This window comes from Lentzea flava (genome assembly GCF_014648475.1).
Taxonomy (GTDB): Bacteria; Actinomycetota; Actinomycetes; order Mycobacteriales; family Pseudonocardiaceae; genus Lentzea; species Lentzea flava.
The window spans coordinates 1-53,776 of record NZ_BMRE01000027.1 but is presented as its reverse complement, the minus strand read 5'-3'; the positions used below and the strand labels follow the sequence as shown (position 1 = coordinate 53,776).

62 protein-coding genes, 2 tRNA genes and 2 pseudogenes (1 of these 66 cut by a window edge) are annotated in these 53,776 nt (G+C 69.2%); 41 read left to right on the top strand and 25 right to left on the bottom strand.

Annotated elements, in window-relative coordinates:
• The 5 genes and pseudogenes from IEZ09_RS47740 to IEZ09_RS27080 all read left to right on the top strand — a co-directional run.
• Positions 1-120 (top strand): annotated as a pseudogene (locus IEZ09_RS47740) (LAGLIDADG family homing endonuclease); its annotated part reaches 690 nt to the left of the window's first position; the annotation flags it as partial.
• A 282-nt stretch (positions 121-402) separates the two neighbouring features.
• Positions 403-759 (top strand): annotated as a pseudogene (locus IEZ09_RS46780) (PhoH family protein); the annotation flags it as partial.
• A 5-nt stretch (positions 760-764) separates the two neighbouring features.
• Positions 765-1,325, top strand: coding sequence for an rRNA maturation RNase YbeY (gene ybeY, locus IEZ09_RS27090; protein WP_189256585.1), 561 nt, complete (start codon positions 765-767; stop codon positions 1,323-1,325).
• Between the two features lie 5 nt (positions 1,326-1,330).
• A complete protein-coding gene (locus IEZ09_RS27085) occupies positions 1,331-2,635 on the top strand; it encodes a hemolysin family protein (protein ID WP_189256584.1) in 1,305 nt (434 codons plus the stop codon).
• Positions 2,616-2,960 carry a cytidine deaminase-like protein gene (locus tag IEZ09_RS27080; RefSeq protein WP_189256583.1) on the top strand — a complete coding sequence of 115 codons (345 nt, stop codon included), beginning with the start codon at positions 2,616-2,618 and terminating at the stop codon, positions 2,958-2,960. Before IEZ09_RS27085 ends, IEZ09_RS27080 begins: the two co-directional genes overlap by 20 nt.
• Here IEZ09_RS27080 and IEZ09_RS27075 read toward each other — a convergent pair.
• Positions 2,957-3,391 (bottom strand): ester cyclase, encoded by a 435-nt coding sequence (locus IEZ09_RS27075; RefSeq protein WP_189256582.1) that lies wholly within the window; start codon positions 3,389-3,391, stop codon positions 2,957-2,959. The genes IEZ09_RS27080 and IEZ09_RS27075 overlap by 4 nt on opposite strands.
• Before the next feature lie 261 nt (positions 3,392-3,652).
• Here IEZ09_RS27075 and IEZ09_RS27070 point away from each other — a divergent pair, with 261 nt between their 5' ends.
• The 8 genes from IEZ09_RS27070 to IEZ09_RS27035 all read left to right on the top strand — a co-directional run bounded on the left by IEZ09_RS27070 (position 3,653) and on the right by IEZ09_RS27035 (position 9,717).
• Positions 3,653-4,597 (top strand): PLL family lectin, encoded by a 945-nt coding sequence (locus tag IEZ09_RS27070; RefSeq protein ID WP_229812998.1) that lies wholly within the window; start codon positions 3,653-3,655, stop codon positions 4,595-4,597.
• A 61-nt stretch (positions 4,598-4,658) separates the two neighbouring features.
• The gene (gene era, locus IEZ09_RS27065) at positions 4,659-5,555 is read left to right on the top strand and encodes a GTPase Era (RefSeq protein ID WP_189256580.1); all 897 of its coding nucleotides are present in this window, start codon (positions 4,659-4,661) and stop codon (positions 5,553-5,555) included.
• Positions 5,555-6,307, top strand: a complete 753-nt coding sequence (gene recO, locus IEZ09_RS27060; protein ID WP_189256579.1) for a DNA repair protein RecO — start codon at positions 5,555-5,557, stop codon at positions 6,305-6,307. Before era ends, recO begins: the two co-directional genes overlap by 1 nt.
• A gap of 40 nt (positions 6,308-6,347) precedes the next feature.
• Positions 6,348-7,166 (top strand): isoprenyl transferase, encoded by an 819-nt coding sequence (locus IEZ09_RS27055; protein ID WP_189256578.1) that lies wholly within the window; start codon positions 6,348-6,350, stop codon positions 7,164-7,166.
• Complete coding sequence (locus tag IEZ09_RS27050) at positions 7,163-7,561, top strand: YbjN domain-containing protein (protein WP_368856195.1); 399 nt, start codon at positions 7,163-7,165, stop codon at positions 7,559-7,561. The genes IEZ09_RS27055 and IEZ09_RS27050 overlap by 4 nt, the downstream gene beginning before the upstream one ends.
• A 22-nt stretch (positions 7,562-7,583) precedes the next feature.
• The gene (locus IEZ09_RS27045) at positions 7,584-8,015 is read left to right on the top strand and encodes a hypothetical protein (RefSeq protein WP_189256577.1); all 432 of its coding nucleotides are present in this window, start codon (positions 7,584-7,586) and stop codon (positions 8,013-8,015) included.
• Entirely contained in the window at positions 8,012-9,022 is a 1,011-nt protein-coding gene (locus IEZ09_RS27040) for a permease (RefSeq protein WP_189256576.1), read from the top strand. The genes IEZ09_RS27045 and IEZ09_RS27040 overlap by 4 nt, the downstream gene beginning before the upstream one ends.
• Complete coding sequence (locus IEZ09_RS27035) at positions 9,019-9,717, top strand: TIGR03943 family putative permease subunit (protein WP_189256575.1); 699 nt, start codon at positions 9,019-9,021, stop codon at positions 9,715-9,717. Before IEZ09_RS27040 ends, IEZ09_RS27035 begins: the two co-directional genes overlap by 4 nt.
• Here IEZ09_RS27035 and IEZ09_RS27030 read toward each other — a convergent pair.
• The 4 genes from IEZ09_RS27030 to IEZ09_RS27015 all read right to left on the bottom strand — a co-directional run bounded on the left by IEZ09_RS27030 (position 9,705) and on the right by IEZ09_RS27015 (position 12,480).
• Positions 9,705-11,336, bottom strand: coding sequence for a tetratricopeptide repeat protein (locus tag IEZ09_RS27030; protein ID WP_189256574.1), 1,632 nt, complete (start codon positions 11,334-11,336; stop codon positions 9,705-9,707). The genes IEZ09_RS27035 and IEZ09_RS27030 overlap by 13 nt on opposite strands.
• A 111-nt stretch (positions 11,337-11,447) precedes the next feature.
• Entirely contained in the window at positions 11,448-11,843 is a 396-nt protein-coding gene (locus tag IEZ09_RS27025; RefSeq protein ID WP_189256573.1) for a Fur family transcriptional regulator, read from the bottom strand.
• The gene (locus tag IEZ09_RS27020) at positions 11,840-12,190 is read right to left on the bottom strand and encodes an ArsR/SmtB family transcription factor (RefSeq protein ID WP_112263712.1); all 351 of its coding nucleotides are present in this window, start codon (positions 12,188-12,190) and stop codon (positions 11,840-11,842) included. The genes IEZ09_RS27025 and IEZ09_RS27020 overlap by 4 nt, the downstream gene beginning before the upstream one ends.
• An 11-nt stretch (positions 12,191-12,201) precedes the next feature.
• Positions 12,202-12,480 (bottom strand): hypothetical protein, encoded by a 279-nt coding sequence (locus tag IEZ09_RS27015; protein ID WP_229812997.1) that lies wholly within the window; start codon positions 12,478-12,480, stop codon positions 12,202-12,204.
• Here IEZ09_RS27015 and IEZ09_RS27010 point away from each other — a divergent pair.
• Positions 12,441-12,872: an antibiotic biosynthesis monooxygenase family protein gene (locus IEZ09_RS27010; protein WP_308202416.1), complete on the top strand. Its 432-nt coding sequence runs from the start codon at positions 12,441-12,443 to the stop codon at positions 12,870-12,872. The genes IEZ09_RS27015 and IEZ09_RS27010 overlap by 40 nt on opposite strands.
• Here the strand turns inward: IEZ09_RS27010 and IEZ09_RS27005 are convergent.
• Positions 12,859-13,536 (bottom strand): tetratricopeptide repeat protein, encoded by a 678-nt coding sequence (locus IEZ09_RS27005; RefSeq protein ID WP_189256571.1) that lies wholly within the window; start codon positions 13,534-13,536, stop codon positions 12,859-12,861. The genes IEZ09_RS27010 and IEZ09_RS27005 overlap by 14 nt on opposite strands.
• Positions 13,537-13,629: 93 nt before the next feature.
• On the opposite strand from IEZ09_RS27005, the gene IEZ09_RS27000 reads away from it, so the two are divergent.
• From IEZ09_RS27000 to IEZ09_RS26990, 3 genes are all read left to right on the top strand, one after another.
• Complete coding sequence (locus tag IEZ09_RS27000; protein WP_204767370.1) at positions 13,630-15,015, top strand: glycine--tRNA ligase; 1,386 nt, start codon at positions 13,630-13,632, stop codon at positions 15,013-15,015.
• Between the two features lie 85 nt (positions 15,016-15,100).
• Positions 15,101-15,553, top strand: coding sequence for a hypothetical protein (locus IEZ09_RS26995; protein ID WP_189256569.1), 453 nt, complete (start codon positions 15,101-15,103; stop codon positions 15,551-15,553).
• Positions 15,554-15,612: 59 nt separating this feature from the next.
• On the top strand, positions 15,613-16,470 hold the full coding sequence (locus IEZ09_RS26990) for a hypothetical protein (protein WP_189256568.1): 858 nt from the start codon (positions 15,613-15,615) through the stop codon (positions 16,468-16,470).
• Here IEZ09_RS26990 and IEZ09_RS26985 read toward each other — a convergent pair.
• Both IEZ09_RS26985 and IEZ09_RS26980 read right to left on the bottom strand, forming a co-directional pair.
• Entirely contained in the window at positions 16,460-17,350 is an 891-nt protein-coding gene (locus IEZ09_RS26985; RefSeq protein WP_189256567.1) for a serine hydrolase, read from the bottom strand. The two genes, IEZ09_RS26990 and IEZ09_RS26985, sit on opposite strands and share 11 nt — an antisense overlap.
• A gap of 16 nt (positions 17,351-17,366) precedes the next feature.
• On the bottom strand, positions 17,367-18,098 hold the full coding sequence (locus IEZ09_RS26980) for a Type 1 glutamine amidotransferase-like domain-containing protein (RefSeq protein ID WP_189256566.1): 732 nt from the start codon (positions 18,096-18,098) through the stop codon (positions 17,367-17,369).
• 74 nt (positions 18,099-18,172) lie between these two features.
• Between IEZ09_RS26980 and IEZ09_RS26975 the strand changes: the two genes are divergently transcribed.
• The 4 genes from IEZ09_RS26975 to IEZ09_RS26960 all read left to right on the top strand — a co-directional run bounded on the left by IEZ09_RS26975 (position 18,173) and on the right by IEZ09_RS26960 (position 21,692).
• Positions 18,173-18,838, top strand: a complete 666-nt coding sequence (locus tag IEZ09_RS26975) for a YdcF family protein (protein WP_229812995.1) — start codon at positions 18,173-18,175, stop codon at positions 18,836-18,838.
• On the top strand, positions 18,838-20,076 hold the full coding sequence (locus IEZ09_RS26970) for a deoxyguanosinetriphosphate triphosphohydrolase (protein WP_189256564.1): 1,239 nt from the start codon (positions 18,838-18,840) through the stop codon (positions 20,074-20,076). Before IEZ09_RS26975 ends, IEZ09_RS26970 begins: the two co-directional genes overlap by 1 nt.
• 10 nt (positions 20,077-20,086) lie before the next feature.
• The gene (locus tag IEZ09_RS26965; protein ID WP_189256563.1) at positions 20,087-21,094 is read left to right on the top strand and encodes a serpin family protein; all 1,008 of its coding nucleotides are present in this window, start codon (positions 20,087-20,089) and stop codon (positions 21,092-21,094) included.
• A gap of 79 nt (positions 21,095-21,173) precedes the next feature.
• Positions 21,174-21,692 (top strand): Scr1 family TA system antitoxin-like transcriptional regulator, encoded by a 519-nt coding sequence (locus IEZ09_RS26960; RefSeq protein ID WP_189256562.1) that lies wholly within the window; start codon positions 21,174-21,176, stop codon positions 21,690-21,692.
• Here the strand turns inward: IEZ09_RS26960 and IEZ09_RS26955 are convergent.
• Entirely contained in the window at positions 21,689-21,868 is a 180-nt protein-coding gene (locus tag IEZ09_RS26955) for a hypothetical protein (protein WP_030472123.1), read from the bottom strand. The two genes, IEZ09_RS26960 and IEZ09_RS26955, sit on opposite strands and share 4 nt — an antisense overlap.
• 106 nt (positions 21,869-21,974) lie before the next feature.
• On the opposite strand from IEZ09_RS26955, the gene IEZ09_RS26950 reads away from it, so the two are divergent.
• A complete protein-coding gene (locus IEZ09_RS26950) occupies positions 21,975-22,532 on the top strand; it encodes a carboxymuconolactone decarboxylase family protein (RefSeq protein WP_189256561.1) in 558 nt (185 codons plus the stop codon).
• A gap of 4 nt (positions 22,533-22,536) precedes the next feature.
• A complete protein-coding gene (locus tag IEZ09_RS26945; protein ID WP_229812994.1) occupies positions 22,537-23,349 on the top strand; it encodes a class I SAM-dependent methyltransferase in 813 nt (270 codons plus the stop codon).
• Positions 23,350-23,375: 26 nt separating this feature from the next.
• Here the strand turns inward: IEZ09_RS26945 and IEZ09_RS26940 are convergent, their stop codons facing one another.
• Positions 23,376-24,257 carry a sigma-70 family RNA polymerase sigma factor gene (locus IEZ09_RS26940; protein ID WP_189256641.1) on the bottom strand — a complete coding sequence of 294 codons (882 nt, stop codon included), beginning with the start codon at positions 24,255-24,257 and terminating at the stop codon, positions 23,376-23,378.
• 26 nt (positions 24,258-24,283) lie between these two features.
• On the opposite strand from IEZ09_RS26940, the gene dnaG reads away from it, so the two are divergent.
• Genes dnaG through IEZ09_RS26925 form a run of 3 tightly spaced genes read left to right on the top strand, consistent with a single transcriptional unit; the run spans position 24,284 to position 27,429 of the window.
• On the top strand, positions 24,284-26,173 hold the full coding sequence (gene dnaG, locus IEZ09_RS26935; protein WP_189256560.1) for a DNA primase: 1,890 nt from the start codon (positions 24,284-24,286) through the stop codon (positions 26,171-26,173).
• Positions 26,173-26,664: a hypothetical protein gene (locus IEZ09_RS26930; RefSeq protein WP_189256559.1), complete on the top strand. Its 492-nt coding sequence runs from the start codon at positions 26,173-26,175 to the stop codon at positions 26,662-26,664. The genes dnaG and IEZ09_RS26930 overlap by 1 nt, the downstream gene beginning before the upstream one ends.
• Before the next feature lie 24 nt (positions 26,665-26,688).
• A complete protein-coding gene (locus IEZ09_RS26925) occupies positions 26,689-27,429 on the top strand; it encodes a trans-aconitate 2-methyltransferase (RefSeq protein ID WP_189256558.1) in 741 nt (246 codons plus the stop codon).
• 6 nt (positions 27,430-27,435) lie between these two features.
• Here the strand turns inward: IEZ09_RS26925 and IEZ09_RS26920 are convergent, their stop codons facing one another.
• Positions 27,436-27,717 (bottom strand): YtxH domain-containing protein, encoded by a 282-nt coding sequence (locus IEZ09_RS26920; RefSeq protein ID WP_189256557.1) that lies wholly within the window; start codon positions 27,715-27,717, stop codon positions 27,436-27,438.
• Between the two features lie 144 nt (positions 27,718-27,861).
• Between IEZ09_RS26920 and IEZ09_RS26915 the strand changes: the two genes are divergently transcribed.
• Positions 27,862-27,934: transfer RNA gene (locus IEZ09_RS26915), tRNA-Asn, on the top strand.
• A gap of 67 nt (positions 27,935-28,001) precedes the next feature.
• Complete coding sequence (locus tag IEZ09_RS26910) at positions 28,002-28,859, top strand: oxygenase MpaB family protein (protein WP_189256556.1); 858 nt, start codon at positions 28,002-28,004, stop codon at positions 28,857-28,859.
• Here the strand turns inward: IEZ09_RS26910 and IEZ09_RS26905 are convergent.
• Complete coding sequence (locus IEZ09_RS26905) at positions 28,814-29,275, bottom strand: GNAT family N-acetyltransferase (RefSeq protein ID WP_189256555.1); 462 nt, start codon at positions 29,273-29,275, stop codon at positions 28,814-28,816. The two genes, IEZ09_RS26910 and IEZ09_RS26905, sit on opposite strands and share 46 nt — an antisense overlap.
• Before the next feature lie 105 nt (positions 29,276-29,380).
• Between IEZ09_RS26905 and IEZ09_RS26900 the strand changes: the two genes are divergently transcribed.
• A tRNA-Ile gene (locus IEZ09_RS26900) sits at positions 29,381-29,458 on the top strand.
• A 25-nt stretch (positions 29,459-29,483) separates the two neighbouring features.
• Here IEZ09_RS26900 and IEZ09_RS26895 read toward each other — a convergent pair.
• Both IEZ09_RS26895 and IEZ09_RS26890 read right to left on the bottom strand, forming a co-directional pair.
• Positions 29,484-30,275: an SAM-dependent methyltransferase gene (locus IEZ09_RS26895; RefSeq protein WP_189256554.1), complete on the bottom strand. Its 792-nt coding sequence runs from the start codon at positions 30,273-30,275 to the stop codon at positions 29,484-29,486.
• Between the two features lie 82 nt (positions 30,276-30,357).
• Complete coding sequence (locus IEZ09_RS26890; protein ID WP_189256553.1) at positions 30,358-30,915, bottom strand: TetR/AcrR family transcriptional regulator; 558 nt, start codon at positions 30,913-30,915, stop codon at positions 30,358-30,360.
• Positions 30,916-31,025: 110 nt separating this feature from the next.
• Between IEZ09_RS26890 and IEZ09_RS26885 the strand changes: the two genes are divergently transcribed.
• Positions 31,026-31,727 (top strand): SDR family NAD(P)-dependent oxidoreductase, encoded by a 702-nt coding sequence (locus IEZ09_RS26885; protein WP_189256552.1) that lies wholly within the window; start codon positions 31,026-31,028, stop codon positions 31,725-31,727.
• Here the strand turns inward: IEZ09_RS26885 and IEZ09_RS26880 are convergent.
• Positions 31,724-32,455 (bottom strand): AraC family transcriptional regulator, encoded by a 732-nt coding sequence (locus tag IEZ09_RS26880; RefSeq protein WP_189256551.1) that lies wholly within the window; start codon positions 32,453-32,455, stop codon positions 31,724-31,726. The genes IEZ09_RS26885 and IEZ09_RS26880 overlap by 4 nt on opposite strands.
• Before the next feature lie 75 nt (positions 32,456-32,530).
• Between IEZ09_RS26880 and IEZ09_RS26875 the strand changes: the two genes are divergently transcribed.
• Both IEZ09_RS26875 and IEZ09_RS26870 read left to right on the top strand, forming a co-directional pair.
• On the top strand, positions 32,531-33,646 hold the full coding sequence (locus IEZ09_RS26875) for an MFS transporter (RefSeq protein ID WP_189256640.1): 1,116 nt from the start codon (positions 32,531-32,533) through the stop codon (positions 33,644-33,646).
• 24 nt (positions 33,647-33,670) lie between these two features.
• On the top strand, positions 33,671-34,531 hold the full coding sequence (locus IEZ09_RS26870) for an exodeoxyribonuclease III (protein ID WP_229812991.1): 861 nt from the start codon (positions 33,671-33,673) through the stop codon (positions 34,529-34,531).
• Here the strand turns inward: IEZ09_RS26870 and IEZ09_RS26865 are convergent.
• The 6 genes from IEZ09_RS26865 to IEZ09_RS26845 all read right to left on the bottom strand — a co-directional run bounded on the left by IEZ09_RS26865 (position 34,509) and on the right by IEZ09_RS26845 (position 38,884).
• A complete protein-coding gene (locus IEZ09_RS26865; protein ID WP_189256550.1) occupies positions 34,509-35,453 on the bottom strand; it encodes an HNH endonuclease in 945 nt (314 codons plus the stop codon). The two genes, IEZ09_RS26870 and IEZ09_RS26865, sit on opposite strands and share 23 nt — an antisense overlap.
• Before the next feature lie 31 nt (positions 35,454-35,484).
• Positions 35,485-36,783: a HAMP domain-containing sensor histidine kinase gene (locus IEZ09_RS26860; protein ID WP_189256549.1), complete on the bottom strand. Its 1,299-nt coding sequence runs from the start codon at positions 36,781-36,783 to the stop codon at positions 35,485-35,487.
• Complete coding sequence (locus IEZ09_RS26855) at positions 36,780-37,451, bottom strand: response regulator transcription factor (RefSeq protein WP_229812990.1); 672 nt, start codon at positions 37,449-37,451, stop codon at positions 36,780-36,782. Before IEZ09_RS26855 ends, IEZ09_RS26860 begins: the two co-directional genes overlap by 4 nt.
• A 4-nt stretch (positions 37,452-37,455) precedes the next feature.
• Positions 37,456-37,587, bottom strand: coding sequence for a hypothetical protein (locus IEZ09_RS47520; protein ID WP_268247651.1), 132 nt, complete (start codon positions 37,585-37,587; stop codon positions 37,456-37,458).
• Positions 37,584-37,946, bottom strand: a complete 363-nt coding sequence (locus IEZ09_RS26850) for a hypothetical protein (protein WP_189256548.1) — start codon at positions 37,944-37,946, stop codon at positions 37,584-37,586. Before IEZ09_RS26850 ends, IEZ09_RS47520 begins: the two co-directional genes overlap by 4 nt.
• A 65-nt stretch (positions 37,947-38,011) precedes the next feature.
• Positions 38,012-38,884 (bottom strand): NsdA family TPR-like regulatory protein, encoded by an 873-nt coding sequence (locus tag IEZ09_RS26845; RefSeq protein WP_189256547.1) that lies wholly within the window; start codon positions 38,882-38,884, stop codon positions 38,012-38,014.
• Positions 38,885-39,043: 159 nt separating this feature from the next.
• Between IEZ09_RS26845 and IEZ09_RS26840 the strand changes: the two genes are divergently transcribed.
• A complete protein-coding gene (locus IEZ09_RS26840; RefSeq protein WP_229812989.1) occupies positions 39,044-39,403 on the top strand; it encodes a hypothetical protein in 360 nt (119 codons plus the stop codon).
• A 15-nt stretch (positions 39,404-39,418) separates the two neighbouring features.
• On the opposite strand, the gene IEZ09_RS26835 is transcribed toward IEZ09_RS26840, so the two are convergent.
• Positions 39,419-40,195 carry an STAS domain-containing protein gene (locus IEZ09_RS26835; RefSeq protein ID WP_189256545.1) on the bottom strand — a complete coding sequence of 259 codons (777 nt, stop codon included), beginning with the start codon at positions 40,193-40,195 and terminating at the stop codon, positions 39,419-39,421.
• A gap of 234 nt (positions 40,196-40,429) precedes the next feature.
• Between IEZ09_RS26835 and IEZ09_RS26830 the strand changes: the two genes are divergently transcribed.
• Positions 40,430-42,610 carry an ATP-binding protein gene (locus IEZ09_RS26830; RefSeq protein WP_189256544.1) on the top strand — a complete coding sequence of 727 codons (2,181 nt, stop codon included), beginning with the start codon at positions 40,430-40,432 and terminating at the stop codon, positions 42,608-42,610.
• A gap of 32 nt (positions 42,611-42,642) precedes the next feature.
• Here the strand turns inward: IEZ09_RS26830 and IEZ09_RS26825 are convergent, their stop codons facing one another.
• Positions 42,643-43,665 carry an LCP family protein gene (locus IEZ09_RS26825; RefSeq protein WP_229812988.1) on the bottom strand — a complete coding sequence of 341 codons (1,023 nt, stop codon included), beginning with the start codon at positions 43,663-43,665 and terminating at the stop codon, positions 42,643-42,645.
• A gap of 79 nt (positions 43,666-43,744) precedes the next feature.
• Between IEZ09_RS26825 and IEZ09_RS26820 the strand changes: the two genes are divergently transcribed.
• The 6 genes from IEZ09_RS26820 to IEZ09_RS26795 all read left to right on the top strand — a co-directional run bounded on the left by IEZ09_RS26820 (position 43,745) and on the right by IEZ09_RS26795 (position 49,436).
• Positions 43,745-44,167 (top strand): DUF6542 domain-containing protein, encoded by a 423-nt coding sequence (locus IEZ09_RS26820; RefSeq protein ID WP_189256542.1) that lies wholly within the window; start codon positions 43,745-43,747, stop codon positions 44,165-44,167.
• 79 nt (positions 44,168-44,246) lie between these two features.
• On the top strand, positions 44,247-46,139 hold the full coding sequence (locus IEZ09_RS26815) for a bifunctional polysaccharide deacetylase/glycosyltransferase family 2 protein (protein WP_229812987.1): 1,893 nt from the start codon (positions 44,247-44,249) through the stop codon (positions 46,137-46,139).
• A gap of 23 nt (positions 46,140-46,162) precedes the next feature.
• A complete protein-coding gene (locus tag IEZ09_RS26810) occupies positions 46,163-46,711 on the top strand; it encodes a TetR/AcrR family transcriptional regulator (protein WP_189256541.1) in 549 nt (182 codons plus the stop codon).
• Positions 46,712-46,845: 134 nt separating this feature from the next.
• The gene (locus IEZ09_RS26805; RefSeq protein ID WP_189256540.1) at positions 46,846-47,997 is read left to right on the top strand and encodes a cytochrome P450; all 1,152 of its coding nucleotides are present in this window, start codon (positions 46,846-46,848) and stop codon (positions 47,995-47,997) included.
• 3 nt (positions 47,998-48,000) lie between these two features.
• Positions 48,001-48,198 (top strand): ferredoxin, encoded by a 198-nt coding sequence (locus IEZ09_RS26800; RefSeq protein ID WP_189256539.1) that lies wholly within the window; start codon positions 48,001-48,003, stop codon positions 48,196-48,198.
• A gap of 278 nt (positions 48,199-48,476) precedes the next feature.
• Positions 48,477-49,436: an NsdA family TPR-like regulatory protein gene (locus tag IEZ09_RS26795; RefSeq protein WP_189256538.1), complete on the top strand. Its 960-nt coding sequence runs from the start codon at positions 48,477-48,479 to the stop codon at positions 49,434-49,436.
• Positions 49,437-49,549: 113 nt separating this feature from the next.
• Here IEZ09_RS26795 and IEZ09_RS26790 read toward each other — a convergent pair whose 3' ends face one another.
• The gene (locus IEZ09_RS26790) at positions 49,550-49,987 is read right to left on the bottom strand and encodes a hypothetical protein (RefSeq protein ID WP_189256537.1); all 438 of its coding nucleotides are present in this window, start codon (positions 49,985-49,987) and stop codon (positions 49,550-49,552) included.
• Between the two features lie 72 nt (positions 49,988-50,059).
• Here IEZ09_RS26790 and IEZ09_RS26785 point away from each other — a divergent pair, with 72 nt between their 5' ends.
• The gene (locus IEZ09_RS26785) at positions 50,060-52,984 is read left to right on the top strand and encodes an AfsR/SARP family transcriptional regulator (protein WP_189256536.1); all 2,925 of its coding nucleotides are present in this window, start codon (positions 50,060-50,062) and stop codon (positions 52,982-52,984) included.
• 525 nt (positions 52,985-53,509) lie between these two features.
• Here IEZ09_RS26785 and IEZ09_RS26780 read toward each other — a convergent pair.
• A partial coding sequence (locus IEZ09_RS26780; RefSeq protein ID WP_189256535.1) for an HNH endonuclease signature motif containing protein occupies positions 53,510-53,776 on the bottom strand: 267 nt, incomplete at its 5' end.

Below are 53,776 nucleotides of genomic sequence, written 5' to 3'. Positions count from 1 at the left end.
TCGGACGGCGGACCGGTCACCCAGGCCGGGAGGACCTGCCGCGTCCAGTACACGACGACATCGGAACGGTTGCGGGACGACGTGGTCGCTCTCGTTCGCTCGCTCGGCGGTGTGGCCTACTGGCGCTGCCGTCCGGCCGAGGGACGCAAGCCGGGCATGGCGAAGGGGCGTGAGGTCTGCTACCGCCACGACGCGTACGTCCTCGACATCAGGCTGCCCGAGGGCGTCGAGCCGTTCCGGCTCGCGCGCAAGCGGGAGAAGTACCACGCCGCTGGTGGTGGCGGACGTCCGATGCGGTTCATCGACAGCATCGAGCCTGCAGGCCGGACGGAGACCGTGTGCATTCAGGTGGCGGCTCAGGACTCGCTGTACGTCACCGAGGACTACCTGCTGACGCACAACACGCTCAATGATGCGTTCATCATCCTCGACGAGGCGCAGAACACGACGCCCGAGCAGATGAAGATGTTCCTCACGCGGCTCGGGTTCGGCTCGAAGATCGTCGTGACGGGTGACATCACCCAGGTCGACCTCCCCGGTGGCCAGCGCAGCGGTCTGAAGGTCGTCAAGGACATCCTCGAGGATGTCGACGACGTGCACTTCTCGGTCCTGACCAGCCAGGACGTGGTGCGTCACCGGCTGGTCGGCGACATCGTCGACGCGTACGAGAAGTGGCAGGTCGAGCAGGACACCATCGACCAGAACGGGCGACACCACGGACCCGGTGCACGCCGGGGGAACCAGCGCCGGGGACGATAGGCGCCGTGAGCATCGAGATCGCCAACGAGTCGGGCGTCGCGGTGGACGAGGGTTCCATCGTCTCCGCCGCCCGCTTCGCGCTGGACCGCATGGGCGTGAGCCCGCTGGCCGAGCTGTCCGTCCTGCTCGTCGAGCTGGACGTGATGGCCGACCTGCACGAGCGCTGGATGGACCTGCCCGGGCCGACGGACGTCATGGCCTTCCCCATGGACGAGCTGGACTCCGCGCGCCGGCCCGACGCCGCCGGGCTCGGCCCCGCGCTGCTCGGGGACATCGTGCTGTGCCCGGCGTTCGCCAAGGACCAGGCCAAGAAGGCGGGCCACGGCCTGCTGGACGAGCTGCACCTGCTGACCGTGCACGGCGTGCTGCACCTGCTCGGCTACGACCACGCCGAGCCCGCCGAGGAACGCGAGATGTTCACGCTGCAGAACCGCATCCTCGCGGACTTCCGCACCGCGCGGGACGAGGCCGAGCGTGCGGCGCACCAGCGCAGCGCGGACGACAAGGTGCTCGGCGCGGTCGGCCTGGACGAGCAGAAGCCGCTCCAGCATCCCGAAGAAGACTGACGGGCATGAGCGAGAACCCAGCCGGCGTCATAGTGCTGGCCGTCTTGCTCGTGCTCGCCGCAGGTGTCTTCGCGTGTGTGGACGCCGCCCTAGGCACCGTGTCACGCGCACGGGTGGAGGCGTTGCAACGGCAGGGCCGCTGGGGCACGGGGCAGTTGCTGCAGGTCCTCAACGACCGGCCGCGGCACGTGAACCTCTTGCTGCTGCTGCGCCTGTTCTGCGAGATGCTGGCCGCGGTGCTGGTCACGACGGTGTTCCTGAAGTACGTGAACCAGGGCTGGACTGCGGTCCTGTACTCGTGCCTGAGCATGCTCGTCGTGTCGTACGTGCTCGTCGGCGTCGGACCGCGCACCATCGGCCGTCAGCACCCGTACGGCGTGAGCCTGCTCGCCGCGGGCACGGTCCGTCAGCTCGGCCGCGTGCTCGGGCCGTTGAGCAAGCTGCTGATCCTCATCGGTAACGCGATCACACCCGGCAAGGGCTTCCGCGAGGGGCCGTTCTCGTCCGAGGTGGAGCTGCGCGAGCTGGTCGACATGGCGCAGGAGCGCGGCGTCGTCGACGAGGGCGAGCGCGAGATGATCCACTCGGTGTTCGAGCTCGGCGACACCATCGCGCGCGAGGTCATGGTGCCGCGCACCGAGATCGTGTGGATCGAGCAGTCCAAGTCGCTGCGGCAGGCGCTCGCGCTGTCGTTGCGGTCCGGCTACACCCGCATCCCGGTGATCGGCGAGAGCGTCGACGACGTGCTCGGCGTGGTGAACATCAAGGACCTGATGCGGGCCACGCTCGCCGAGGACGAGCATCCGAAGACCGTCGCCGAGCTGATGCGCCCGATGAGCTTCATCCCGGACTCGAAGCCGATCGCGGACCTGCTGCGCGAGATGCAGGTGTCCCGCCGGCACATGGCCATCGTGGTCGACGAGTACGGCGGCACCGCGGGCCTGCTGACCATCGAGGACATCCTCGAGGAGATCGTCGGTGAGATCACCGACGAGTCGGACACCGACGACCGGCCGCCGGTCGAGCACCTCGAGGACGGCGCGGTGCGGGTGAGCGCGCGCCTGCCGGTCGACGACCTGGACGCGTTGTTCGGCACCGAGCTGGACGACCACGAGGTCGAGACAGTCGGCGGGCTGCTCGCGCAACGGCTCGGCCGCGTGCCCCTGCCCGGCACCGAGGCCGAGATCGCGGGCCTGCGGATGCGGGCGGAGGGCGGCAAGGACGAACGCGGCCGCATCCGCGTCACCACTGTGCTCGTGCGCCCTGTGCAGCAGAAGGAGACAGAAGAAGATGCCAGAAGCGAACACTGAGCTCGACGCCGAGAACGCCAAGCTCGTCACGCTCGCGCGCTCGGTCCGTGCCCGCAACGGCGCCGCGGAGGGCGCGGCGGTGCGCGACCTCGACGGCCGCACGTACAACGCGTCCACCGTGGCGCTGCCGTCGCTGAAGCTCACCGCGCTGCAGGCCGCCGTGTCCGCCGCCGTGTCGAGCGGTGCGGAGGGCCTGGAGGCGGCGGTCGTCGTCACCGAGGCGTCCGCAGTGGACGCGGAGTCGCTGGCCGCCGTGCGCGACCTCACGTCGTCCGGTCCGGTGTTCCTCGCGGACGCCTCCGGCGAGGTTCTCGAGCAGCTTTAGGCGGGCGCTCCCATCAACCCGAGCTGCATCATCATGCCCGCGGCGTCGGGGTGGGTGTGGAACTCGGTGATCTTGCCGTTCTCGCACTTCATGAAGTAGGTCCCCCGGCTGGTGACCGACTTGCCGGTCGGGGGGATCTCCATGCCGCCCATCGCGAGCGTGCCGGTGTTGGTGCCGGTGAACTCGAGTTCGCAGGCGATCTGGTCGTCGGTGCAGACCGTGTTGGTCGTGCGGATGTGCATGTCCGGGAACGCGGTGAACCAGGCCTGCGTGTAGGCGCGGGCCGCGTCGCGTGTGCGCATCGGTTCCGGGGTCGTGTCGTCGATCCAGACGAAGTCGTCGGCCAGCAGCTTCACGAAGCCGTCGGTGTCGTGGCGGTCCCACGCGCCGATGCCTTCGTCGTTCAGGCGCTCGAGGTCTTCTCTCGACATGTCGCATCTCCTTGTGCTCGACCTACGAGTGGAGTGCGGGGGACGCGGCCGCAAGCCTGCGCGCCGTTCACCCGTGCGGACCAGTGCCGGAAGACCCCGCGAAGGACCCGTTCGCGCGACCTGACTGCAAATGGACTGAATTCCGTGCGGCACAAAATACGGAATTCGTGGAAGTGATCTGAATGCACGATTGACCGTGCGTGCAATTCAGCCCTAGGTTCGGCCGCGGGGAGAAAATTCGCGACCAACCCGAGGATGGTCATGAAAAAGCTCAGATCTGTTCTCGTTGTGCTGTCGTTGCTGCTCGCCGGTGCGGTGGCGGCGGCACCGGCCCAGGCGGAAGTCCGGGCCGCGGCCACCACCGACAAGCTCACCGGCATGATCGTCGGCCACGAGCGTGGTGTCACCACGCAGGCCTGGTCCGGCTGGGAGTCGCTGGGTGGCTACCTGATCTCGGCACCCGCGGTCTCGTCGTGGGCGGCCGGCAGGCTCGACGTGTTCGCCGTCGGCCAGGACCACGCGCTGTGGCACAAGTGGTACGACGGCGGCTGGTCCGGCTGGGAGTCGCTCGGCGGCTATTTGACGTCCGCTCCGGCCGCTGTTTCGTGGAGCAACGGAAGAATTGACGTGTTCGGCCGCGGAAGTGACAACGCGCTCTGGCACAAGTGGTATCAGTCTGGCTGGTCCGGATGGGAATCCCTGGGCGGCTATTTGACGTCGGCGCCGGGTGCTTCTTCGTGGAGTGCCGGACGACTCGACGTGTTCGGGCGCGGAAGTGACAACGCGCTCTGGCACAAGTGGTTCGACGGCGGCTGGTCCGGCTGGGAGTCGCTGGGCGGTGTCCTGACGACCTACCCCGCGGCCGTCTCGTGGGGACCGGGCCGCATCGACGTGTTCGCCGGCGGCACCGACTACGCGCTGTACCACAAGTGGTACCAGAACGGCTGGTCCGGCTGGGAGTCCCTCGGCGGCACGCTCACCTCGGGACCGGGCGCCTCCTCCTGGGCCTCCGGCCGGCTCGACGTCTTCGTCCGCGGCACGGACAACGCGATGTGGCACAAGTGGTACGACGGCGGCTGGTCCGGCTGGGAGTCGCTCGGCGGTGGGCTGATCTCCGGCCCGGCGGCGGTTTCCTGGTCGTACAACCGCATCGACACGTTCGTCATCGGCACCGACAACGCGCTCTACCACAAGTGGTGGGCGTGATCGGATAGCAGATCGAGGGACCGGCGACAACCCCGTTGCCGGTCCCAGGGACAATGGACTGATGGATGGTTACCGCTCCGGGTTCGCGTGTTTCGTCGGACGCCCGAACGCAGGGAAGTCGACGCTGACGAACGCGCTGGTGGGCACGAAGGTCGCCATCACGTCGAACAAGCCGCAGACCACCCGCCACACGATCCGCGGCATCGTGCACCGCCCCGACGGCCAGCTCGTGCTGGTGGACACGCCCGGCCTGCACCGGCCGCGCACGCTGCTCGGCCAGCGGCTCAACGACCTGGTGCGCGAGACGTGGTCGGAGGTCGACGTCGTCGGCTTCTGCGTGCCCGCGGACCAGAAGGTCGGCCCCGGCGACAAGTTCATCGCCGCCGAGCTCGAGAAGGTCGCCAAGCGCACGCCCGTGGTCGGCATCGTCACCAAGACCGACCTGGTGTCGCAGCAGCAGGTGATGGAGCAGCTGCTCGCGCTGCAGAAGGTGATGGAGTTCGCCGAGATCATCCCGGTGTCCGCGGTCGACGGCTTCCAGGTCGACAAGCTGGGCGACCTGCTGCTGCAGAAGCTGCCGGAGGGCCCGCCGCTGTACCCGGACGGCGACCTGACCGACGAGCCCGAGCAGACCCTGGTCGCCGAGCTGATCCGCGAGGCCGCGCTGGAGGGAGTGCGCGACGAGCTGCCGCACTCGATCGCCGTCGTGGTCGAGGAGATGCTGCCGCGCGAGGGCCGCGACGACCTGATCGACATCCACGCGTTCGTGTTCGTGGAACGGCCGTCGCAGAAGGCGATCATCCTGGGGCACCGGGGCGAGCGGCTCAAGCAGGTCGGCATGACCGCGCGCAAGCAGATCGAGGCACTCCTGGGCACCCGTGTGTACCTGGACCTGCACATCAAGATCGCCAAGGACTGGCAGCGCGATCCGAAACAGTTGCGCCGCCTGGGATTCTGATGGCCAACTTGTACCGCGACACCGGCATCGTGCTTCGTGTGCAGAAGCTCGGTGAAGCGGACCGGATCATCACCTTCCTGACCCAGCGGCACGGCAAGCTCCGTGCCGTGGCGAAGGGCGTGCGCCGCACGTCGTCGAAGTTCGGCGCGCGGCTGGAGCCGTTCTGCCACGTCGACGTGCAGTTCCACCCCGGCCGATCGCTCGACATCATCACCCAGGTGCAGACGCTGGACGCGTTCGGCGTGGGCATCGTCAACGACTACCAGCGCTACACGGCCGCGTGCGCGATCCTCGAAACCGCTGACCGCCTCACCGCCGAAGAGGGCGAACCGGTCGTGCGGCTCTATTTGCTCGTCACGGGCGCACTGCGCGCGTTGGCCGCCGCCGAACGTGATCCGTCGTTGTTGCTGGACGCGTTCCTCATGCGTGCCATGGCATTCGCCGGTTGGGCGCCCGCGGTCAACGAGTGCGCGAAGTGCGGCACTCCCGGTCCGCACCGGGCGTTCAGCGTCCAGGCCGGTGGCACGTGCTGCCCGAACTGCCGCCCGCCCGGCTCGGCCTCGCCGTCCGCGGACACGCTGACGTTGCTCTCGGCGCTGCTGCACGGCCAGTGGGGCGTGGTCGACGAGATCCCGCACGTCGCCCGCAGGGACGCGAGTGGCCTGGTCGCGGCACACCTGCAGTGGCACCTCGAACGTCAGCTGCGATCGTTGCCTCTGGTCGAGCGCAAGGCCAAGCCGGACGACGGCTAATCTGGCGGCCACCCGAACATCAGGAAGGATGCCGAGCCTCATGCTGCGTCGCCGCCGCTCCGAACGCGAGAAGCGCGTCCCGCGCCCGCCGGAGCCGCACCCGTCCGGCGCGACGCCCCCGGCGATCCCCGCCGAGTTCGTGCCGAAGCACATCGCGATCGTGATGGACGGCAACGGCCGCTGGGCCAACCAGCGCGGACTGTCGCGGGTCGAGGGCCACAAGCGTGGTGAGCAGGTCGTCGTCGAGGTCGCCAAGGGCGCGATCGAGATGGGCGTGAAGTGGCTGTCGCTGTACGCCTTCTCCACCGAGAACTGGCGCCGCAGCCCGGAAGAGGTCCGGTTCCTCATGGGCTTCTCCCGCGACGTCATCCACCACCGCACCGACGAGCTCGACGAGCTGGGCGTGCGCGTGCGCTGGGCCGGTCGGCGGCCCCGGTTGTGGCGCAGCGTCATCAAGGAGCTGGAGATCGCGGAGGAGCGCACCCGCGACAACGACCAGCTCAACCTCGCGATGTGCATCAACTACGGCGGTCGCGCGGAGATCGGTGACGCCGCCCGCGAGATCGCCCGTCTCGCCGCCGCTGGGCAGATCAACCCGGACAAGGTCGACGAGAAGACCATCGCGCGCTACCTCTACCAGCCCGAGATGCCGGACGTGGACCTGTTCATCCGGCCGTCGGGCGAGCAGCGCACGTCGAACTTCATGCTGTGGCAGTCCGCGTACGCCGAGCTGGTGTTCCAGGACATCCTCTGGCCCGACTTCGACCGCCGCGACCTGTGGCGCGCCGTCGAGAAGTTCGCCGAGCGCGACCGCCGCTTCGGTGGTGCGATCGACAAGCCCGAATCGGAGGTGTCGTGAACGCGAGCGGTGAGGCGCTGGAGGCCGCGCGCAAGGCGCTGGAGATGTTCCACGACGTCTCGGTGGACGACGACGGCGCGTTGAGCTTCCGCCACGGCGACGTGCCCTGCGCCGTGCAGGGCATGGAACTCGCCGAGGGGCTGACCGTGCTCTCGTTGACGGTCGTCGTCGCGTGGGACCTGGTCGGCGACGTGGCCACGTGGGTCGCCGAACGCGCTGGTCAGGGCTTGTTCGGCACGCTCGGTGTCATCGCGTCCGAGCGCGGCACGGACGTGATGCTGCGCTACGCGTTCCCGGCGGACGGCCTCAAGCCCGAACCGCTGAGCACGCTGCTCATGCTGGTCGTGTCGACCGCGTCGCAGGTGCGCGGCGAGCTCCTCTCCCGCTTTTCCTAGAAAGGACCCTTCCATGGGTGGCGTGATCATTTACGAGCCGGAAGAGGACTCGGACGTCAACGAGTTCCCGTGGACCGTCACGTTCGAACCGTCGGGCGGCGACGAGTGGGACTCCTTCATCTGCGGCCCGTACGAGCGCGACCACGCCGTCGCGCTGGCCGAGGCGGTGGCGCTGGACGACGCCGAGGGCGGCGTGCTGGCCATCGTGAAGCCGATGCTGCCCGCCCTGAGCGCCGAGGACGTCTCCGCCACGATCGAGGAGCTCCGCGAGGCCGCCCTCGAAGAGGAAGACGACGAGGACGTGGTCAACGGCACGCCCGTCGACTTCGACGACGACGAGGACCTCGAGGAAGAAGAGGCCGAGTTCGCCGAGCCGCCGTCGCCGGAGGAGATCCGCGAGGGCATGGCCCGCACCTACCGCCGTCTGCTCGACCTGGACGCGGACGCGGAATGACGATCACCGGCGAGATCCGGTCGTCGAAGCGGCGCTCAGGCCCGCCTCGGCTGAAGATCACGTCGCTGGAGGTGCTGTGCGGGATCCTCGTTCTCGCACTGCTCTTCCAGTCCCGGCTCGTCGACCTGCTCGACGTGCCGAAGCTGCGCACGGCCTCGACCGTGTTCGTGGCGATCTGCGTGCAGGCCATGCCGTTCCTGGTCCTGGGCGTGCTGATCTCCGGTGCGATCGCGGCGTTCGTGCCGGCGTCGGTGCTGCGCAAGCTGCTGCCGTCGAAGACCGCGCTGGCCGTGCCGGTGGCCGGTGTCGCGGGCGTGGCGCTGCCGGGCTGCGAGTGCGCTTCGGTGCCGGTCGCGCGACGGTTGATGCAGCAGGGCGTGGCGCCCGCGGTGGCGCTCACGTTCCTGTTGGCGGCGCCCGCGGTGAACCCGATCGTGCTGGTGGCGACGGCGGTGGCGTTCAACGACACCCCGATGATGGTCGTCGCGCGGTTCGTCGGCTCGTTGCTGACCGCGATGGTCATGGGCTGGCTGTGGGTGCGCTTCGGCAAGGCGGAGTGGATCGCTGAGCGTGCTCTGGCCCGTCTGCACGATCACCCCGGCACCAACAAGTGGGCGGTCTTCGCCGAGAGCGCGCGCCACGACCTCGTGGACGCCGGTGGGTTCCTGGTGCTGGGCGGGCTCTTCGCCGCCGCGTTCAAGACGTTCGTGCCGGTCGCGTGGATGCAGACGCTCGGCGGGCAGCTGGTCCTGGGCGTGCTGGTGATGGCGTTCCTGGCCGTGATCCTGGCGTTGTGCTCGGAGGCCGACGCCTTCGTGGCCGTGGCCTTCTCGGCGTTGCCGCTGTTGCCGCGCCTGGTCTTCCTGGTCGTCGGCCCCGCCGTCGACGTGAAGCTGATCGCGTTGCAGGCGGGTGCGTTCGGCAAGTCCTTCGCCTTCCGGTTCGCACCGGCTACCTTCGTAGTGGCGATCTTGTGCGCCGTGGCGACAGGGGTGGTGCTGTTGTGAGGCGGGAAACCCAGAACATCCTGCTGGTGCTGCTCGGCGGCGCGCTGCTGAAGATCAGCTTCTCCGGCCTGTACCTGCGCTACGTGCAGAAGGGCCTGCTGCCGCTGCTCATCGCGGCCGGAGTGATCATGATCGGCCTGGCGCTGTTCGCGATCATCCGCGACATCCGCCGCGGCAAGGCCGTCGAGGACGACGGCCACTCGCACTCGTCGCGCTCGACCTGGCTGATGCTGCTGCCGGTGCTCGCGGTGTTCCTGATCTCGCCGCCCGCGCTGGGCGGTGACGTCGTGAGCTCCGCGGCGGACACGAACCAGACGCAGCGGTCCCGCAACCTGCTGGGCGACCTGCCCTCCGGCGACGTCATCCCGTTGTCCATGACGGAGTTCGTCACGCGCACGGCGTGGGACGAGTCCGGGACGCTGGACAACCGCCGCGTGAAGCTGACCGGGTTCCTCACGCGCGCGGACGGCGACACGTTCGTCGCGCGGCTCGCGATCTCGTGCTGCGCCGCGGACGCCCGGCCGTTGAAGGTGAAGCTGGTCGGCGACGTGCCGTCGCTGCCGAACGACCAGTGGGTCGAGGTGACCGGTCAGGTGGTGCCCAAGTCGGCGTCCGAGAAGAACTCCTGGGTGCCGAGCTTCACGGTCGAGTCGTCCACGCCGGTGGCGGAACCGGTCGAGCCCTACGAGTCGTAGGCTCCCGCGGCGGCGGAGCGGGTCAGCGGGTGGTTCTCGCCGAGCACGCGCCTGGCCCGTGACAGGACGTCCGCGCACAGGTCACGAGCTTCGGCGAGCGCGCCGAGTTTGCGCAGGGCCGAAGCCAGCCTGACGGTGGGCCTCAGCGTGCCGATGTCGTCCGGGCCGAGCGCCGACTCGGCCCGCCGCACCGTGTCCGCGAAGACCGCGCGCGCCGCCTCGTAGTCCTCGTCCAGGAGGTGCAGGTTGCCCACGGCTTCCGCGGCCATCAACGTGTCGCGGTGATCTTCGCCGAGCACCTGGCGGCTGCGCCGCAGCGTGTCCGCGCGGAGCCGGCGAACGCGGTCGTCGACGCCGCGCAGGGACAGGATCATGGCGAGGTTTCCCGCCGAGACCAGCGTGTCCGGGTCGTTCTCGCCCAGCGCCCGCTCGCGTCGCTCGTAGGTGTTGAGGAACAGGTGCTCCGCCTGCTCGTACCGGCCGAGCTTGAACAGGTATCCGGCGAAGCGGTTGGCGACCGCGAGGGTGTCCCGGTGGTTCCCGCCCAGCGCGCCGGCCCAGACGCGGTGCACGCGGCGTGCGATGGTGGCGCCGAGCTCCGACTGCTCTGACATGTTGAGGTAGTCCAGAACGCGCAGCACCAGCTCCCGGAACGGCTTCGGCTCGTGGCTGCCAGCGGGTGCCTGGCCGACGAACGCGTGCAGCCGCGGGGCGAGTGCCTCGTAGGCGGGCCAGTTCGCCGCGTCCTTGGGATCGTTCGCCGGCGCGTCGGCCAGCAGGTCCTGCACGGTTTCGGTCGTCGGCTCGTCCGCGACGGGTTCGTCCGGGACGACCTCCCCGTTCGCCGGCCGGACGTTGGTGACCTCGAGACCGGCCGGGACCTCGCGCACCTCGTAGGCGACCCGCTGGCCAGGACTGACGGAGATGCCCGGTGCGAGCGCCGACCGCCGCAGGTCCAGCTGCGCGCCGCCGCCGTCGGGATCGATCAGCCCGTGTCCGGTGTCGTCGCGGTAGATCGACACGGTGCCCTGCCGCGACAGCGCCGCCAATCGCTCGGCGGGGCAGCCGGGCAGGTGGAACAGGCCGCAGCCCCAATTGAGGTCCGACTCGTGCCTGCCCTCCCACAGGACGTCCGGCGGATACATCTCGAAGGGCTTCCCGTGATCGTCGATCACGGTGGTGCCGCGTTTCCCCGCGACGAGCCAGTCGAGCTCGAGTCGCCAGCTGATCTCGTCCCTGGTGGCCTGCGGCACGAAGCGGAACTGCTCCACGTCGGTGGCGCTGACGCTGAACGGGAAGTTCTGCTCGAGCGCCGTCAGCCGGGGCCGGGTGCTGTCGAAGTCGGCGGTGAAGGGGCGAGGGGTGATGATCCCGCCCATGCGCACCTCGACGCAGGCGCGGCGGGGAGGCCGCCGGGACACCACGACGGGTCGCATGCCGAGGAGGACGACCGCCCGTGTGGTTCGTGCTTCCACCGTGATGACGTGGACGTCTCCGCTGCGTGCCATCGCCCGTGGAGGGTCGTCGTCCACGTACAGCGTGGAAAGTGACGGCTCGACGTCCACCGTGACGATGATCGGACTCGCCAGCGCCTCGGCGGAATCGCCCGCCGAGCCCACGTGGAGCGAGCCGATCGACCCCGCTTGGACGACTGTGCCGTAGTCGCCGTTGCCGACGGAGTTCTGGACGCTGAAGCCGTCGTCCTCGTCTTCCTCGCTGATGGCCGCCCCCTACTTGAGTTTGGCTGTGCACTCCGCGCAGGTGCCGAAGATCTCGACGGTGTGGCTGACCTCGGAGAAGCCGTTCTCCGCCGCCACCCGGTCGGCCCACTTCTCGACGGCGGGGCCCTCCACCTCCACCGTGCGGCCGCAGTGGCGGCACACAAGGTGATGGTGGTGGTGGGCGGAGCAACGGCGGTAGATGGCCTCGCCGGAGTCGGTGCGCAGGACGTCGACCTGGCCCGCGTCCGCCAGGGACTGCAGGGTGCGGTAGACGGTGGTCAGGCCGATGCCCTCGCCTCGGCGGCGCAGTTCCTCGTGCAGTTCCTGGGCGCTGCGGAAGTCGTCGAGCTGGTCGAGCAGGTTCGAGACCGCCGTGCGCTGCTTGGTGGACCTGAGTCCGGTCACAACTTCTCCTCGACGTGCGTCACTGCGTCCACCACGATGTGCGCCAGGTGTTCGTCCACGAGCCGGTAGACGACCTCGCGGCCGTGCCGTTCACCGTGCACCACGCCCGCCGACTTGAGCACCCGCAGGTGCTGGCTGATCAGCGGCTGCGCGACACCCAGCGCCTCGACCAGTTCGTGCACGCAGCGGTCGTGCTCGCGCAGTTGCAGCACGATGGCGATGCGGACCGGGGCGGCGAGGGCGCGCAGCAGGTCGCCCGCCTCGGCCAGGGTGTGCGCGGCTCTGGGCGGCGCGGGTGCCGGGGCCTCGCGTTCGGGGGAGTGCTCGCCGTGCAGCTGGACGGTCATGGCGGCACACCTCACCTGGTAGGGATTTTCACAACCAATTCTACGGTGATGACGAGCAGTACCAGCAGGACCACCACGCGCAACGTGCGCTGAGCTGGGGAAAGGACCCTCCAGGTGGCCGCGAGCAGCACTCCCGCCCCGATGATCAGCACGCCCAACAGCGCCGCGCCCACCGTGCCGCCCACCGTGACGCCGGCGATGAACAGGCCGAGCACGAGCAGGAACGCCACCACCGGGCGGACGCGCGCCAGTGGACCGTCGCCGGGCAGCAGAGGGCGCTTCGAGGTCACCGTGTCATCCTTGCACCGTGCTGCTCGTGTGCCGTTTCCGCGTATCCGACCCTGAGGCGTTTACCTCGCGGGTGGAGCACGCGCTGAAGCTCCTGACCGCTCAGCCGGGGTGCGTGAAAGGCACGCTGGCGCGGTCCACCGACGCCGACGAACGGTGGGTGCTGACGGTCGAGTTCGAGTCCGTGGTGGCCTATCGGCGCGCGATGTCGCCGTTCCCCGTGCGCGAACACGTGATCCCGCTGCTGTCCGAGGCGCTGACCGACGAGCCCGCGATGTACGAGCCGACGCTGACCAGCGCCGATGGCCAGGTCGAGACGCACACGAGCCTGCTCGCCGAGGACGCGTTCACCGTGCGGCTCGGCGAGGCGGCGGGTCCAGCTAAGCCTCGTTAGCGATGGCTTCCATCTCCTTGACCCACTCCTCGTGCGAGTCGTGGGGGAGGAGTTCCAACGCCTTGCGCGCGGCCTCGGCGGCCTCTTCGTTGCGCCCCAACGCGTGCAGAGTCTTGGCCTTGCCGCTTTCCGCGTACGCCTCCGGGGTCTTCTCGAAGGCCTCCAGCGCCTCGTCGAAACGCTCGTTCTCGTAGTAGTACCAACCGAGGTTGTTGTGCAGCGGGCCGAGCCACCGCGACAGTTCCGGGTTCGCCTCGACCAGTTCGAGCCCCTGCTTGGTCCACTTCTCGGGGTCGTCGACCAGTGACGCCATGTGCGCGGCGTCGACCGCGAGCGACAGGTCGCCGCGCGTCTTGGCCAGGATGAACGCCGCCACGAACAACGGTTGCGCCGCCTCCGGATCGCCACCGGAGCGGTGCAGCCTGCCGCGTTCGAGCAGCACGCGCACCCGGCCCGTCGAGTCGGGGGCGACGAGGGTCTCCGCCTCGTCGACGAGGGCATGACCTGCGGCGAAGTTGTCGCGCAGGCCCTCGACGCGGGCGAGCTGGGTCAGCACCTCCGCGCGCTCGTCGTCGCTCTGCACGTTGCCCAGGAACGCCCGGAACCTCGCCTCGGTGCCGTCCAGGTCGGCGAAGTCCCACAGCTCTCGCAGCCGGTCTTCCATTCGTGCAGCGTAAGGCTCCGGTCGCCCGTTCGGGGCGCAACGTGACGGGCTAGGCTGTGGCCCCCGAATCTGATTCCCCCGATGGAGTTCCCGTTGGCCGCCGATCGCATCGAGACCGTTGTCAGCCTCTGCAAGCGCAGGGGGTTCGTCTACCCGTGCGGGGAGATCTACGGCGGTACCCGCTCGGCGTGGGACTACGGACCTCTGGGGGTCGAGCTCAAGGACAACATCAAGCGCCAGTGGTGGAACTTCATGGTCCGCGGCCGCGAGGACGTCGTGGGCCTCGACTCGTCGGTGATCTTGCCGCGTGACGTGTGGGTCGCCTCCGGCCACGTCGAGGCGTTCGTCGACCCGCTGATCGAGTGCGAGTCGTGCCACAAGCGGTTCCGCGCGGACACGCTGTCCGAGGAGTACGCCGAGCGCACCGGCAAGGAGGTCGCCGAGGGCGACGTGTCGGACGTGCCGTGCCCCAACTGCGGCGTGCGCGGCAAGTACACCGCGCCGAAGATGTTCAACGGCCTGCTGAAGACGCACCTGGGTCCGGTCGAGACCGAGGAGGGCCTGCACTACCTGCGCCCCGAGACCGCGCAGGGCATTTTCACGAACTTCCTGAACGTGCAGACGACCTCCCGCAAGAAGCCGCCGTTCGGCATCGGCCAGATCGGCAAGTCGTTCCGCAACGAGATCACGCCGGGCAACTTCATCTTCCGCACCCGCGAGTTCGAGCAGATGGAGATGGAGTTCTTCGTCGAGCCGGGCACGGACGAAGAGTGGCACCAGTACTGGATCGACGAGCGCACCCGCTGGTACACGGACCTGGGCATCGCGAAGGAGAACCTGCGGCACTACGAGCACCCGCAGGAGAAGCTCTCGCACTACTCGAAGCGCACCGTCGACATCGAGTACCGCTTCCAGTTCGGCGGCCAGGAGTGGGGTGAGCTCGAGGGCATCGCGAACCGCACCGACTTCGACCTCACCACGCACTCGAACGCCTCCGGCGTCGACCTGTCGTACTTCGACCAGGCCACGAACTCGCGCTACAAGCCGTTCGTCATCGAGCCGGCAGCCGGTGTCGGCCGCCCGATGATGGCGTTCCTGCTCGAGGCGTACGTCGAGGACGAGGCCCCGAACGCCAAGGGCGGCGTGGACAAGCGCGTCGTGCTGAAGCTCGACAGGCGGTTGGCGCCGGTGAAGGTCGCCGTGCTGCCGCTGTCGCGCAACGCGGAGCTGTCGCCCAAGGCCCGCGACCTGGCGACCGCCCTGCGCCGCCACTGGAACGTCGACTTCGACGACGCCGGTGCCATCGGCCGCCGCTACCGCCGCCAGGACGAGATCGGCACGCCGTTCTGCGTGACGGTCGACTTCGACACCCTGACCGACCACGCCGTGACGGTGCGGGAGCGCGACACGATGTCGCAGGAGCGGGTGGCGATGGACCAGCTCGAGTCGTACCTGGCCGCTCGCCTGATCGGCTGCTAGACGCGGTTCTTCCGGCCCGGTCTCCGCCACCGGGCCTTTTTCGCGGAAAAGGCAACAGCTCGCCGCGCTGACGCGTGACGTCTTCGTGCGCGCATGGAGATCGGGCAGGAGCCCGCAGGAGATCAGGCAGCTCGGCGTCGTGCTCGTCGCCGCGGCACCGGGGCTGGCGCTCGCGGTGTTCGTCGCGGGGATGACGTTGCCGCTGTACCCCGGCGTCGGCGCGGTCCTCGCGGCGGTGGGCTGCCTGGCGGTTCTGGGCGTCCTGGGCGTGGGACTGACCATGACGAAGGTGACCGAGGTGGTCACCCACATCAAGCCGCTGCGCGTCTGGGCGATCGTCTGCGGGTCCGGGACCTACACCTCGCTGTCGACGCTCTACACGGACTACCCCGAGGTGAACGGTCTGTTGACCAGCGTGAGTTCGGTCGTCTTCACGGTGGTCGTCGTGGCGTCGACATCGCTGGTCCTGTACGCCGCCCTGGAGGTGGAAGCGAGCGTCAAGGCGTGGGGCACCGTTCCTCCTGAACTGCCGACCTGATCTCGATCACCCGCTCCCGGCGGTGGCAACGACCAGGCCAGGTCCGGCGTGTAGGACGCATGACGGGGGAGAAGCTGAGGGGGCGTGGCCTCGCGGTGGCCGCGGCGGGAGTCTTGCTGGTCGCGTGGGTGATCGTGTTCGCGGCGACCACCGAGGTGGGCAATCCGCCCGTGCTCGTGGCGGCTGCGGTGCCTGCCGGGATGGTTAGCCTGTGCGCGGTGGCGGCGGGGTTGGTGGCCTCGCGGGTCACCGAACACACGGCGCCTCGGGTGCGGCACGTCTTCGTAGTGCTGTCGGGGGCCGCGCTCGCGTTGCTGTACCCGAGTTACTGGCTTTCGTTCAACATCGAGCCGGTGGGCATGCCGGGAGAGTTGTTGCTGGGCGCGGCGCTGGTGTTGCTCGTTCCGCTCTTCGGCGCGTTGGGGCTCGTCGTGGTGATCGGCAAGGGCGTGCACCGGATGGTGATCGAGAAGGACGGGCCGCTGGTGCCGGGCTCCGGCGAAGGCGCGCCGGCTCGCCGGATCCAGGAGCTCGGCACCGTGCTCGTCGTGGTGGGCGCTTTGCTGGCGGTGGCTGTGGTGGCGGTGTCCTCGATGTCGGGGAAGCACCTGCCGTTCTACCTGTTCTCCGGGCTCGCGGTGACGTTCGCGGTGGTGCTGCTCGGGATGTCGCTGACGCGGGTGACCGATGTACACATGGCAAGGCGGAAGAACCTCGGCCCGTACGTCGGGGTCATCAGCGGGCTCACCTTGCCGGTGGCCACGTTCGGTTTCGAGACGGTGACCTCGGTGTTGTTCGGTGTGGTGCTGTTCGGCGCGGTGGTGCTGGTCGTGGTGGCGCTGCTGGTGATGGGCGACTACACGGGTGAATCGCACACGACGTGGCGGGAACGGAGGCGGTGGCGGGTTAGCCGGTGACGCCGAGCTTCGCCAGGAGGGCCTTGGACACGGCGTTGATCGACTGCCTGGCGGTGGTCCAGTTGCCCGTCGGGCTCGTGGTGAGGACGGCGACGGCGTAGCGGTTGTCGAGGACGCCCGCGCTGTGCAGGTAGACGTCGCTGGGCAGGTAGTACATCCAGCCCTGCTTGGCGTAGACGCCGGTGACGCCGAGTAGGCCGAACGCCTGGTCGAAGCCGTCCGCGGCGGTCGGTGGGGCCGAGGACAGCGCGGCGACGATCGTGTCGCGGACCGGTGAGCCGAGGATGTAGCGGTAGAGCCGCACCATGTCGTTCGCGGTGATGACGACCTCTCCCCACTGCGACGGGTCGTCCGGAGCGTGCGTGCCGGTCAGGCCTGCTTCGGCGGCGACGCGGCCGATGGCGTCCATGCCGTCGAACCTCGTCCACAGCACGTCCATGGCCTCGTCGTCGCTGACGCTCAGCGCGCGGTGGATCAGGTCCTGGTCGTCGGCCGACAACGGTTGTTGCACCGCGTCGACGGCGAGGATCAGCTTCGACAGCGACGCCGAGTAGAACGGCTGGTCGCCCTGCTGCGAGATCACCTGACCGGAGTCGAGGTCCATGACGGCGACGCCGACGTCGGACTGGCCGCCCGCCGCAGCGATATCCGATATATCAGCCGCCGATATATCGGATATCGCAGACCGTGCCCCGGTATCCGATATATCAGGGCTGGTATGCGATATATCGGGCGCGGTATCCGATGTATCGGGTGCCGTATCCAATACATCGGGTCCGCGCGATATATCAGCTGAGGGCTTCGCGTGCGCGTGGCACGGCGAGGCGTCCGGGACCACGAAAACGGCCGCCGTGACGAGGATGATCAGGGCCCAGCGCACACCTCCAAGTTCCGCGTCACAGGAGCCTGGTGTCGACCTTTTCCTCCTGAGCGGTTGCTGAAGACTCTTCCCTGACCACCACGTACGCGCCGGCGCCCTGCCGTTCCGACACCGCCTCGACGAGCTCGGTGCCGCGGTAGAGCAGGCCGACGCCGTCGTCGGTGCAGTAGGTCGTCGGCAGCACTCCGGCAGCGACGGCCTTGTGGATCGTCGGGCGGCGCTGCTCCTCGGAGTCGTAGTGGACGCCGTTGCCGTAGGGCAGGAAGCCGAGGCCGTTCGTGACGATCCGGAGGTCACGTCCGAACGAGTCGGTCGCGCCTCCCATGTGCCAGCAGATCGAGCCCGCCGACACGCCGCTGAGCACCACGCCCGCTTCCCACGCCTTGCGGAAGACCTCGCCGAGGCCGTGCACCTGCCACACCGCGAGCAGGTTCGCGACCGAGCCACCGCCGACCCACACGACGTCGTGCGAGAGCACGTAGCTCTCCAGGTCGTCCGTCGGCGGCATGGTGAAGAGGTTCAGCATCGAGACCTCGACGCCCGCGACGCTGCCGGCCTCCGCCATGTAGGCGTTCATGTGCCGCTGGTCGCCTCCCGCGGTGCCGACGTAGCAGAGCCGCGGCCTGCGGCCCTCCACGCCGGAGAGGTCCAGGGCGAAGTGGATCAGCTTGCCGAATTCGAGGAAGGTCCTGCGCCCCTGGCGCAAACCTCCGGAGGTGGCGAGGATCGTGGGCTGCTCAGCAGGCATGATGATGATCCTCGCAGGGGCGTCAACGCGGGGGTGCCAAAGCAGGACCGGCCCGGTCTGGAACCATGCAAAGGGTGCGGACCCCACCCCTCAAACCTCTGGCCAGGATTCGTCGCATCGTGCTGCGCCTGCTCTTCGGCGCGTTGATCATCGGTGCGCTCGTGGTGGGCGGTACGGCGTTCCGGGTGTGGCAGGTCGCGCGGGTCGACGACTGGACCAAGGCCGACATGGCGATCGTCCTCGGCGCCGCGCAGTACAACGGTGTCCCGTCCGACGTGCTCGAAGCCCGGCTCGAGCACGCGCTCGGCCTGTACAAGGAGGGCGTCGTCGGCTACATCGCCACGACCGGTGGCCGCCAGCCCGGCGACAACTTCACCGAGGGCCAGGTCGGCAAGCTGTGGCTGGTCAAGCGCGGCGTTCCGGAGGACCGAGTGCTGCAGGTCGGCGAGGGCGCGGACACCCTGGGCTCGCTGCGCGCCGTCGCCTCGGTCGCCGGGGAACGCGGCCTGAAGACCGCCGTCATCGTCAGCGACCCGTGGCACTCCCTGCGCGCCCGCACGATGGCGGAGGACGCCGGGCTGAAGGCCTGGACGTCACCGACGCGCGTGGGGCCGAACGTGCAGACGCGCGAGACGCAGTGGTTCTACATCAAGCGCGAAACCGGAGCGCTCCTGTACTACCGCTTGATGAAGGCCCACGCCGGAGTGTTCGACGAGCTCAAGCTCCCTAAAATCGGGTGATGGGTTACACCGGCCACGACGCGGAGCGTTTGCTCATCGAGGAACCGAAGAGCGCCGTGCTGCCGGGCGCCCGCACCGACACGCGCACACCGTTCTCCCGCGACCGAGCCCGCGTGCTGCACTCCGCGGCGTTGCGCCGGCTTGCGGGGAAGACGCAGGTCGTCGGCCCCGGTGAGGGGTCGGAGGTCACCGGTGTCCCGCGCACCCGGCTCACCCACTCGCTGGAGGTCGCGCAGATCGGCCGCGGCATCGGCGAGGAACTGGGCTGCGACCCGGACATCGTCGACACCGCCGGTCTCGCGCACGACATCGGTCATCCGCCGTTCGGGCACAACGGCGAGAGGGCGCTCAACGAGCTCGCCGGGCCGTGCGGTGGCTTCGAAGGCAACGCGCAGACGTTCCGAATCCTCGCCCGCCTGGAACCGAAGTCCGCTCACGGGCTCAACCTCACGCGTGCGGTGCTCGACGCGTCGACGAAGTACCCGTGGCCGCGTACGCCCGGCACGGTGAAGTTCGGCGTGTACGACGACGACCTGGAAGTGTTCGAGTGGATGCGTGAGGGCGCACCGGACCGTGAGCGGTGCATCGAGGCGCAGGTGATGGACTGGTCGGACGACGTGGCGTACTCGGTGCACGACGTCGAGGACGGCGTCCTGGCCCACCGCATCAGCCTCGGTGCCCTCGCCCGTCCCGACGAACGTGCGGCCATCGCCTCGCTCGCGGCCAAGACCTTCTCCGACGAGTCCGTCGCCACGCTCGAAGCCACGGCGGAGGAACTGCTGAAGCTGCCCGTGATCGGCTACTGGACCGAGCACGAGTACGACGGCTCGCTCGGCGCCCAGGTCGCGTTGAAGAACCTCACCAGCGAACTGGTCGGCCGGTTCGCCTCGGCGGCAGTCACCGCGACCCGCGAGGTCCACGGCGAAGGCGCCCTCACGAGGTACAACGCCTCGCTGGAGATCCCGCGCCAGGTCGCTGCGGAAGTGGCGCTGCTCAAGGCGATAGCCGTCCGGTACGTGATGAGCGATCCGACCCGTCTCGCCATGCAGGCCGCGCAACGCGAGCTGCTCGCCGACCTCGTCACCCGGCTGATGGAGCGTCCGACGTTGCTCGATCCGGCGTTCCGCCCGCTGTTCGCGGCCGCTTCCTCCTACGCCGCACGGCTTCGCGTCGTCGTCGACCAGGTCGCGCTGCTCACCGACGCGCAGGCCGTGGCCAGGCACCGCGCATCGGCGTAGGTTCGGGAGCGTGACCGACCAGGCCCAGTTCGCTCTGACCGTGCACCGCGTCGCCGTGCCGGATCCGTCGTCCAACGCCTGCTGGTCGCCGTTCTCGGTGGCGAGCGCGCTCGCTCTAGCGCAGGAGGCCGCCCGTGGCGAGACCCGTGCCGAGCTCGACCGGCTGCTGGCGGGCTTCGACCCGTCGGACGCCCTCGACGTGCCCGAACTGGCCGTCGCGAACACGCTGTGGGCCGACGACGACCTGACCCTGAACCCGGACTTCTCGCTCGCGAAGTCGGTGCGGCGCACGGCGTTCTCCGACCCCACGACGGTCCGCAAGCTCGTCAACACCGACGTCGCCGAGACGACCCGCGGCCTGATCCCCGAGCTGCTGACGAGCCCGCCGCCCCCGGACGCCGCGGCGATCATCGTCAACGCCCTGTACCTCAAGGTGGGCTGGCTGAACCCGTTCGCCGCCTGGGAGACCGCGCCCAGGCCGTTCCACGCGCCCGGCGGTGACGTGGACGTGCCGACGATGAAGGTGACCGAGAAGTTCCGCTACGCCCGCCACGACGGCTGGCAGACGGTCGTGCTGCCCGCGGCCTCCGGCGTGGAGGCCGTGATCCTGCTGCCGGACACGTCACTGGACCAGCCGCTCGACCCGTCGGTGTTCGAGGCGACCGGCCGGACCAACCTCGAGCTCTCCCTGCCCAAAGTGGACATCCGGGAGAAGTTCCAGCTGAAGAGCGTGCTGGAACGGCTGGGAGCGCGGCGCATGTTCGCGCGCGACGCCGACTTCAGCGGGCTCTCGCCCGACGAGCGGCTGTTCGTCGACGACGTGCTCCACGAGGCCGTGCTGCGGCTGGACGAGGAAGGCCTGGAGGGCGCGGCCGCCACCGCCGTCACGTTCCGCACCGTGTCGATCGAGATCCCGACCGAGCCGATCGTGGTGAACGTCGACAGGCCGTTCCTGCTCGCCGTCCGGCACGCCCGCTCGAAGGCGGTCTACTTCCTCGCTCAGGTCGCCCGTCCGTGAGCGATTTCCGGGACTGTTCGCCCTGATGGGCGAGCGTTTCGCGCGGCGCGATCATGATCATGCCTTTACCGTTCCAGTCATGACCCAGCACGGTGCCGGCGAGCAGCTCGTCGTGCTCGCCGCGGCCGGCGCCACGCAGATCACGTGCTTCAGCGGCGTCACCGTTCCCGTCCTGCTCAGGACGGAGTGCTACGCGAAGGCGCTGGCAGGCGCGCTGGGCCTCACCCCGGCACCGGAGCTGCAACCTGACGGCGTGCTGCCGCGGTGCGTGTTCTTCATCCACGAGTACGCGCTGCGCACCGTGGTGGGGAACGACCGGCTGATGGAGGACCAGGTCCTGCACCTGCTGTTCCACGCGCCGTCGATCAGGATCGTGCCGGCCAGCTCCGGCGCCGCGGGGGCGGTCGGGCTGGACTACGCGCTGATCCAGTACGAGCACGAGCCGCCGCTCGTCTACCTCGCGAACTGGGTGCTCGCCAGCGACGCGGCCACCGTCGAACGGGCCGTGCTGATCTTCCGGCGGATGCACGCCATCGCGCTCGACAACGAGCGGTCGCGCGACCTGCTGATGGACTACGTGGCCGTGTACGACCGTTAGTTGGGGGTGTTGCGGCGCAGGAAGAGCCGCATGCCGTCCTCGCCGGGCAGCGCGCACAGCAGCAGGCGGACGTTCTGGTGACGCACCGGCACCGCACACGAGTCGCCCGCCAGCAGTGTTCCCGCCAGCAGGCCGGCCGACTCGTGATCGATGTCCAGCACGAAGTCGTTGCTCATGCCAGGACCCTATGAGGTGCCAGGCTCGCAACCCAGTCACCCAAAGGTGTCACGTTCGCTGTCACGTTCGCTGTCACGTTCTTCAGGGCTGCCTCGTCCACAGGGCATGACGAGGATCAAGGGAGTCACCAAGAAGAACGCGGGCCTGCTCACCAAGGCCCTGTACTGGTTCGCGCGGCGCGAGTTCGGGGCCGTGCCCGAACCGGTCACGGTCATGGCGCACCATCCGAAGCTGCTGATCGCGAGCGGCCGGCACGAACTGGCGATCAAGAAGGCGGTCCACGGGCCGTTGTTCGAGCTCTGCGTCTACCGCACGGCCGTGAAGCTCGGCTGCTCGTGGTGCGTCGACTTCGGCGCGATGCTGATGAAGCACGGTGGCCTGGACATCGAACGGTTGAAGCACATCGACTCGTACGCCACCTCACCGCTCTTCACCGACATCGAACGCAAGGCGCTGGCGTACGCCGACGCGATGACCGACACACCCGTCAGCGTCACCGACGAGCAGGTCGCCGAGCTGGAGAAGCTGCTGGGACGCAAGGAACTCGTCGCGCTGACGTACCAGATCGCGCTGGAGAACCAGCGGGCGCGGTTCAACAGCGCGTTCGGCATCAAGGACCAGGGATTCACCAGCGGCGACGCGTGCCGCGTCCCGGCACACTAGAGGTGTGGAGAAGATCACCCTGACGGGTGCCCAGGAGACCATGCTCGCCACGCTGTACGGCCGGGCGCTGGACAGCGGGCGAGCCACCTCGGTGCTGCACGACGACGAGGCGAAGCGCGCGGTCGACCGCATCGACTACGACTTCACCAAGACCGGCATGAACACGACGAGCGCGGTTGGTGTGGCGATCCGCGCCAAGGTGCTCGACGACTGGACTCGTGAGTTCATCCAGCGCAACCCGACGTGCACGGTGCTGCATCTCGCGTGTGGCCTGGACACGCGCGCGCATCGCATCGAACGGCCGGACACCGTGCGCTGGATCGACGTCGACATGCCGGACGTGGTCGCGTTGCGGCACAAGCTGTTGCCGGAGCCGTCCGGCGACTACCGGCTAGTGGCGTCGTCGGTCACGGAGGACGCGTGGCTGGCCGACGTGCCCGCGGATCGTCCGGCGGTGGCGGTGTTCGAGGGCCTCTCGATGTACCTCACGCGCGAGGAGGGCCACGCGTTGATCCGCAGGATCACCAGCAGGTTCGCCAGTGGTGAGCTGCTGTTCGACGTCTACGGCTCGTGGGGGATCAAGCTGCAGAAGCTCGTTCCCGCCGTGCGCAACGCCGGTGCGACGCTGCACTGGGGTGTCGACGACCCGCGCGAGGTCGAGGCGCTGCACCCCGGACTGACCACTGTGGACGCCTGGCGCAGCGTGGACCTGCCGCACCTGGACGCGTTGCCCAGGTCCGGCAGGATCCAGATGAAGGTCGTCAGCGCGATCCCGAAGCTCAGGGACGTCGGGAAGCTGCTGCGGTTGCGGTGGTGACCGGCTCTCGGCCTGCGCGGTCCAGATCAAAAGTCCACGTGGCCGAGCTTGTCGGGGTTGGCGATGTCGTAGACCGCGAGGATCTTCCCGTCGTGCACGGTGAACGTCGTCACGCGCGGGGTCATCCCGCCTTGCGCCGGGATGACGACGCCGAGGTCGCCGTTGACCTGCACGGGTCGCACCTGCGGGAACTCGTCCTCGAAGCCGTACTTGCGGAGGAGTCCGAAGAAGAAGCGGGCGATCTTCTCCGCGCCGGTGATCGTGTTGACCGCCGTGCGGACCTTGCCGCCGCCGTCGCCGACCATGATCGCGTCCGGGTGCAGCAGGCCGAGCACCGCGCCGATGTCGCCGCCCGCCATGGCCTGGAGGAACTTCTCCAGCACCTCCTGCTGCTCGGCGAGCGCCGCGCGGGGCGGTGGTTCGGCGCCCGCGACGGCCTTGCGGGCGCGGGAGGCGTGCTGGCGCGCTGAGGCCTCCGAGACGCCGAGCGTGTCCGCGATCTCGTTGAACGGCAACGAGAACGCGTCGTGCAGCACGAACGCGACGCGTTGCTCGGGCGTGAGCCGGTCCAGCAGGACCAGGGCCGCCATGCGCACGCCGTCGGACCGCACCACCGACGCCAGCGGGTCGTCGGCCTCGTCGGTGGTCAGCAGCGGTTCCGGCAGCCACGAGCCCACGTAGGTCTCCCTGCGCACGGCGGCGGACCGCAGCCGGTCCAGGCAGATGCGGCTCACCACGGTCGTGAGCCAGCCGCGGACGTCCCTGACGCCCTCGGCCGTCGAGAACCGCAGCCAGGCCTCCTGCACGGCGTCCTCGGCGTCGGCGACGCTGCCGGTCAGCCGGTACGCCACGCCGATGAGGTGGGCTCGGTGGAGTGCGAAGTCGTCGGCCGCGGTCACGATTGGCAGTTTGCCAGGGGATTAGACTCGGGGACGTGGCAGGACGCATCAGGGAGAGCGACATCGCATTGGTGCGTGAGCGCAGCCGCATCGATGAGGTCGTCGGCGACCACGTTTCGCTGAAGAGAGCCGGCGGAGGCGCACTCAAGGGGTTGTGCCCCTTCCACGACGAGAAGACGCCCTCGTTCAACGTGCGCCCGTCACACGGCACGTTCCACTGCTTCGGCTGTGGCGAGGGCGGCGACGTGATCGCCTTCGTGATGAAGGTCGAGCACCTGTCGTTCGTGGAGGCCGTCGAGCGGCTCGCGGACCGGGCGGGCATCCAGCTCACCTACGAGGGCGGCGGCGTCACGATCCAGCGCGATCGGGGCACGCGCAGCAGGCTCATCGAGGCGCACAAGCAGGCCGCCGAGTACTACGCCGAGCAGCTCGCCTCACCGGAGGCGCAGGCGGCGCGCGAGTTCCTGGCCCAGCGCGGGTTCGACGAGGCCGCGGCACGCCAGTTCGGCTGCGGTTTCGCGCCCGGTGGCTGGGACAAGCTCACCAAGCACCTGCTGGGTCGCGGCTTCGAACTGCAGGAGCTGATCAAGGCGCAGCTCACCAAGGAGGGCCGTCAGGGGCCGATCGACAGGTTCCACCGGCGGTTGCTGTGGCCGATCAAGGACATCGGCGGCGAGGTCGTCGGGTTCGGTGCGCGGCGGATCTTCGACGACGACCCGATCCAGGCGAAGTACCTCAACACCAGCGAGTCGATGATCTACAAGAAGTCGCAGGTGCTGTTCGGGCTCGACCAGGCCAAGCGGGAGATCGCGAAGCGCAAGCAGGCCGTCATCGTCGAGGGCTACACCGACGTGATGGCGATGCACCTGGCCGGTGTGCCGACGGCGGTCGCGTCGTGCGGCACGGCGTTCGGCACCGAGCACATGAACGTGCTGCGCAGGCTGCTGATCGACGACGACGTGAACGGCGAGGTCATCTTCACCTTCGACGGCGACGAGGCGGGGCAGAAGGCCGCGCTGAAGGCGTTCGAGGGGGAGCAGCAGTTCTCCGCGCAGACCTACATCGCGGTGGCACCGGACGGCATGGACCCGTGCGAGCTGCGCCAGGCCAAGGGCGACGTCGCGGTGCGCGACCTGGTGGCGCGGCGCACGCCGTTGATCGAGTTCGCGATCAAGGCGCAGCTCAAGGCGTACGACCTCGACTCCGTGGACGGGCGCGTCGAGGCGTTGAAGAAGATGGTGCCGTTCGTCGCGCAGATCAAGGACCGCGCCAAGCGGGACGGGTACGCCACGCGGCTCGCCTGGTGGGTGGGCTGGGACGACGAGGCCATGGTCGTGCGGCGGGTGCGGCAGGTCGCCGGCGGCAAGACGCCGGTCGTGGCCGCTCAGCGCGTCGACCCGAACCAGATGGCTCTGGGGGTGGAGGTCGACGGACCGCCGCGGCCCAACCCGCGCGACCCGCGGCTGATCCCTGAGCGCGAGGTGCTCAAGGTCGCGCTGCGGCTGCCGGAGTACGCCGGTCCGCTCTACGACTCGCTGCCGGACGAGGCGTTCACCGAGCCCGCCTACGTGGCGCTGCACCGGGCGATCCGCGAGGCCGGTGGTGCCTCCTCCGGGCTCGCGGGCACGGCGTACCTGGACGCGATCTCGCAGGCGTGCTCGCACGCGTCGGTGCGGTCGGTGCTGACCGAGCTCGCGGTGGAACCGTTGGCCGTCAAGCAGAACGACGAGTTCCGCTACGTGTCGATGGTGATCGCGCGGCTGCAGGAGGTGCAGGTCGGCAGGCAGGTCGAGGACGTGAAGTCGCGGCTGCGGCGGCTGTCCCCGATCAAGGACGCCGACGAGTACCGGGCGCTGTGGGGCGACCTGGTGGCGCTGGAGGAGTACCGCAAGGCGCTCCTGCAGCAGAGCGCTGGAGTGCTGTAGTGGGGCTGTTCCGCCGGTTGTTCGGCTCCGGTGCGCCGGACGGGTTCACCGGGTCGTTGGAGCCGGACGAGACCGTGATCGCTTCGACGCCGGTGCAGGACGGGCATCTCGTCGTGACGTCGCTCGGGCTGTGGGTGCCGGGGCCGCGGCGGATCGGCTGGCACCTGATCAGCAAGGTGAAGTGGGAGGGCGCGCTGCGGGTCGTCGAGGCGCAGGAGGCCGGGCTGGAAGGTCCGGTCGTGCTGCTCGAAGACCTTCCGGCGCAACGGTTCGCGGTGCAGGACCCCGGCCGGGTGCTGCGGGCGATCAGTCAGCGCGTCGAGGGCTCGATCCGGCACCGGGAGCGCGTCGAGTCGCCCGGCGTGTGGATCCTGCAGCGCAAGATCCCCGGCCGGGACGGCGTCGTGTGGCAGGCGCGCGGGGACGCCGGGGTGGATCTGGCCGACGTGCGCGTCGCGGTGGCGGCGTTCGCCGCCAGGCTTGCGGGCTAGCAGTACGCGTGTACTGTTAGCCGTATGTGGGATCCGGCGCAGTACTTGGCCTTCGCCGATCACCGGGCGCGGCCGTTCTACGAACTCGTGGCGCGCGTGGGGGCTTCCGAGCCTCGTCGCGTGGTGGATGCGGGCTGTGGGCCCGGAAATCTGACCGCGTCGTTGTCCTCGCGGTGGCCGTCCGCCGCCATCGAGGCGTTCGACTCGTCGTCCGAGATGGTCGAGGCCGCTCGCGCCGCGGGTGTGGACGCTCGCGTGGACGACGTGACGACCTGGGAACCGTTGCCGGACACCGATGTCGTGGTGTCCAACGCGGTCCTGCAGTGGGTTCCGTCGCATCCCTCGATCGTGTCGAAGTGGGCTGGGGCGCTGCCCGCCGGCGCGTGGCTCGCCTTCCAGGTGCCCGGCAACTACGCCGACGCGTCCCACCGGCTGATCCGCGAGGTCGCCGGACCGTCGCTGGCGCACGTCTTCCGCTCGGAGAAACCCGTTCTGGAGCCCGTGGAGTACGCCGAACTGCTGGCCGGCTGCTCCTCTGTGGACGCCTGGGAAACCACGTACGTGCAGCGGCTGTCCGGCCCCGATCCCGTGCTCGAATGGGTGACCGGCACGGCGTTGCGGCCGGTGCGCGCGGCACTGTCCTCATCGGACTGGGAGGCCTACGTCGCGGAACTGGCGCCGCGGCTGCGCGAGGCGTACCCGGAGCGAGCCGACGGCACGACGTGGTTCCCGTTCAGGCGGATCTTCGTGGTGGCGCAGGTGTGAAGATCGTCACGCCCGAGGCGTCCCCGAGGGGGTCACGGGCCGTCCGTTGGCCTCGTCGTGGTGCCGCCACGGGGCCTTCTCGGCGGCCTTCTCCGCAGCGTCCGCGGCGAGGTCTTTTGCCTGGTGGGCGGCCTCGAACGCCTTGTCCTTGGCCTGGCTCGCCGTCCGGCGCACCGTGGGGTTCTCAATGAAGCGGTGCCACAGGCGCACGATCTGGTCGTAGCGCTCCCGTCCGGCCTTCGCGCCGAGCACGTAGCCGATCGCCGCACCGACCAAGATGCCCTTCATGCGGGTCTCCTCTCACATCGTGCCTGGTCAGGGCCCATTTTGCCGCAAAGTGGGGGGTGGTTGCAGAACCCGTTTTGAGGCTCATGTAGAGTTACCCACTGTCAGGAGGAACCAAGCCTGACAGGCAAGACCACAACAGAACATTCCCCCATAGCTCAATTGGCAGAGCATGCGACTGTTAATCGCAGGGTTACTGGTTCGAGTCCAGTTGGGGGAGCTTCCAAGACCCTAGTCATCCGACTGGGGTCTTTTGGTTTCGGGGGGTCGTGCGTGACTTTGGGTGCATGCCGCGCTTCGCGAACCTCCACCGCATCTCGTCGCTCGACCCGGTAGCCGACCACGAGGAGATCATGAGGATCTCCGCGGGCCTGGAGTTCCCGTGGGACTACCAGAAGTCGTTGGAGCTGGCGCTGTTCCGCACGTACTGCGTGCCGACGATCTCGGGCCTGCTGGAGCGCACCGGCGAGTTCGAACGCCGCCCGCAGAAGCGCTACGACGACACGGCAGTGCTCATGGCGGAGCTCGTCGAACACGGCTACGACTCCCCGCGCGGACGTGAGGCGCTGCGCGTCGTCAACCGCCAGCACGGCCGCTATGACATCTCCAACGACGACATGCTGTACGTGCTGTCGACGTTCATCTACGACCCGATCGACTGGCTCGCGCAGTACGGCTGGAGGCCGCTGACGCGCAACGAGCAGCTGGCGGCGTTCCACTTCTACCGCGCGGTCGGCGCCCGCATGGGAATCCGCGACATCCCGTCGGACTTCGACGAGTTCCGGGCCTTCAAAGCGGCCTACGAACAGCAGCACTTCGTGTTCGCGCCGTCGAACCGCCGCATCGGCCAGTACACGCTCGACCTGTTCTGCTCGTGGTACCCGCCGGTGCTGAAGCCGGTGGTCTCCCGGGCGGTGGTGGCGATGCTGGATCCGTTGATGGTGCGCGCGTTCGGCTTCGACGCCCCGCTGGGCTGGGTCGGCGTTCTGGGGCGCCTGGCGTTGCGCCTGCGGGCTCGCGTGGTGCGCTGGATGCCCGTGCGACGAGCCCTGAAGCTCACCAGCACGCCCAACCGCACGTACCCCGGCTATCCCGCCGGCTACCGGCCGTCGGACCTCGGCGCGATCTCCAGCACCGCGCGCTGACCGTTGAGCGTGAACCCCATGGCCCTGAGGAACTCGTTGCCGGGCTTGAAGTCCGCGAGGCTCACGTGCACGTGCGTGATCTCGGGGTAGCGCTCGGTGAGCGCCTTGGCCATCTCCCGGCCGATGCCCCACCGCCGCAGATCCTTCGGCACGAGGAAGAAACCAACGCTGGCGTGCCCCGGCGCCGGGTGGTCCAGCACGAGGTCGACGAACCCGATCATGCCCTGAGCCTCGGCGACCAGCAGCTGCTTCTGCTCGAACCGCGCCCCCTCCGGCAACGCGTAGAAGAGACTCTGCACGTCGCCGGGCCCGGACGGGTGACCAGTGGCAGCCTGGAACCAGTCGTCGCAGTCGGCGAACAGCCGCAGCACCTCGGGCTCGTCCGCCGGGGTGAAGTCGCGGAGGGTCAAACGCACGCGTGCAGCCTATGTGTCGCTCGCCACGGGGGCGCGCAAGGCCCGTTCGGCGTGATCGGTATCCTCCACCACGCAGCGTTAGCGGGTGGTGTTCGCCGCTGCGAGGGGGCAGTAGCTCAACCGGTCAGAGCAGCAGACTCATAATCTGTCAGGTTGTCGGTTCGAATCCGACCTGCCCCACCAGTCCGGCCAGCACGGACAGTCGTTTTCAAGATCCGCTAGTGATCAACTGTCCATGGTGATGCCCATTGCCACCGGGTGTGCGCCGCAGCAGGAGAACGACGAACCCGAGAATTCCGCGATAGCCGCCCAGCCAGCTGGTGCGGTGGGCCGCTGACATCTGAAGAGCCAGTTCGCTGTCGGGGTGTTCGGGATTGTCGAGGGCCCACTGGGCGAGGGTGCCGGTCCAGCACCATTCGTACTCGTCCCACTCCGCGATCGTGCTGATGTATCCGTAGACCGGTGTCCATCCGTCGGCGACGACTTGGGCCACGGTGGTCGGGAGATCCGCGTACTTCTGCGGACCGTCCTCCAGTTCCGCTCGGACGGCAGCGTCGGGCTCGCGCTCCCAGAAGCAGTCGCCGAGCAGGAGCATCCCGTCTTCGGCGAGATGCTCTCGAGCGGCGTTCAACGTGGGGAGCAGCCCGCCGAACGCGTAGGCGGCTCCCACGCTGAGCACCAAGTCCGCTTTCCTGGTCGACCGGTACTCGGCGACGTCCTGGCGGTGCAGTTCGAGCCGATCCTCCAGACCGAGCTGGGCGGCCTCGCTGAGGACGCGGTCGAAGCCTTCACCCGAGACGTCGACTCCGACAGCCGTTACGCCGCCGTGCGCCTGTAGTGCGCGTAGCAACCAGGTGCCATCGCCGCAGCCCAGATCGAGCAGGTGATCGTCCTGCCCGCGGATGGCCCGGCGGAGAAGGTGCTCCACTGTGCTGTCGCTCAGTGGAGCCGAAATCGGATGGTCTGCGTGCGCGAGAGCGCTGAGTTCGCGTCGGTCCACCAGCGCTGTCTAGCAGAATCAAGATCTTGTGTCGCACGTGTTCGGTGGTGCCGACACCGGCATGAGGCGAGGGCACCCATGATCACTGGGTGCGCAGGCCTTCCACGTAGATGGACAGGAAGCGCTGCCACCCGTCCGGCGAATCCCTGATGACCTGGGCCATCGCCCTGGTCAGCGTGGCCAGGTCCGCGATCGTGTAGTCGGGGCGGAGCACCCCGGCCTCGACCGCGCGCGTGATCAGAACCTCGGCGTGGCCCGCTCCCCGGTGGCAGGCCGAGACGACCTCGGGGGCGTTGGGCAGGTCGCGGGCGAGGACGTCGTTGAGGCCGCGGTCCTCGGCCTGCAGGGCGTAGAGGTCGTCGAGGTAGCCGGCGAACGCGTGCCAGGGGTCCGGATCGGCCAGGGCCTTGGCGCCGATGTCGTCGAGGGCGGCGAGGCGTTCGGGGAAGATCGCCGCCACGAAGTCGTCGCGGGTCGGGAAGTGCTTGTAGAGCGTGCCGATGCTGACCTCGGCGCGGCGGGCGATGTGTTCCAGGGGGACGTCGAGGCCGCGTTCGGCGAACAGGTGCGCTGCCGCCGTCAGCAGCTTTTCGCGGTTGCGTGCCGCGTCCGCACGCAGGGGCCTCGACGCGGTGACCATGTGCGGATCCTACTCAGCGGCTAAGTCGAGGGTGCCCTCGAATTTTGTGGTAGCGTCGGCGACTGGAAGTCGAGGGTTGCCTCGAATTAGCGTCGGAAGGACGGAACCTCATGTCTCCCACCGCGGTTGTGGTTGGTGTTGGTCCTGGGCTCGGCATGTCGATCGCGCACCGGTTCGGGCGCGAGGGGTACGAGGTCGTGCTGATCTCGCGCAGCGAGGGGCGGCATGCCGGCTATGTCGCCGAGCTCGCCGAGGCGGGGGTGAAGGCGCGGGCGTTCGCGGTCGACGTGCGGGACCGGGAGGTGCTGCTGTCCACTTTGGACAAGATCGGACCGGTCGACGTCGTGTACTACGGGCCCGGTGCCACGGATCTGAGCGAGGTGCCCGTGGAGATCACGTCGATCACCTCCGCCGATGCGCAGGAGGCCATGCGGTGGCTCTACCCGGCCGTCGACGTCGTCGGGCACGTGCTGCCCGGTGTGGTCGAGCGCGGCGGAGGCCTGCTGTTCGCCGGTGGGCTCAGTGCGGTGCAGCCGATGCCGGTGCTCGGTGCGCTCGCCCTCACGTCGGCCGCGTTGCGCAACTACGCGTTGACGCTCAACGCTGCGCTGGCCGACAAGGGGGTGTACGCGGGCACGCTCACCATCGGCGGTGTCGTCGAGCGCGGCGACATCCACAAGATGGTGGAGAGCAAGCCCGAGCGGTTCGGCGAGCTGGCCGGGCACACGCTCGACCCGGACGACATCGCGGAGACCGCGTGGCAGATGTTCGTGAAGCGGGATCGGGTGGAGGAGGTGTTCTCGGTGCTCTAGAGGTACGAGCCGGGGGTGTGGCCGAGCGAGCGGCGGAACACGTCGATGAACGCGCTCGCGGTGGCGAACCCGCAGCGCTGGGCGACGGTCGTGACCGGGTGGCCTTCGGCCAGCAGGCGCAGTGCGTGGTAAAGGCGCAGTTGCGTGCGCCACTGGGGGAACGTCATGCCCATGTCCTCGCGGAACAGCCGGGTGAGGGTCCGGCTGCTCGCGCCCGCGACACGGCCCAGTGCTTCGAGACCGCGTGCATCCGAGGGGTCGGTCTCGAGCAACGCGCAGACCGTCGCGAGACGTGGATCGTGTGCGGACGGGACGCGCACCGGGCGTTCGGACGCGGTGGCGAGCTGGTCGAGCAGCACGGCACGCATCCGTTTGCCCGCAGGGGTTTCCCGCTCGCCCAGCCCGGTGTAGGCGATCAGCAGTTCTCTCAGCAGCGGCGAGACGGCGAGCGCGGTCGGCTCGTGGAGTTTCAGCGGGTTCTGCGTGAGGCCGAGGAAGTGCAGCCGCGTGACGCCGTACGCGCGGTGTGAATGGACTGTGCCGGCAGGGATCCACAGCGCGCGGTGGGCCGGCGCGATCCAGCGCGACGACTCGGTGTGCACGGCCACGACGCCGCGGCTGGCGTAGACGATCTGGTTCTCGTCGTGCCAGTGCGCGGTGACGCTGTCGGCGGCGGCGAGCTCACGGCTCGTCGTCGGCGCCGTCGGCTGGTGGCGGGAATTCGACATACATCGGCAGAATATCGGAATCGCGAACGCTTGGGCCGGCTCCAAGATCGGTCCGTGAATCACTCGAAATGGCGAATGACGGTCCTGGTCGGCAGCCACGCGGTGAACGATCTCTACCAGGGAGCCGTGCCCGCCGTCGTCCCGTTCCTCGTCGCCGAACGGTCCTACGGCTACGTCGCGGCGGCCGGCATCACGCTCGCCGCGACGGTGCTGTCGTCGGTCGTGCAACCGTTGTTCGGCTTCCTGACCGACCGGCGCGCCATGCCGTGGCTGGTCCCGGCGGGCATGACCGTCGCCGGTGCCGGCATCGGGTTGTGCGGTCTGGGCGACTCGTATCTCTTCACCTGGCTCGCGATCGCGTTGTCCGGCCTCGGCGTCGCCGCCTACCACCCGGAGGCCGCCAGGCTCGCCCGCCGCGCGTCCCGTGACAGCCACGTCGGGATGAGCTGGTTCGCGCTCGGCGGCAACGCGGGCTTCGCGCTCGGGCCGGTGCTCGTGACGCCGGTGCTGGCGTTCGGCGGGCTCGCAGCGACTCCGTTGCTGATGATTCCCGCCCTGATCGGCGGAGCGCTGACGTTGGCCCTGCGCGGCGTCCAGGGCGAAGAGACTCACGTCGCGGTGCACGGCGGACGGGACGACTGGGGCCAGTTCGGCCGGCTGACTGTGGTGATCATCGCGCGCTCGATGGCGACGTTCGGGCTCAGCACGTTCCTCGCCATCTGGGTGGCGCACCGGGTCGGCGGTCTGATCGCCGGGTCGCTCGCACTGGTCGTGTTGTTCGGCGCTGGCGCGGCCGGCACGTTGCTCGGTGGCGTACTCGCCGGGCGGTGGGGCCGTATTCGCACCGTGCGCGTGTCCTACGCCGTTGCGGTGCCCGCGGTTGCCGGTATCGCATTGGTGCCGGGACCAGCGGTGTACTTGATGGTGGCGATCGCCGCTGTGGCTCTCTACGCGCCGTTCTCGTTGCACACCACGCTCGGCCAGGACTACCTGCCCACCCGGCTCGGCACCGCGAGCGGCGTCACGCTGGGACTCGCGGTCAGCGTCGGTGGGGTGGCCGCGCCCGCGGTCGGTGCGATCGCGGCGGCGACGAACCTCCAGCAGGCGTTGCTGTTGCTCGCGGTGCTGCCGGGCGTCGCCTGGGCGGCGGCACGCGGTCTGCGCACACCCGCTCGCTCAATGCGAGCTTGAGTCCCGGTGACTACGGTTGAACACGTGCGAGTGGCGACGTGGAACGTGAACTCGGTCAAGCAGCGCGTGCCGAGGCTCCTGCCCTGGCTCGACCAGCGCAAACCGGATGTCGTGTGCCTGCAGGAGACCAAGCTGGCCGACGAGGCCTTCACCGCCCTTCTCGCGGAGCCCCTGCGCGAGCGCGGCTACGAGGTGGCGCTGTTCGGCGAATCGCAGTGGAACGGCGTGGCGTTGCTGTCCCGCGTCGGCCTGGACGACGTCGCGGTCGGGCTGGCCGGGGCGCCGGGTTTCCCGCACGTCGAGGCCCGTGCCGTCGCCGCCACGTGTGGCGGGGTGCGCGTGCACTCGCTGTACGTGCCGAACGGACGTGAGCCCGAGTCCGACCACTACAAGTACAAGCTGGAGTGGCTCTCCGCGCTGCGGGACGTCCTGGAGACCGGACCAGAGGACGCCGTGGTGTGCGGTGACATCAACATCGCGCCCACCGACGCGGACGTCTTCGATCCTGAGGCCTACATCGGGCAGACGCACGTGACGGAGCCCGAACGTGCCGCGCTGCAGGCGATCCAGGCGCTCGGGTTCCACGACGTGGTGCGGGACCGGTGGCCCAACGAGCGGATCTTCAGCTACTGGGACTACCGGGCCGGCATGTTCCACCGCGACCTGGGCATGCGGATCGACCTGATCCTGGCCTCCACGTCCGTCGCGTCGCGGGTCAAGGCGGCCTGGGTCGACCGGCACGCGCGGAAGGGGACCGGGCCGAGCGATCACGCGCCGGTGATCGTGGACCTGGACGAGGCGCCGGACGGGGACATCGGGCCCGTGGTGCCGCCGCCGTCTTCGCCTGGGGGGAAGAAGAAGGTCAAGCTGCCCCAGGCGAAGTAGAGCGCATCTGCTCCCAGTGCTTGCGCAGCCACTCGCGCTGCGCCGAGGTCAGCTTGGGGCGCAACGGTTTGTCGTGCAGGCTCGTGTACTCCTCGTAGGGTGCGAGGGCCGGGTGCACGTCGATGTGGAACGTGTCCGGATGGACCGCGAGGAAGCCCAGGTCGAAGAGCCGGTGGACGTCGCGGCGCATCAGCAGGCCGCCGTCGTTGTGGTGCTCGCCGGTGGCGGCGTAGCTGTAGAGGTGCGCCGCCTCCAACGCGTCGACGGGCATGCGGCCCGTGAAGGCGCATTCGTCGCCGTACTTCGCCAACAACGCGCTGCGGAACGGCCCCTGGCCGCGTCGCACCCGGACGTACGCCTCGCGGTGGCCGCTCACGTACGTCACCGCCGCTTCGAGCGGCGCCAACGTGGTGGGGGTCGGCGCGTCGCCGACGGCCGCGCGGAACCTGTCGTAGTCGAGCGGTCGCAGGCTCAGCTGTGACTTGGGCTTGACGCACAACGCGCGCAGCTGCGCGCCGTCCAGTCGCCCGGCGAGATCGACCCAGCCCGCGCTGTGCTGGGTGCGGTAGGTCGTCACCGTCTTCGTCCGCGTGCTGGGCACGTCGAACTCGTGGCCGCAGTTGTAGCACTTGAGTCGGGGCAGAACCGTGGTGCGGGACTCGATCCGCGCCTTACCGCACCACGGACAGCTGTGGACGTCCTTGGGTGCGGTGCCCTCGTCGATCTCCTCGATCACCGATGCGCCGAGCAGGTACTTCTTGTCCCACAGGACGATGACGTCGCCCTTCTTCGGCCCCTGGTGGTTCGGGACCGTGCTGTCCCAGCTGTAGTGCGATGACGGGTCATCGTCGTACCCGTCGTTGCTGGCGCGCGCTCGGTCGTCACCTGCCGCCAACATCAGCCATGCGGTCGTGTCCCCCATGATGGACAGATCGCATTGTCACCCGATCGTGTTAACGCGCGGGCGACAGCGTCACGGTGAAGGCCGCCCCGCCCTCCGGCGCCGGCCCCGCCGAGATCGTGCCTCCCATCCGCGTCACCAGCCCGTGCACCAGCGCCAGCCCCACCCCGGTGCCGACCGGCCGCGACTCCTGGTACCGCGCGTGCAGCACGCCTCGGTCGAACGCCACCGCGTAGTCCTCCGGCGCCAGGCCGGGGCCGCCGTCGCGCACCTGCAGCACCGACGACAGCGCGAGCACCACGGGGCGGCCGGCGGGGGTCACGCGCAGGGCGTTCTCCAGCAGGCCGTCGATGACCTGGCGCAGGCGGCGGGCGTCGGCGTGCACGACCGGGGTGGCTGACACCTCCAGTGCGAAGGTCACGCCGCGGGCGTGGCAGCGGGCGTGCCAGACCTCGGCGGCTGAGCGCACCACCGGTTCGAGGGCTACGGGGGCCATGTCCAGGCGGAAGTCGTCGGCGCCCAGGCGGGCCAGGTCGAGGAGGTCGGTCACCAGGCGGTCGAGGCGGCGGGCCTCGTCGAGGATCACCGTGCCGACCGGGGCGACCTGGGGGCCGGAGACCACGCCGTCTGCCAGGGATTCCGCGAAGCCCGTCACTGCGGTCAGCGGGGTGCGGAGTTCGTGGGAGACGGAGAGCAGGAAGTCGCGTTGGCGGGATTCGCTGCGCTGCAAGGCATCGGCCAGTTCGTTCACGGACGTGGCGACCTCGGCCAGTTCGTGGGGGCCGGCCACCGGGACGCGGAGGTCTCGGCGGCCCGCGCTCATCGAGTGGGCCACGGAGGCCACGCGGCGGAGCGGGCGGGCCAGGAACGTGCCCAGGGCCAGGCCGGCCAGGCAGGCCACGACGAGGCCCACGGCCAGGGCGAAGATGATGTTGCGGACCAGTTTGCGGTAGGTGGTGCCGGTTTCGGTTTCCTGCACCAGGGCGAAGCCGCCGGCTCCTGACGGGCGGGCTTCCACGTTCAGGCGGCCGCTCACGCCGGTGACGGGTGAGCCGTTCAGCACGCGCTCGGCGTGGGCCTCGCGGGCCGCGCGCACCGCGGCACGGTCGGGGCCCGACAGTTCGCCGGTGGGGGAGATGCGGACGATCGCGATGCCTTGGCCCTCGAGGACCTGCTCCACGCGGTTGTTCGAGATCTGGCCCGACACCACGTCGGCCTGGTTGCGCAGGATCTCGCGGCTCACCTGTTGCGAGGTCGAGAGCACCAGGCGGCTCGACACGACGCCGGCGACCAGGACGGCGACGAACGCCACTCCCAGGCACAGCAACGCTATCCGGACGGCCAGGTTCATGACGCGTCCGCCGAGTAGCCGACGCCGCGCACTGTCCTGATCGGACTCGCGGCGCCGAACTTGGCCCGCAGCTGGGCGATGTGGACGTCGACGGTGCGGGTGCCCGCCACGGAGGCGTAGCCCCACACGGCGCTGAGGAGCTGTTCGCGCGTGAACACCTGGCGGGGGTGCTTCATCAGGTAGGCGAGCAGGCCGAACTCCGTTGAGGTCAACGACACTTCGGACGAACCGGCGAACGCGCGCCGTTCGCCGACGTCGATCCGCACCGAACCCACCTGCAGCACTTCCGAGACGACGCCGGAGGAGCGCCGCAGGACCGTGCGGACGCGCAGAGCCAGTTCGCGCGGGCTGAAGGGTTTGGTGATGTAGTCGTCGGCGCCCAGTTCCAGACCCAGCAGGCGGTCCACCTCGTCGTCGCGGGCCGTCACGAACAGCACCGGGGTCCAGTCGCCCGCGGCCCGCAGCGCGCGGCAGACCTCGATGCCGTTCATGCCCGGCAGGCCCACGTCCAGGACGACCGCGACGGGGGACAACGAACGGACCGCGGCCAGTGCCGCGTCCCCCGAGGACTCGACGCGCACGCCGAAGCCGTCGCGCCGCAGGTACAGCGCGACGAGTTCGGCGATCGCCGGTTCGTCCTCCACGACGAGCACCAGGCCACGTTCCACGCGTTCACCCCGGCTGGTTGATGTCCGACTCGATGCTGTTCAGCGTTGATTCCACATCATCGAGGTCCGACACCGGCGCCTCGCCCCGGCACGCCGTCAGCGACACGACCAGCAGCGCCAGAGCAATCCACCTCACTTCGACCCGCAGTGCTCGGACTTGAACTTGGCCACCCGCTCCGCCGCCTTGGACAGCTTCACCAGCTGCGCGTCGCGCAGCTTGAGGCGGGCGTCCAGCACGTCGGCACGCGCCGTGTTGCCGGCGGAACGGGCGTCAGCCGCCTTCTGCTCGATCCACTTCTTCGAGCCCAGCGTCTCCGGGCTGCCGTTGATCCGGTCGGTCAGCGCCTTCACCCGCTGCTCGACCCGCGGCACCCGCTGCGAGCAGATCTTCTGCACCTTCTCGGGGCTGCTCGTGATCGGTTCCTGCGCGGACGCGGTTCCCGCGCCCAGCAGCAGCATCCCCGCCACGAGCCCACCGATTCGCGAAATGTTCATGGCACAGAACGATGACCGAGCACCATCAGGACCGAGTCCGCCGAATGTTCGGGTTCTGCAAAGACTCAGCGCAACGAGACCCCGCGCGCGGCCGCGGCCTGCATCATCGGCCGCATCCGGTCCCAGACCCGTTCGGACCGCAGCCCTTCCGCGGAGCTGATCGCCTGCATCGCCACGGCCTGGCCCTGGTCGTCGTCGCCGTCCAGGAAGTGGCACGAGGCCAGCGCGATCAGGCAGAACGTCCAGCTCCGCGCCATCGCAGGGCCGAACCCCTCGATCGCCGACGTCAACGCCGGAATCGCGTGGCGGGTGTCGCCGAGCTCGGCGTAGACGGTGCCGATCATCGCCGTCAGGTCGGTCTCGTCGTGGAACCGCGCCCAGTCCGGCACGTGCGACAGGTCTGCGCGGGCGAACGCGTCCTGCGCCTTGCCCAACGCCCGCAACGCTTCCTCTGAACGGGCCTGACGCGCGTAAGCCCATGCCTCGTTCGAATGCATGATGCTCGACGCCAGCGGCGAGAACGCACCCCTCTGGAAGTACGCCAGCGCATCGCCCGGTGCGCCGTGATGCAGGTGTACGCGCCCGCGTCGGTAAACGATGTTGGTGGTCAGCTCCTCGTCGTGGCGCGCGAATTCGAGAGCGCGGTCGAAGTGGTGGTACGCCGCCCCGACCTGGCCGCTGTCGAACGACGTCCACCCAGCCAGGTTGTGCAAATCGGCGACGGCGGACAACAGCCGGGAGCGCACGACCTCCGAGGCCGATGCCGCCAGCAGCTGCTGCGCCCAGTAGATCCGCACGACGACGGCGTCCCGGCACGCCCCGCCGCCGTACTGGTAGTCCACCGACCTCAGCGAATGCGTCTGCGACTCCAGCTGTTCCACATCGCTCATCCCGATGCGGGCGGAGTGCGGGGGAGGGAAGTACGCAGGATCAGCCATCTGGAATACCTCTGCGCCGCGTCGTCTGAACCCGAGCGTAAGGGGCGCACGACAGCGTGAGAAGAGGGTTCCGTGCCGATTGGAATTTGACCGAACGCGCGATTAAACAGGTATTAATGCGGGTATACCTGGCGCCGCCGAAGGAGCATGGTTCTACCTATGAGGCGACGCGCGCATCTGCGGCTGGTGACCTCCTCCGAGGCCGAGGACACGACGTTGGCGGCTGTTCTCGGCGCCGAGGACCTGGCCGAGGAGCTCGGCCTCGACCCCCACACCCGAGTGACCTGCGGGCTGCATCGTTGCTGGCTGCACCAGTGCGTGGCCTCGCCGGACCACGTCATCCCCGTCACCGGCCATCGGTGGTGCCGCCCGTGCGGCAGCCCTCTCGACGTCTTCGTCGACGAGACGACCGCACGCCTCTTCTGTCCCAGGTGCGGCACGTGCACTCCGGACACGGCGGCGAATCGTCAGGTCGTCAGGGCGTGCCGTACCAGCATCGCGGCGGCCCACGCCCAGTAGAACGACCCGGAAGTCTTAAGCCTGGTGGGTGAAGACGGGTGCGTCCGTGAGATAGCTCGGGGGCCGGTGGCTGTCCTCCGGCACGTCGAGCAACGCCCAGATGATGTGCCGCCCACCGCCGGCCGGCGTCTCTCCCATGCTGAAGTTGCAAACGGCGATGGAAGCAACATTGCGTCGCATGGTGTGCCACTGCCTGAGGTCGAGGCGCGTGGTCGTGCGCACGGCGACGGACATCTTGTCGTTGCGCATGCGCAGCAGCAGCGCCAACGGGTTCTCGTCCTCCACGTGCGAAACGAGCTCAACGGCCACCTGGGGTGCGACGTCGAGCAACGACTGGATGCCCCACCGTTCGCACGCACGCTCGGTGATCCGTTCGGCCACGTGCGGCAGGCAGCGGCACGTCGGCAGCGCCGCGTCCACTCTGTCCTCGTAGCGCAGCCGGACCACGGCGGCCAGCGCTGCCGCGGTCGTGGAGTACATCGGGATGTGCCGGGGCAGGCCGCGCGACTCCAGCGCCGACCGCAGCCGGTGATCGTTGACGACGAGGCTCAGCGAGATGCCCGGCCAGCGCGCCGCGGACAACCACACGACGTCGAACACCACGAGCAGCGCGGGCGACTCGGCGACGAGGTCGTCGAGCTCCACCACCACGCCGACGAGCTCCTTGGTGGCGCAGTCGAGCAGCACGTCCTGCACCCGCATGTACGTGGACCAGTCGAGTCCGCCGCTGAACCGGACGACGAGCACGCCGTTCTGCTCGCGGACGTCGACCTCGAGGCTGTCACCGCCCATGATCGTTCCTCCCGCAGGTGCGTCCCCGACCGCCAAGCGTGGCAACGTGACCATGGGAGCCATAGGGGGTAACTACCCGTGTTTCGCGGTTGGTACCTCCGGGGGACCGCGTTGCAGTTGGAGATCGCGCAGACCTAGGGTGCCGCTGTGGGCGGTTCGCTTTCCCCAGGTCGCAAAGGCAATTTGCCTGCCGACACAACTAGTTTCGTCGGCCGCAGGCACGACGTCACCGAGGTGAGGAGGCTCCTGTCGGAGTCTCGTCTCGTCACCCTCACGGGTGTCGGTGGTGTCGGCAAGACGCGGCTGGCGCTGCGGGCCGCCGCCGAGACGCAGAGGGCCTTCCGCGACGGTGTGTGGTTCGTCGAACTGTCCGGCGTCACCGACCCCGAACTGGTCGTGCACACGGTCCTGGAACAGCTGGGCGTGCACGACGACACCGTTCGCCAGCACCGCACAGTCCTCGTGGAACACCTGCGCGACCGGCAGGCGCTGATGGTGCTCGACAACTGCGAGCACGTCATCGAGGCCACCGCCGCTCTGGTGGACGCGTTGCTGCGCGGCGTTCCCGGGCTGCGGGTCCTGGTCACGAGCCGCGAGCGTCTCGGCGTCGACGGCGAACACCTCTGGCAGGTCGCACCACTTCCGCAGGACCCGGCGCTCGTCCTGTTCGCCGAACGCGCCTCGGCCGTCGAGCCGGGCTTCACCGTCAACGCGGGCAACCACGACGAGGTCACCCAGATCTGCGCGCTGCTGGGCGGTATCCCGCTGGCCATCGAACTGGCCGCCGTGCGCCTGCGCGTGCTCACGCTGGACCACCTGCTGTCCAGATTGGACGACACGTTCAAGGTGCTGCGCGACGGCAAACGCGGCGGCGACCCGCGCCACCAGACGCTGCAGGCGGCGGTGGACTGGAGCTTTCACCTGTGCACCCGGTCGGAGCAGATCCTGTGGGCACGGGCGTCGGTCTTCTCCGGAACGTTCGACCTGGAGGCCGCGGAACGGGTCTGCTCCGGTGACGGCGTCGCGCAGGAGCAGGTCATGCACTCGCTGGCGGGCCTCGTCGACAAGTCGGTCGTGATCGCCGAGCAGCACCCGTCCGGCACCCGCTTCCGGTTGCTGGAGCCGTTGCGCCAGTACGGCTTGGAGAAACTGCGCGGTGCCGGCCGCGAGCGGGTGCTGCGGGAACGGCACCGCGACCACTTCATCGAGTGGGCGCAGCGCAGGGAGGCGGAGTGGTTCGGCCCGGCCCAGCCGCAGATCTTCGCGCTCACCCGGCTGGAGCACGCGAATCTCCGTTCGGCCCTGGACTTCTGCTTCGAGCAGGACGGCGACCGCGCGGTGCACCTCGCGGCGACGCTGTGGTTCTACTGGGCGGGCTGCGGCATGCTCGGCGAGGGCCGTCACTGGCTGGACCGGGCGCTGGCCGACGCGAAGCCGGGTCCGGAGCGCGCGAAGGCGTTGTGGGTCAACGGGTACGTGGCCACCCTGCAGGGCGATCTCACCGCGTCCGCGCGGATGCTGGAGGAGTGTCGCCAGTACGCCCTGTCCGTGGGCGACGAGACAGCGCTGGCCTACTCGACGCACCGGCTGGCGTGCGCCCACCTCGTCGGTGACGACCTCGACCTGGCCGAGGGGCTGTTCGAGGAGGCCATCGACCTGTACCGCAGCCAGGGCACCGTCAACAGCCACACCGTGCTCGCGGGCATCGAGCTGGCGATCTCCGCGACGTTCCGGCACGACTTCGCCGCCGCGGAACGGCTGTGCGTCGAGGCGAAGTCCGTCGGGGAGCAGCACGGCGAGCTGTGGGCGCAGGCGTACGCGATCTACGTGCTGGCGTTGTGCGCGTGGGTCAGCGGCGACTTCGAGCGCGCCGACCAGCTCGGCCGCGAGTGCCTGCGGATCAAGCGGACGTTCCACGACCTGCTCGGCATCGTGCTCGCGATCGAGGTGCTCGCCTGGATCGCGGCCTCGCGGGGCAACGCGGTGCGCGCGGCGACGTTGCTGGGCGCCACCAGCGAGATCTGGCAGTCGGTCGGTTATCCCATGTTCGGATCCCGGTACTTCGGCGCACCGCACGGCGAGTGCGAGGCCGCGACCATCTCCGCGCTGGGTGAGCAGGAGTTCCGCGCCGTGTTCCGCAAGGGCATGGACCTCGAACTGGAGGACGCCGTCTCCTTCGCGATCGGCGACGAGCTGGTCGAGGAAGCCCCGGTGATCGCCCCGCCCACGCCGTTGACCAAGCGTGAGCAGCAGGTGGCCGACCTGATCGCCGGTGGCATGTCGAACAAGGAGATCGCGGCCAGGCTGGTGATCGCACGCAGGACCGCGGAGGGGCACGTGGAACGGATCCTGCAGAAGCTCGGCTTCACCTCACGCGCCCAGATCGCGACCTGGGTGACGGAGCGACGCAACTAAGGCCTGTATCGAAATCCCGTTCGAGACAGGCCCTAGGCGATGCACGGGATGCCGTCGTCGGGTGGTGGTGGAGGCGGTGCGGTGGCCAGTTCGGTGACCTTCGCCCGCACCTTCGCCTGGTCGACCGCGTTCACGTCCTGACCGCCGACGTGCGCGCCGCCCTCGACCGGCAGCGTGTCGAACCGCACCTCGCTCGGCAGGCGGCGGGCGAACTCGGTCAGGTCGAACCGGGCGTCCAGCACGACGTCCTGCTTCGCCATGTCGATCATCGCCTGCACCGCGGCCACGTCCGCGTCCTGCACCCGGCGCGCGACGGCCGAGAGGAACGCCTGCTGACGCCGGGTGCGGTCGAGGTCGCCGCCGGGAAGGCCGTGCCGCTGGCGCACGAACGACAGCGCCTGGCCGGCGTCGAGGTGCTGGCGACCGGCAGGGAAGTCCGCGCCGGACAACGGGTCCTTCGTCGCGTTCTTCAGGCACACGTCGACGCCGCCGAGGCCCTCGGCGATGTGGAAGAACCCGATCAGCGAGATCTCCACGAGGTGGTCGATCGGCTGGTTCAGGAACGCCGACACGGTCTGCACCTGAGCCCGGCGCCCCGCCTCGCGGCCCGCGCGTTCCAGCGTCCGCTTCTCGTGCGTGCCGGCCGCTCGCAGCCGGTCCTCTTCCGCGATCTTGGCGCGCCCGTAGGCCTCCTTGATCTTGCCCTCGCCGCCGGACGACAGCGGCACGAGGTTGTCGCGCGGCACCGACATCGCGACGGCGGGGCCGGAAGCGGGGAGGTGCAACAGGATCAGCGTGTTCGCGTTGTAGCCGCCGCGGTCGCTCTCGCCCGCCTGCAGGCGCCGCAGCACGTCGTCCGGCAGCGGTTCGCCGTGCAGGTCCAGCCGGGTGGTGAGGCCCATGATCAGGATGTTGCGGCCGGAGGACGACCGGGGAGCGTCGTCGGGGATCGCGTAGGACCGCTCGACGCCCGTCGAGATCGAGGACACAGTGGACCAGGCGAGGCCGGAAGCCACGAGGACGGCCGCGCACACGAGCACCCAAGCGGTGCGCATCAGGACCAGAAAAACCGTGCGGTGATTGCGGCCACGTGATTGCATGAACGAGACACCCCCACGGCTATTCTAGGTGGTCATGGGGGTGGAGCTGCCGAGTCTGGCGGCGCTCGCGGTGCTGGCGGTGTTCACGCAGGCGGGGGTCTGGGTGGACGGGGACAACCTCGGCTGGCCCTTCGGCGTCTGGTTGGTGGCGGGTGCGGTGCTGGCTTCGGCGCTCGTGCGTCGCGTGGGGTTGTGGACGGTGGCACCGGCGCCACCGGTCGTGTTCGTGATCGTCGCGGTGGGCAACGCGGCCTGGCAGCGGCAGACGCAGAGGCAGTCGTTCTGGGGGAACAGCAAGGAGTTCGCCGCGGACGCGGTCCCGTGGTTCGTGGGCGGGTTCCCGTGGCTCGCGGCGTCGGTCGGCGCGGCCCTGGTGGTCGTGGTCGTCCGGTTCGTGCTTGGGGGGATGGGGAAATGCAGGTCTTCGTCGACGCCAACGGCGGTAGACGGGTCATAGCGCGGCTGGTCAGCCTGACTGTCGCGAGTGGACTGATCGTGTTCGCCGCTGTGGTCGGTGGCACGTTGCTGGAAGTGTGGTGAGACGCGCTCCCCGGCTGCACTGGATCTCGATCCTGCTCGGGTTGCTCGTGCTGATGAGCGTGGTGTCGTTCCACGCCTACACCGCGATCAGGCCGGAGCCGGTGCAGCACACCCGCGAACACCGGCAGCTGCCGGACCGCACACTCGCGCTGGCGTTCCACGGCGGTCCGGATCCGAAGTGGACACCGCGCCTGCTGACCGCGCTGAGGGAGTCCGGCGTCAAGGCGACCTTCTTCGTCGTCGGCACGCAGGTCACCCGCAACCCGGAGTTGACCCGCCGCATCGCCGACGAGGGCCACCAGATCGCCATCGACGGCTTCCGCGCCGAGGGCGACCACGTCAACCCGCTGAACCTCGCCTTCGCGCAGGCGGCGCTGGCCGACGTGCTGGGCGCGCACACGCGGCTCGTCGGCGCGCCGGTCGAGGTCGACAGCGGTGATCGCGACCACCAGGACATCGGCACGCTGGTGAGGATGTCGTTGCGGCAGGGCGGAGGCGTCGTGCGCCTGCACGACGACGGCAGCATCGGCGCCGACATCGCCCGTGAGCTGGCCAGGGCACCCGGCTACCGGTTCGTCACGGTCTCCGAGGACCGCCTGGTCGACGCCACCGCGGCCGAACGCTTCACCGGCGCCGTCACCGCGTGGTCGCAGCGCAACGGCGGCGTCGTGCTGATGCTGCTGGGCACGGCCATCGCGATCGCCGCATTGCTCGGGATCCTGCGCACGCTCCTGCAGCTCGGCCTCGCGCACACCGACCGCAGGCTGCGGCGGGAGAACGCGCAGGCGCCGCCGCCGTGGATCGCGCCGGCGGTGTCGGTGATCATCCCCGCGTACAACGAGGCGGTGACCATCGCGGCCACGGTGAAATCCGTCGCCGCGAACAACCACTGCGCCGACGTCGAGGTGATCGTGGTCGACGACGGCTCGACCGACGGCACCGGTGATCGCGCCGAGGAGCTGGACCTGCCCGGCGTCACGGTGATCCGCCAGGCCAACCAGGGCAAGCCCGCCGCGCTCAACACCGGCATCCGCGCGGCGAGGCACGACGTGCTGGTGCTGCTCGACGGCGACACGATCTTCGAGCCGGGCACGATCGGCGAGCTCGTGCAGCCGTTCGCGGACCCGCGGATCGGCGCGGTGTCCGGCAACGCCAAGGTCGGCAACCGACGCGGCCTGCTGGGGCGCTGGCAGCACCTCGAGTACTGCGCGGGGTCCAATCTGGACAGGCAGATCCTGCACGCGCTGCGCTGCATCCCGACGGTGCCGGGCGCGGTCGGAGCGTTCCGCAAGGCCGCGCTGACCGACGTCGGCGGCGTCAGCGACGACACGCTGGCCGAGGACACCGACCTCACGATGGCGGTCACACGTGCGGGATGGCGGGTCGCGTACCGGCAGCAGGCGAGGGCGTGGACCGAGGCGCCGAGCACCGTTCGTGGTCTGTTCCGGCAGCGTTACCGCTGGTCGTACGGAACATTCCAATCGATGTGGAAACATCGCGGTGCGCTGCTGGAGAACGGGCCGATGGGCCGGTTCGGGCTCATCTACCTGTTGGCGTTCCACCTGCTGCTGCCGTTGCTCGCACCGGTGATGGACCTGTATGTCATATATGGGTTTCTGGTGGCGGACGCGCCCCTCGCGCCGATCGTGTGGACGGTGTTCCTGCTGGTCCAGACGGCGAGCGCGGGCTATGCGCTGAGGCTCGACGGCGAGTCGCTCAAGCCGTTGTGGGCCTATCCGTTGCAGCAGTTCGTGTACCGGCAGCTGATGTACGCGGTGGTGATCCAGTCGTTGATCACCGCGCTGCACGGCACCCAGCTGCGGTGGATGTCGGTGCGCAGGACGGGTCTTCTCACCGAGGCTCCCGGCGGTACGGTGCACGTCACCTAGCCGCCGATCGGACAGGAGCACGGGTGGGTCGCACGCCTTTGGACGCGCCGGAGCGTCTGCGGGAGGTCTTCGCCGCCGTGCTCGACGTGCTGGCCGAGGTCGGCTACGCGCGGTTCAACATGGACCTGGTCGCCAGCAGGGCACGCGCGAGCAAGGCGAGCCTCTACCAGCGCTGGCCGTCGAAGGCGCGGTTGATCACGGAGGCGCTGAAGGCGAACCTGCCGGAGCTGCCCCAGCCGGACGAGGGCACGTTCGCCGAGGACGTCCGGCAGATCATGCGGTCGTGGAGCGAGCCCATGCCGTTCGACACGGCGGGGATCTTTCTCGGGCTGCTCGAAGGAAGCCGTCAGGACGCCGATCTCGCGTACCTGCGCGAGGAGCACATCGACCGCGCGTACACCGAACACCTCCGGGTCGCCGTCGACCGGGCGAAGGCGCGCGGGGAGCTGCCGGAAAGCCTCGACGCCGACATCCTCATCACGGCGCTGATCTCGACTTTCGTGCTGCGATCCGACGAACAGGGCGTGACGGACAGCATCGTCGACGGCCTGTTGCGGCCGCTGATCGGTTGACCTGGGCCAAACGACTCGTCAAGGCGTAGTCACTGCGCTACGTTCGGTCATGGTTTCAAAAGAACAGTTCTGTTCTGTTGAGGGGAACTCCCGTGACTGAAGCTGCCGTTTGCCCAGTCCCACACGAGAACCGCGTGCATCCGCTGGGTGCGCCCGCAGGCTTCGAGGAGGCCGTCAGCAACGGCCCGGTGAAGATGATCTGGCCCAACGGGGTGCAGGCCTGGGTCATCAGCAGCTATGCCGGGGTCCGCCAGGTGCTCTCGGACCGGCGGTTCAGCGCGATGAGGGAGGGCGGGCCCGAGATGCGCACCGAGGGCGAGCCCATCCTCGGCCTGAAGCAGCCCGGCAACATGAACTCGATGGACGGCGAGGAGCACCTGCGGCTGCGTCGTCCGCTGTCGCGGGGGTTCATGGTCAAGAAGATGAACGAGATGCGCCCGCGCATCCAGCAGATCGTCGACGAGCACCTCGACGCCATGGAACGTCACGGCGCTCCCGCGGACCTCGTCTCGGCGCTGTGCCTGCCGGTGCCGTCGCTGGTGATCGCCGAGCTGCTGGGCGTCTCGCCGGAGCACCAGGAGCTGTTCCAGTCCACCGCCAGGGAGATGTTCGGCAAGAACGGCTCCAAGGAGGTGTACGACGCGAAGGCCGCGGAGCTGGGCGAGGTGCTCGCCAAGGTCGCGGACGAGAAGAGGGCGTCGGGCACGACCGACGACCTGATCGGCCTCATGGTCAACGAGACCGACTTCGACTCCGAAGAACTGATGAGGCTCGCCATCAGTCTGCTCGCCGCGGGCCACGAGACGACGTCGAACTTCTTCGGCCTGTTCGCGCTCACCCTGTTCGAACGGCCCGACCAGCGGGAGATCCTGCAACGCGACCCGGACCGCGCCGACGTGATGGTCGAGGAGCTGCTGCGCTACACGATCGGCCGCCTCGGTGGGGCGGGGCTCGCGCGCAGGGCCGTCGAGGACGTCGAGGTCGACGGTGTGACGATCAAAGCGGGCGAGTGGGTGGCCGTCACCTTCCTGGCCAACCTGGAGGAGACGTTGTGCCCCAACGCGGGTGAGCTCGACCTGGAGCGCAAGGCGGTGTCGCACCTCGGGTTCGGCTTCGGCCCCCACCAGTGCCTCGGCGCCAACCTCGCGCGTGCGGAGCTGCAGATCCTGTTGCGCTCGCTGTTCACCCGATTCCCGAACCTGCGCCCGGCGATCCCCGTCACGGAGATGGCGTTCCGCGAGGACTCGATCACCTATGGCGCGGCGTCCATCCCGGTGGTGTGGTGAACCATGCCGACGGTCCGCATAGACCAGACGAAGTGCATCGGATCGGGCCAGTGCGTGCTCGCCGCACCGGACGTGTTCGATCAGTCGGATGACGACGGGCTCGGCGTCGTGCTGATGCCCGAACCGCCCGCGGACCTGCTGCCCGGCGTCCGTGACGCCGTGGACAGGTGCCCGGCTCAGGTGGTGAGCCTGGAAGAGTGACTTGATCGGCCGTTCCGGTGAGGTGTCATCACCGGAAATTGATTCAGTTCTTTTTCGGTGACACCTCGTTGGCCCCTTTCCGATCACGCTGTCCGTCCAGAATCGTAGGCGCGACCACCACGGCGTTGTGGTGGTCGCGCCCGCGTGCCCGGGGAGAGCCGAAAGACCCTTCCCGACCTGGCCGAACAGCGGGATGGTGACGACGGCGCGGTGAGTACCGGCGGTGTGTAACGGGTATCTGCACGGAGGGTGTCCGGCGCACGTCAGGAGGGCCAGCTATGTTCAACGGCGATGCATTTCCCGCTCGCGTGGACAAGACCGACGTGCGGCATGTGGAAACGCTGACAAGTGCACTTCGCGCACTGGATTACGAATACGGCGGCGGTGCCTGCCGAGACGCCTGTGTCGCGTTGTTGAACTGGGCGAACCCGCTGCTCGACGCCGGCTCCTCCGGGCGGGTGCTGCAACGGCTCCAGGTGGCCATCGCGGACCTGCACAACCTGGCCGGATGGGCGTCGTTCGACATGGGCCTTCTGGAGTCAGCGCATCTGCACTTCGGCCGTGCGATGGACCTCGCGCGTGCGTCGGGCAACAGCGCGTTGGAGGCCAACATCCACTACCGCATGGGCCGCGTGCATCTGCACTACGAACTCGCCGAGGACGCGTTGGCGTCGTTCCAGCGCGGTTTGCCCATCGCACAGGCCAGTGGTTCGACTTTGGCCGTGTCGATCCTGCACGCCAACGAGGCATGGGCGTTCGCGAAGATGGGCGCGGAGAGGCAGGCGTTGCGCCAGTTCGCGCGTGCGGAGGAGGAGTTCCACCGTGCGGCGGGTGAGGAAGCACCGCCGTGGGCCCGCTTCTTCGACCTGGCCGATCTCGTGTCGATCGGCGGCATGGTCCACACCGAACTCGCCCGCACCTGCGACGTGAAGTACGCGCGGTCCGCGATCCCGCTGCTGACCAGGGCGATCTCGTCCGGGGGAGAGGACGCGTCACGCAGCCAGTCGTTCCGGCTCGCGGCACTGGCCATGAACTACCTGGTGCAGAACGAGCCCGAGCAGGCGCGGGACATCGGGGAACAGGCGATCGCGGTGTCCGGCCCGATCCGCTCGGCCCGCACGCGGGACCGGATGCGGCCGCTGAAGCAGGAGGCGGAGCGGTTGCGCGGCAACGAGGCGGCGGACGAGCTGTCGTCGCGCCTGGGAGCCTTCATGACGTCGTCGCAGGGAGCGGCCTGATCTGGAAGGCGCCACCGGGACCCGAGGAGAGGTTTGGGCTTCGAGTCCCGGCGGCACCATGAGGCCGAACGACGCCCAGCTGGGGGGCCTTGGCGCCGTCCGGGTCTGTGGGGTCAGCAGCGAATGTCGGTGCTGACCTGGTGGGTACTGCCGCCGACGATCAGCTCGCCGTGCGCGGACGTGCATTCGTTCACCGTGTCGCCGGCTCCGGACCACAGCTCCTGCTGGCGGGACGCGCCGGTCTTGCCGCCCGCGAACCCGTACGGCTCGTGGTGGTCGGGCCCGCCCCACTTCTCGATCACGATCTTCGGCGTGAACCTGAGGCCGCTGCTCATCGCGGAGTCCCACACGTAGATGTAGGCGTAGTTGCGATTGCAGCCGACGAACTGCTTCACCGACGCCCAGGTGGTGTTCCTGTCCTTCTTGATGTAGGCGGTCTTGCCGATCTGGGTCACCGGCCCGCACGTGGGGTGGGTCTCGGCGTGGGCCTGACCGGACGTGACGACACCGAGGAGCAACGCGGCGGCGGCGATGAAGGTTGTCCGCTTCATGGGCGAGAAGCATCACGTCACCCGCTGACATTTCGCTGACACCTCGGGTTACCGGCTGGTTAGGATCGGCTCATGCAACGGCGGTGGGGGTTCAAGGTTCTCGGATCGTTGCAGGTCATCGACTCCGGCCGGGTCGTGGAGCTCCGCTCGGCCAAACAGCGTGTCCTGCTTGCCGCGTTGCTCATGAAGGCCAACGCGCCGGTCTCGTCGTACGAGCTGATGGAGCACCTCTGGGGTGAGGAGCCGTCCGGCTCGGCGCGCGCGACTCTGCAGACGTACGTCATGCGGCTGAGACAGTCGCTGGACGACCTGGCGGACCGCAAACTCGTCCGCACGTGGCCGACGGGCTACTCGATCCACGTCGAGGACGACCAGCTCGACCTGCTCACGTTCCAGCGCCTGCGGGCCGAGGCCAAGCGCGCGCCCGACCTGGAGACCGAGGCCCGCCTGCTCGGCGAGGCCGCGGCGTTGTGGCGCGGGCCCGCGCTCGACCAGGTGTCGTCGCTGCGGATGGAACAGACCGACGTGCAGCGCCTCAACGAGCAGCGCTGGGAGGTGCTCGAGCGCCGCAACGACGCCGAGCTGCAACTGGGGCGGCACGACCAGATCGTCGACGAACTGCGCTCGCTGGTCGCCGAGCACCCGTTGCGCGAGCGGTTCTGGTACCAGCTGATGCTGGCCCTGCACCGCAGCGGACAGCAGGCGCAGGCGCTCGACGTGTTCCGCAGGGCGAGCGAGGTGCTCGCCGACGAGCTGGGCATCGACCCGAACGCCGAACTCCGCGCTCTGCACATGGAGGTGCTGGCCGGGTCGTCCGCGCCGGTGACCGTTCAGGCCGGTCCGTCGTGGCTGCCGCCGGCGGTGGGCGACTTCTCCGGCAGGGCCGACGAGGTCGCGCGGCTCACGGCCGGGCTGCGTGCCGGCGGGACGTGGACGATCACCGGACCCGGTGGCGTGGGCAAGACCTCCTTGGCCGTGCACTGCGCGCATCTCGTGCGGGACGCGTTCCCGGACGGCCAGCTGTACCTGAACCTGCGCGGCGGTGAGCACAAGCCCGTCGAGCCCGCCGCGGCCCTGGACCGGCTGCTGCGCGGCCTCGGCGTCTCCGGCGGGGCGATTCCGTCCTCTGTGGACGACCGGGTGGACCTCTACCGCGACCTGCTGTCGGACCGGCGGATCCTGGTCGTGCTGGACAACGCGATCAGCGAGGCCCAGGTCCGGCCGCTGCTGCCGGGGACCACCTCGGGTGCCGCGCTGGTGACGTCACGGGCGGCGCTGGCGGGACTGGAAGCCGCCCACGTCGTGCCGCTGGACGTGCTGCCCGCGTACGACGCGCTGGCGTTGCTGCGAGCGGCGGTCGGTGAGGCCAGGTGCGCTGCGGAACCCGGTGCGGCGCAGGAGATCGTGACCTACTGCGGGCAGCTGCCGCTGGCGCTGCGGGTCGCGGCGGCCCGGCTGGTGGCGCGACCGCACTGGCAGCTCGCGAAGCTCGCCGGCCGGTTGTCCGACGAGCGCCGCCGGTTCGACGAGCTGTCGTTGGGAGACCTGGACGTCCGCGCTTCGCTGGCCCTGTCCTACGACGGGCTCGACGAGTCGCACCGCAGGGCGTTCCGGCTGCTGTCGCTGGTCGACACGCCGGACTTCCCGGCCTGGGTGGCGTCACCGTTGCTGGGACTCGACCTCGACGACGCCGAGGACCACGTCGAGGCGCTGGTCGACGCCCGCCTGGTCGACTACGCGGGCCGCGACGCGCTGGGCCAGGTGCGGTACCGGCTGCACGACCTGCTGCGCGCCTTCGGCCGCGAGGCGGCCTCCGAGGATCCGGCCGGTGCCCTGAAGCCGTTGTTCGAACAGTGGCTGGAACTGGCGACGCGAGCCGACGTCGAGCTCCCGCACCAGGCGATCCGGCTGGAACCCCTTGCGCTGGAACGGTTCGACCTCGGCGACGCGGCCGACTGGTTCGACGCGGAGTGGCAGAACATCCACGCCGTGATCACCCAGGCGGCGGCCCTCGGCCTGGGCGCGCTGGCGGCCGAGCTGGCGATCCGGTCGACGGCGTTCTGCGACCTGCGGGCCCGGTTCGACGACTGGGAGCAGATCAACGACCTCGGCCTGTCGTGCGCCCCGCCCGATCGCCGGCCGGTTCTGTTCCAGCAGCGCGGAATCCTGTGCGCGCGCCTGAACCGTTATCCCGAAGCCTCCGCCAACTTCGCCGCCGCGCAGGAAGGTTTCGCCGCGGCCGGTGACGTGTGGGGCGAGGCCTACGCCTGGTACGGCATCGGGTGGATGCACGAGTGGGGTGGCCGGTCGCTGGAGGCCCGTGCCGCGCATCGTGAAGCCATGGCGCGGTTCGTCGCGTCCGGAAACCCGCACGGCGAGATCGAAGTGCTGTGTTCGCTGGGAGCCATCGAACGGCGTGCCGGCGGGCTGGCCGCGGCGCAGGAGTACCTGGAGCGGGCTCGGCGGGTTGCCGGGCAGCTGGGCGACGAGCAGAGCGAGCTGATGGCAACCCTGGAGCTGGGGCGGCTGCACCAGTTCACCGGAGAGTTGCAGATGTCGGCTGCGTTTCTGCGGTCTTCACTCGCTGCCGCGCAGAAGCTCGGGGACCCGGACTTCGCCGCGAACATCCGGTTGTTCCTGGCGGACACGTTGATCCGGTCCGGGCAGATCGGGCTGGCCGAGGAGCAGTTGCGGCAGGCCTGGGAGTTCTTCGAGGAGCACGACGACCGCCAGGGGCGGATCTGGGTGTGGCGGTTGCGGTCCGGGTTGGCTGCCACGCCCGAGGAAGCGGTGCGGTTGGCGTCTCTTGCGCTGGATCAGGCTCGGGAGATGGATTCTCCGCCGGAGTACGGGCGGTCGTTGCGGGTGCTCGGGGATGCTCTGGAGCGGGCCGGGAGGGGTGAGGAGGCTCGGGAGCACTGGCGGCTGGCTGAGGAGACGTTGAGTGCTGCCGGGTTCCAGGCGGAGGTTGACGAGCTTCGGCTGGCCACGTCGTAGGGTTCGCGGGTTCGGTTGCGTTCCAGCGTGGTTGCGTGGGCGATTTACCGAGCCGGGTCATTTCATCGCCGCTTCGCGACGATTGCGATTGGGGCTTGACTTCGGGGCCCTTGCGAGGCGCAGATCGGCCTTAAAAAGCCGGGCAGGTAAAGCGCCCGGCCGATCCGAACACGGTAGCACCTCGCACCCAAAGTCAAGCCCCAATCGCGAGCGTGCGTGGTTGCGTTTTGGCGGTCGGGTTCCGGGAATTACCGCTTGAACAGCGTGGCATTGCCCTGCACGGCTCGGCTTCGCCTTCGCGCCATAGCAGGATCGGTAATTGTCTTCGGCTTTGCCGATGCCCGCCTCGTTTGGCTCGGTTCCTGCGCCTGTGCCGACGCTTTCGCTGTCATCGCCTTGTGGCTGTCGCGGCCGTGTCCCTGTGCCTGGCCGGTTTGGGGGCATGGCTGTGCCACGGCCGTGGTGGAGCTGCACGGCCGTGGCGGTTGGTGTGGTGGAGGGACCGCTCGCGTTCCCTGGTCGGAGTCAGGCGGCGGTGTGGAGCTGGTTGCGTCTGGGTTTTCGCAGCGGGTCCAGCCAGGTTGGCGCGTAGAAGACCGGTAGGCCGTGCTCGATCTTCACTTCCCAGCCGCTGCGGTGGATCAGCGTGTGGTGGTGGCGGCACAGCAACACGCCGTTGTCGATGCGGGTGTCGCCGCCGTCGGCCCAGTGGTGGATGTGGTGGGCATCGCAGTGCTTGGGCGGACGACTGCAGCCGGGAAACGCACAGCCGTGGTCACGCGCGACCAGCGC

Bases quoted from the DNA above. Each gene is read 5' to 3' on its own strand.
- IEZ09_RS27085 (WP_189256584.1), top strand. From the start codon at position 1,331: ATGAGCGAGAACCCAGCCGGCGTCATAGTGCTGGCCGTCTTGCTCGTG.
- IEZ09_RS27080 (WP_189256583.1), top strand. From the start codon at position 2,616: ATGCCAGAAGCGAACACTGAGCTCGACGCCGAGAACGCCAAGCTCGTC.
- IEZ09_RS27075 (WP_189256582.1), bottom strand. From the start codon at position 3,391: ATGTCGAGAGAAGACCTCGAGCGCCTGAACGACGAAGGCATCGGCGCG.
- IEZ09_RS27070 (WP_229812998.1), top strand. From the start codon at position 3,653: ATGAAAAAGCTCAGATCTGTTCTCGTTGTGCTGTCGTTGCTGCTCGCC.
- era (WP_189256580.1), top strand. From the start codon at position 4,659: ATGGATGGTTACCGCTCCGGGTTCGCGTGTTTCGTCGGACGCCCGAAC.
- recO (WP_189256579.1), top strand. From the start codon at position 5,555: ATGGCCAACTTGTACCGCGACACCGGCATCGTGCTTCGTGTGCAGAAG.
- IEZ09_RS27055 (WP_189256578.1), top strand. From the start codon at position 6,348: ATGCTGCGTCGCCGCCGCTCCGAACGCGAGAAGCGCGTCCCGCGCCCG.
- IEZ09_RS27040 (WP_189256576.1), top strand. From the start codon at position 8,012: ATGACGATCACCGGCGAGATCCGGTCGTCGAAGCGGCGCTCAGGCCCG.
- IEZ09_RS27020 (WP_112263712.1), bottom strand. From the start codon at position 12,190: ATGACCGTCCAGCTGCACGGCGAGCACTCCCCCGAACGCGAGGCCCCG.
- IEZ09_RS27005 (WP_189256571.1), bottom strand. From the start codon at position 13,536: ATGGAAGACCGGCTGCGAGAGCTGTGGGACTTCGCCGACCTGGACGGC.
- IEZ09_RS26990 (WP_189256568.1), top strand. From the start codon at position 15,613: ATGACGGGGGAGAAGCTGAGGGGGCGTGGCCTCGCGGTGGCCGCGGCG.
- IEZ09_RS26980 (WP_189256566.1), bottom strand. From the start codon at position 18,098: ATGCCTGCTGAGCAGCCCACGATCCTCGCCACCTCCGGAGGTTTGCGC.
- IEZ09_RS26970 (WP_189256564.1), top strand. From the start codon at position 18,838: ATGGGTTACACCGGCCACGACGCGGAGCGTTTGCTCATCGAGGAACCG.
- IEZ09_RS26960 (WP_189256562.1), top strand. From the start codon at position 21,174: ATGACCCAGCACGGTGCCGGCGAGCAGCTCGTCGTGCTCGCCGCGGCC.
- IEZ09_RS26955 (WP_030472123.1), bottom strand. From the start codon at position 21,868: ATGAGCAACGACTTCGTGCTGGACATCGATCACGAGTCGGCCGGCCTG.
- IEZ09_RS26950 (WP_189256561.1), top strand. From the start codon at position 21,975: ATGACGAGGATCAAGGGAGTCACCAAGAAGAACGCGGGCCTGCTCACC.
- IEZ09_RS26925 (WP_189256558.1), top strand. From the start codon at position 26,689: ATGTGGGATCCGGCGCAGTACTTGGCCTTCGCCGATCACCGGGCGCGG.
- IEZ09_RS26920 (WP_189256557.1), bottom strand. From the start codon at position 27,717: ATGAAGGGCATCTTGGTCGGTGCGGCGATCGGCTACGTGCTCGGCGCG.
- IEZ09_RS26910 (WP_189256556.1), top strand. From the start codon at position 28,002: ATGCCGCGCTTCGCGAACCTCCACCGCATCTCGTCGCTCGACCCGGTA.
- IEZ09_RS26890 (WP_189256553.1), bottom strand. From the start codon at position 30,915: ATGGTCACCGCGTCGAGGCCCCTGCGTGCGGACGCGGCACGCAACCGC.
- IEZ09_RS26885 (WP_189256552.1), top strand. From the start codon at position 31,026: ATGTCTCCCACCGCGGTTGTGGTTGGTGTTGGTCCTGGGCTCGGCATG.
- IEZ09_RS26880 (WP_189256551.1), bottom strand. From the start codon at position 32,455: ATGTCGAATTCCCGCCACCAGCCGACGGCGCCGACGACGAGCCGTGAG.
- IEZ09_RS26875 (WP_189256640.1), top strand. From the start codon at position 32,531: ATGACGGTCCTGGTCGGCAGCCACGCGGTGAACGATCTCTACCAGGGA.
- IEZ09_RS26865 (WP_189256550.1), bottom strand. From the start codon at position 35,453: ATGGGGGACACGACCGCATGGCTGATGTTGGCGGCAGGTGACGACCGA.
- IEZ09_RS26860 (WP_189256549.1), bottom strand. From the start codon at position 36,783: ATGAACCTGGCCGTCCGGATAGCGTTGCTGTGCCTGGGAGTGGCGTTC.
- IEZ09_RS26850 (WP_189256548.1), bottom strand. From the start codon at position 37,946: ATGAACATTTCGCGAATCGGTGGGCTCGTGGCGGGGATGCTGCTGCTG.
- IEZ09_RS26845 (WP_189256547.1), bottom strand. From the start codon at position 38,884: ATGGCTGATCCTGCGTACTTCCCTCCCCCGCACTCCGCCCGCATCGGG.
- IEZ09_RS26840 (WP_229812989.1), top strand. From the start codon at position 39,044: ATGAGGCGACGCGCGCATCTGCGGCTGGTGACCTCCTCCGAGGCCGAG.
- IEZ09_RS26835 (WP_189256545.1), bottom strand. From the start codon at position 40,195: ATGGGCGGTGACAGCCTCGAGGTCGACGTCCGCGAGCAGAACGGCGTG.
- IEZ09_RS26825 (WP_229812988.1), bottom strand. From the start codon at position 43,665: ATGCGCACCGCTTGGGTGCTCGTGTGCGCGGCCGTCCTCGTGGCTTCC.
- IEZ09_RS26820 (WP_189256542.1), top strand. From the start codon at position 43,745: ATGGGGGTGGAGCTGCCGAGTCTGGCGGCGCTCGCGGTGCTGGCGGTG.
- IEZ09_RS26800 (WP_189256539.1), top strand. From the start codon at position 48,001: ATGCCGACGGTCCGCATAGACCAGACGAAGTGCATCGGATCGGGCCAG.
- IEZ09_RS26795 (WP_189256538.1), top strand. From the start codon at position 48,477: ATGTTCAACGGCGATGCATTTCCCGCTCGCGTGGACAAGACCGACGTG.
- IEZ09_RS26790 (WP_189256537.1), bottom strand. From the start codon at position 49,987: ATGAAGCGGACAACCTTCATCGCCGCCGCCGCGTTGCTCCTCGGTGTC.
- IEZ09_RS26785 (WP_189256536.1), top strand. From the start codon at position 50,060: ATGCAACGGCGGTGGGGGTTCAAGGTTCTCGGATCGTTGCAGGTCATC.